55 protein-coding genes (1 of these 55 running past the window's edge) are annotated in these 57,229 nt (G+C 39.3%); 36 read left to right on the top strand and 19 right to left on the bottom strand.

Going from position 1 to position 57,229, the window contains the following annotated elements; translation table 11 throughout:
• Positions 1 to 198 precede the first annotated feature (198 nt).
• Positions 199 to 1,173, top strand: coding sequence for an NADPH:quinone oxidoreductase family protein (locus P8O16_RS03290; RefSeq protein WP_300310825.1), 975 nt, complete (start codon positions 199 to 201; stop codon positions 1,171 to 1,173).
• Between the two features lie 52 nt (positions 1,174 to 1,225).
• On the opposite strand, the gene P8O16_RS03285 is transcribed toward P8O16_RS03290, so the two are convergent.
• The 3 genes from P8O16_RS03285 to P8O16_RS03275 form a co-directional block, all read right to left on the bottom strand.
• Complete coding sequence (locus P8O16_RS03285) at positions 1,226 to 1,648, bottom strand: organic hydroperoxide resistance protein (RefSeq protein WP_300310823.1); 423 nt, start codon at positions 1,646 to 1,648, stop codon at positions 1,226 to 1,228.
• Entirely contained in the window at positions 1,635 to 2,081 is a 447-nt protein-coding gene (locus P8O16_RS03280; RefSeq protein WP_300310821.1) for a MarR family winged helix-turn-helix transcriptional regulator, read from the bottom strand. Before P8O16_RS03280 ends, P8O16_RS03285 begins: the two co-directional genes overlap by 14 nt.
• A 97-nt stretch (positions 2,082 to 2,178) precedes the next feature.
• Complete coding sequence (locus P8O16_RS03275) at positions 2,179 to 3,489, bottom strand: Gfo/Idh/MocA family oxidoreductase (protein WP_300310819.1); 1,311 nt, start codon at positions 3,487 to 3,489, stop codon at positions 2,179 to 2,181.
• Between the two features lie 136 nt (positions 3,490 to 3,625).
• On the opposite strand from P8O16_RS03275, the gene P8O16_RS03270 reads away from it, so the two are divergent.
• Positions 3,626 to 4,558: a hydrogen peroxide-inducible genes activator gene (locus P8O16_RS03270; RefSeq protein WP_300310817.1), complete on the top strand. Its 933-nt coding sequence runs from the start codon at positions 3,626 to 3,628 to the stop codon at positions 4,556 to 4,558.
• On the opposite strand, the gene P8O16_RS03265 is transcribed toward P8O16_RS03270, so the two are convergent.
• From P8O16_RS03265 to P8O16_RS03245, 5 genes are all read right to left on the bottom strand, one after another.
• A complete protein-coding gene (locus tag P8O16_RS03265) occupies positions 4,559 to 5,020 on the bottom strand; it encodes a copper resistance protein NlpE (RefSeq protein WP_300310815.1) in 462 nt (153 codons plus the stop codon).
• A gap of 18 nt (positions 5,021 to 5,038) precedes the next feature.
• The gene (locus P8O16_RS03260) at positions 5,039 to 5,689 is read right to left on the bottom strand and encodes an energy transducer TonB (protein ID WP_300310814.1); all 651 of its coding nucleotides are present in this window, start codon (positions 5,687 to 5,689) and stop codon (positions 5,039 to 5,041) included.
• 127 nt (positions 5,690 to 5,816) lie between these two features.
• Entirely contained in the window at positions 5,817 to 6,443 is a 627-nt protein-coding gene (locus tag P8O16_RS03255; protein WP_300310813.1) for an energy transducer TonB, read from the bottom strand.
• Between the two features lie 54 nt (positions 6,444 to 6,497).
• Complete coding sequence (locus P8O16_RS03250; protein ID WP_300310811.1) at positions 6,498 to 6,866, bottom strand: glyoxalase; 369 nt, start codon at positions 6,864 to 6,866, stop codon at positions 6,498 to 6,500.
• Positions 6,863 to 7,315, bottom strand: a complete 453-nt coding sequence (locus tag P8O16_RS03245; protein ID WP_300310809.1) for a DUF1569 domain-containing protein — start codon at positions 7,313 to 7,315, stop codon at positions 6,863 to 6,865. The genes P8O16_RS03250 and P8O16_RS03245 overlap by 4 nt, the downstream gene beginning before the upstream one ends.
• Positions 7,316 to 7,483: 168 nt before the next feature.
• Between P8O16_RS03245 and P8O16_RS03240 the strand changes: the two genes are divergently transcribed.
• The 4 genes from P8O16_RS03240 (at position 7,484) to P8O16_RS03225 (ending at position 9,781) form a co-directional block, all read left to right on the top strand.
• The gene (locus tag P8O16_RS03240; RefSeq protein WP_300310807.1) at positions 7,484 to 8,059 is read left to right on the top strand and encodes a hypothetical protein; all 576 of its coding nucleotides are present in this window, start codon (positions 7,484 to 7,486) and stop codon (positions 8,057 to 8,059) included.
• Entirely contained in the window at positions 8,046 to 8,333 is a 288-nt protein-coding gene (locus P8O16_RS03235; protein WP_300310805.1) for a transcriptional regulator, read from the top strand. Before P8O16_RS03240 ends, P8O16_RS03235 begins: the two co-directional genes overlap by 14 nt.
• A gap of 44 nt (positions 8,334 to 8,377) precedes the next feature.
• Positions 8,378 to 9,103 carry a hypothetical protein gene (locus P8O16_RS03230; protein ID WP_300310803.1) on the top strand — a complete coding sequence of 242 codons (726 nt, stop codon included), beginning with the start codon at positions 8,378 to 8,380 and terminating at the stop codon, positions 9,101 to 9,103.
• A gap of 132 nt (positions 9,104 to 9,235) precedes the next feature.
• A complete protein-coding gene (locus P8O16_RS03225; protein ID WP_300310801.1) occupies positions 9,236 to 9,781 on the top strand; it encodes a hypothetical protein in 546 nt (181 codons plus the stop codon).
• 40 nt (positions 9,782 to 9,821) lie between these two features.
• Here the strand turns inward: P8O16_RS03225 and P8O16_RS03220 are convergent, their stop codons facing one another.
• Complete coding sequence (locus tag P8O16_RS03220; RefSeq protein WP_300310798.1) at positions 9,822 to 11,702, bottom strand: DUF4139 domain-containing protein; 1,881 nt, start codon at positions 11,700 to 11,702, stop codon at positions 9,822 to 9,824.
• Between the two features lie 169 nt (positions 11,703 to 11,871).
• On the opposite strand from P8O16_RS03220, the gene P8O16_RS03215 reads away from it, so the two are divergent.
• The gene (locus P8O16_RS03215) at positions 11,872 to 12,654 is read left to right on the top strand and encodes an undecaprenyl-diphosphate phosphatase (protein ID WP_300310796.1); all 783 of its coding nucleotides are present in this window, start codon (positions 11,872 to 11,874) and stop codon (positions 12,652 to 12,654) included.
• A gap of 97 nt (positions 12,655 to 12,751) precedes the next feature.
• Here the strand turns inward: P8O16_RS03215 and P8O16_RS03210 are convergent, their stop codons facing one another.
• Positions 12,752 to 15,178, bottom strand: coding sequence for a prolyl oligopeptidase family serine peptidase (locus P8O16_RS03210; protein ID WP_300310794.1), 2,427 nt, complete (start codon positions 15,176 to 15,178; stop codon positions 12,752 to 12,754).
• Positions 15,179 to 15,388: 210 nt separating this feature from the next.
• Between P8O16_RS03210 and P8O16_RS03205 the strand changes: the two genes are divergently transcribed.
• Together P8O16_RS03205 and P8O16_RS03200 are read left to right on the top strand one after the other, a co-directional pair.
• The gene (locus P8O16_RS03205) at positions 15,389 to 15,967 is read left to right on the top strand and encodes a hypothetical protein (protein WP_300310792.1); all 579 of its coding nucleotides are present in this window, start codon (positions 15,389 to 15,391) and stop codon (positions 15,965 to 15,967) included.
• Positions 15,968 to 16,165: 198 nt separating this feature from the next.
• Entirely contained in the window at positions 16,166 to 17,446 is a 1,281-nt protein-coding gene (locus tag P8O16_RS03200; protein WP_300310789.1) for a sterol desaturase family protein, read from the top strand.
• 198 nt (positions 17,447 to 17,644) lie between these two features.
• Here P8O16_RS03200 and gldJ read toward each other — a convergent pair whose 3' ends face one another.
• Positions 17,645 to 18,871 carry a gliding motility lipoprotein GldJ gene (gldJ, locus tag P8O16_RS03195; protein ID WP_300310787.1) on the bottom strand — a complete coding sequence of 409 codons (1,227 nt, stop codon included), beginning with the start codon at positions 18,869 to 18,871 and terminating at the stop codon, positions 17,645 to 17,647.
• 179 nt (positions 18,872 to 19,050) lie between these two features.
• Positions 19,051 to 22,404, bottom strand: a complete 3,354-nt coding sequence (mfd, locus tag P8O16_RS03190; protein WP_300310785.1) for a transcription-repair coupling factor — start codon at positions 22,402 to 22,404, stop codon at positions 19,051 to 19,053.
• Between the two features lie 122 nt (positions 22,405 to 22,526).
• Between mfd and P8O16_RS03185 the strand changes: the two genes are divergently transcribed.
• On the top strand, positions 22,527 to 23,141 hold the full coding sequence (locus P8O16_RS03185; RefSeq protein WP_300310783.1) for a cytochrome c oxidase subunit 3: 615 nt from the start codon (positions 22,527 to 22,529) through the stop codon (positions 23,139 to 23,141).
• Positions 23,142 to 23,270: 129 nt separating this feature from the next.
• Positions 23,271 to 23,705 carry a hypothetical protein gene (locus P8O16_RS03180; protein ID WP_300310781.1) on the top strand — a complete coding sequence of 145 codons (435 nt, stop codon included), beginning with the start codon at positions 23,271 to 23,273 and terminating at the stop codon, positions 23,703 to 23,705.
• On the opposite strand, the gene P8O16_RS03175 is transcribed toward P8O16_RS03180, so the two are convergent.
• Complete coding sequence (locus tag P8O16_RS03175) at positions 23,702 to 24,172, bottom strand: Fur family transcriptional regulator (protein WP_075348724.1); 471 nt, start codon at positions 24,170 to 24,172, stop codon at positions 23,702 to 23,704. The genes P8O16_RS03180 and P8O16_RS03175 overlap by 4 nt on opposite strands.
• 213 nt (positions 24,173 to 24,385) lie before the next feature.
• Between P8O16_RS03175 and P8O16_RS03170 the strand changes: the two genes are divergently transcribed.
• The 10 genes from P8O16_RS03170 to moaA all read left to right on the top strand — a co-directional run bounded on the left by P8O16_RS03170 (position 24,386) and on the right by moaA (position 32,688).
• Positions 24,386 to 25,639 carry an aspartyl protease family protein gene (locus P8O16_RS03170; RefSeq protein WP_300310778.1) on the top strand — a complete coding sequence of 418 codons (1,254 nt, stop codon included), beginning with the start codon at positions 24,386 to 24,388 and terminating at the stop codon, positions 25,637 to 25,639.
• 108 nt (positions 25,640 to 25,747) lie between these two features.
• Positions 25,748 to 26,338 carry a LemA family protein gene (locus tag P8O16_RS03165; RefSeq protein WP_300310776.1) on the top strand — a complete coding sequence of 197 codons (591 nt, stop codon included), beginning with the start codon at positions 25,748 to 25,750 and terminating at the stop codon, positions 26,336 to 26,338.
• Between the two features lie 11 nt (positions 26,339 to 26,349).
• Positions 26,350 to 26,784, top strand: coding sequence for a TPM domain-containing protein (locus P8O16_RS03160; protein WP_300310774.1), 435 nt, complete (start codon positions 26,350 to 26,352; stop codon positions 26,782 to 26,784).
• Positions 26,765 to 27,580, top strand: a complete 816-nt coding sequence (locus P8O16_RS03155) for a YgcG family protein (RefSeq protein WP_300310772.1) — start codon at positions 26,765 to 26,767, stop codon at positions 27,578 to 27,580. Before P8O16_RS03160 ends, P8O16_RS03155 begins: the two co-directional genes overlap by 20 nt.
• A 125-nt stretch (positions 27,581 to 27,705) precedes the next feature.
• Complete coding sequence (locus P8O16_RS03150) at positions 27,706 to 28,878, top strand: molybdopterin molybdotransferase MoeA (RefSeq protein ID WP_300310770.1); 1,173 nt, start codon at positions 27,706 to 27,708, stop codon at positions 28,876 to 28,878.
• 211 nt (positions 28,879 to 29,089) lie between these two features.
• Positions 29,090 to 29,326 (top strand): MoaD/ThiS family protein, encoded by a 237-nt coding sequence (locus P8O16_RS03145; RefSeq protein ID WP_300310768.1) that lies wholly within the window; start codon positions 29,090 to 29,092, stop codon positions 29,324 to 29,326.
• A 3-nt stretch (positions 29,327 to 29,329) separates the two neighbouring features.
• Entirely contained in the window at positions 29,330 to 30,358 is a 1,029-nt protein-coding gene (locus tag P8O16_RS03140) for a HesA/MoeB/ThiF family protein (protein WP_300310766.1), read from the top strand.
• Positions 30,339 to 30,767: a molybdenum cofactor biosynthesis protein MoaE gene (locus P8O16_RS03135; RefSeq protein ID WP_300310764.1), complete on the top strand. Its 429-nt coding sequence runs from the start codon at positions 30,339 to 30,341 to the stop codon at positions 30,765 to 30,767. The genes P8O16_RS03140 and P8O16_RS03135 overlap by 20 nt, the downstream gene beginning before the upstream one ends.
• 3 nt (positions 30,768 to 30,770) lie before the next feature.
• Complete coding sequence (gene moaCB / locus P8O16_RS03130; protein WP_300310762.1) at positions 30,771 to 31,688, top strand: bifunctional molybdenum cofactor biosynthesis protein MoaC/MoaB; 918 nt, start codon at positions 30,771 to 30,773, stop codon at positions 31,686 to 31,688.
• Positions 31,681 to 32,688: a GTP 3',8-cyclase MoaA gene (moaA, locus tag P8O16_RS03125; RefSeq protein ID WP_300310761.1), complete on the top strand. Its 1,008-nt coding sequence runs from the start codon at positions 31,681 to 31,683 to the stop codon at positions 32,686 to 32,688. The genes moaCB and moaA overlap by 8 nt, the downstream gene beginning before the upstream one ends.
• Before the next feature lie 78 nt (positions 32,689 to 32,766).
• Here moaA and P8O16_RS03120 read toward each other — a convergent pair whose 3' ends face one another.
• Complete coding sequence (locus tag P8O16_RS03120) at positions 32,767 to 33,189, bottom strand: nucleoside-diphosphate kinase (protein WP_300310760.1); 423 nt, start codon at positions 33,187 to 33,189, stop codon at positions 32,767 to 32,769.
• Between the two features lie 183 nt (positions 33,190 to 33,372).
• Here P8O16_RS03120 and P8O16_RS03115 point away from each other — a divergent pair, with 183 nt between their 5' ends.
• The 4 genes from P8O16_RS03115 to P8O16_RS03100 are packed head-to-tail and all read left to right on the top strand — an operon-like array spanning position 33,373 to position 36,523.
• Positions 33,373 to 34,407, top strand: a complete 1,035-nt coding sequence (locus P8O16_RS03115; RefSeq protein WP_300310758.1) for a bifunctional oligoribonuclease/PAP phosphatase NrnA — start codon at positions 33,373 to 33,375, stop codon at positions 34,405 to 34,407.
• Between the two features lie 41 nt (positions 34,408 to 34,448).
• A complete protein-coding gene (locus P8O16_RS03110; protein WP_300310756.1) occupies positions 34,449 to 35,375 on the top strand; it encodes an FKBP-type peptidyl-prolyl cis-trans isomerase in 927 nt (308 codons plus the stop codon).
• Between the two features lie 27 nt (positions 35,376 to 35,402).
• Complete coding sequence (locus tag P8O16_RS03105; protein WP_300310754.1) at positions 35,403 to 35,969, top strand: FKBP-type peptidyl-prolyl cis-trans isomerase; 567 nt, start codon at positions 35,403 to 35,405, stop codon at positions 35,967 to 35,969.
• Entirely contained in the window at positions 35,966 to 36,523 is a 558-nt protein-coding gene (locus P8O16_RS03100) for an FKBP-type peptidyl-prolyl cis-trans isomerase (RefSeq protein WP_367182793.1), read from the top strand. Before P8O16_RS03105 ends, P8O16_RS03100 begins: the two co-directional genes overlap by 4 nt.
• A 25-nt stretch (positions 36,524 to 36,548) precedes the next feature.
• On the opposite strand, the gene P8O16_RS03095 is transcribed toward P8O16_RS03100, so the two are convergent.
• A complete protein-coding gene (locus P8O16_RS03095) occupies positions 36,549 to 37,124 on the bottom strand; it encodes an isoprenylcysteine carboxylmethyltransferase family protein (protein WP_300310753.1) in 576 nt (191 codons plus the stop codon).
• 179 nt (positions 37,125 to 37,303) lie between these two features.
• Between P8O16_RS03095 and P8O16_RS03090 the strand changes: the two genes are divergently transcribed.
• Positions 37,304 to 38,518, top strand: a complete 1,215-nt coding sequence (locus P8O16_RS03090; RefSeq protein WP_300310752.1) for an NAD(P)-dependent oxidoreductase — start codon at positions 37,304 to 37,306, stop codon at positions 38,516 to 38,518.
• Between the two features lie 6 nt (positions 38,519 to 38,524).
• Here P8O16_RS03090 and P8O16_RS03085 read toward each other — a convergent pair whose 3' ends face one another.
• Positions 38,525 to 39,634, bottom strand: a complete 1,110-nt coding sequence (locus P8O16_RS03085) for a Na/Pi symporter (RefSeq protein ID WP_300310750.1) — start codon at positions 39,632 to 39,634, stop codon at positions 38,525 to 38,527.
• A gap of 244 nt (positions 39,635 to 39,878) precedes the next feature.
• On the opposite strand from P8O16_RS03085, the gene P8O16_RS03080 reads away from it, so the two are divergent.
• The 5 genes from P8O16_RS03080 (at position 39,879) to P8O16_RS03060 (ending at position 46,195) form a co-directional block, all read left to right on the top strand.
• Positions 39,879 to 41,015 (top strand): hypothetical protein, encoded by a 1,137-nt coding sequence (locus P8O16_RS03080; protein WP_300310748.1) that lies wholly within the window; start codon positions 39,879 to 39,881, stop codon positions 41,013 to 41,015.
• A 3-nt stretch (positions 41,016 to 41,018) separates the two neighbouring features.
• The gene (locus P8O16_RS03075; protein ID WP_300310746.1) at positions 41,019 to 41,462 is read left to right on the top strand and encodes a nucleoside deaminase; all 444 of its coding nucleotides are present in this window, start codon (positions 41,019 to 41,021) and stop codon (positions 41,460 to 41,462) included.
• A 103-nt stretch (positions 41,463 to 41,565) separates the two neighbouring features.
• Positions 41,566 to 42,171 (top strand): superoxide dismutase, encoded by a 606-nt coding sequence (locus P8O16_RS03070; protein ID WP_300310744.1) that lies wholly within the window; start codon positions 41,566 to 41,568, stop codon positions 42,169 to 42,171.
• Between the two features lie 206 nt (positions 42,172 to 42,377).
• Positions 42,378 to 44,810 carry an outer membrane beta-barrel protein gene (locus P8O16_RS03065; protein ID WP_300310742.1) on the top strand — a complete coding sequence of 811 codons (2,433 nt, stop codon included), beginning with the start codon at positions 42,378 to 42,380 and terminating at the stop codon, positions 44,808 to 44,810.
• A gap of 59 nt (positions 44,811 to 44,869) precedes the next feature.
• Positions 44,870 to 46,195, top strand: a complete 1,326-nt coding sequence (locus P8O16_RS03060; RefSeq protein WP_300310740.1) for a serine hydrolase — start codon at positions 44,870 to 44,872, stop codon at positions 46,193 to 46,195.
• A 234-nt stretch (positions 46,196 to 46,429) separates the two neighbouring features.
• Here P8O16_RS03060 and P8O16_RS03055 read toward each other — a convergent pair whose 3' ends face one another.
• A complete protein-coding gene (locus P8O16_RS03055) occupies positions 46,430 to 46,900 on the bottom strand; it encodes a MaoC family dehydratase (protein ID WP_300310738.1) in 471 nt (156 codons plus the stop codon).
• Between the two features lie 189 nt (positions 46,901 to 47,089).
• Here P8O16_RS03055 and P8O16_RS03050 point away from each other — a divergent pair, with 189 nt between their 5' ends.
• From P8O16_RS03050 to mtgA, 5 genes are read left to right on the top strand one after another with little or no spacing between them, the layout of a single operon-like run.
• On the top strand, positions 47,090 to 48,952 hold the full coding sequence (locus tag P8O16_RS03050; protein ID WP_300310735.1) for a DUF3857 domain-containing protein: 1,863 nt from the start codon (positions 47,090 to 47,092) through the stop codon (positions 48,950 to 48,952).
• Positions 48,945 to 50,864: a DUF3857 domain-containing protein gene (locus P8O16_RS03045; protein ID WP_300310733.1), complete on the top strand. Its 1,920-nt coding sequence runs from the start codon at positions 48,945 to 48,947 to the stop codon at positions 50,862 to 50,864. The genes P8O16_RS03050 and P8O16_RS03045 overlap by 8 nt, the downstream gene beginning before the upstream one ends.
• A 2-nt stretch (positions 50,865 to 50,866) precedes the next feature.
• Entirely contained in the window at positions 50,867 to 52,774 is a 1,908-nt protein-coding gene (locus P8O16_RS03040) for a DUF3857 domain-containing protein (RefSeq protein ID WP_300310730.1), read from the top strand.
• A 60-nt stretch (positions 52,775 to 52,834) separates the two neighbouring features.
• Positions 52,835 to 53,632 carry a class I SAM-dependent methyltransferase gene (locus tag P8O16_RS03035; protein ID WP_300310728.1) on the top strand — a complete coding sequence of 266 codons (798 nt, stop codon included), beginning with the start codon at positions 52,835 to 52,837 and terminating at the stop codon, positions 53,630 to 53,632.
• Between the two features lie 9 nt (positions 53,633 to 53,641).
• On the top strand, positions 53,642 to 54,337 hold the full coding sequence (gene mtgA / locus P8O16_RS03030) for a monofunctional biosynthetic peptidoglycan transglycosylase (protein ID WP_300310726.1): 696 nt from the start codon (positions 53,642 to 53,644) through the stop codon (positions 54,335 to 54,337).
• 443 nt (positions 54,338 to 54,780) lie between these two features.
• Here mtgA and P8O16_RS03025 read toward each other — a convergent pair whose 3' ends face one another.
• The gene (locus P8O16_RS03025) at positions 54,781 to 56,559 is read right to left on the bottom strand and encodes a chloride channel protein (RefSeq protein ID WP_075348697.1); all 1,779 of its coding nucleotides are present in this window, start codon (positions 56,557 to 56,559) and stop codon (positions 54,781 to 54,783) included.
• Between the two features lie 70 nt (positions 56,560 to 56,629).
• Positions 56,630 to 57,229, bottom strand: partial view of a M28 family peptidase gene (locus tag P8O16_RS03020; protein WP_300310724.1) — the 3' portion only. The gene runs 330 nt beyond the window's last position; 600 of the gene's 930 nt are visible here — the last part of the coding sequence; the start codon falls outside the window, past its right edge — the gene reads right to left on this strand; its stop codon occupies positions 56,630 to 56,632.

Genomic DNA, 57,229 nt, shown 5'->3' with positions numbered 1-57,229 from the left:
ATCTACCAATTTACGCTTGAATTCTTCAGAATACTTCCGGTATGGATTGATCCTTTTTCCCGTTTTTAGCATTTTTCAAGTAGCTTTAAAACGGTCAACCTATATCAGGGAATGACATACGACCATAGTATATTTCCTTTTGGGTTAATAGCCCAAAGAAATTTAAACTCTTAGCACCTTCGTAACAATCAATTATCTATGAAAGCAATTATCTGTAATCAATTTGGTCTTCCTGATAGTCTCATTTTTGGTGAACTCCAAGATCCTAAACCGGCAAAAAATCAAATTCTCATCGCTGTGGAGGCATGTGGAGTTAATTTTCCAGATGTGTTGATTATTCAAGGGAAATATCAATTCAAACCGGAATTGCCTTTTTCTCCAGGTGGAGAGGTCGCAGGGAAAGTCATTGAACTGGGTGAAGGAGTGACCCAATTTCAAGTGGGGCAATCTGTTTTGGCACTCTGTGGTTGGGGTGGTTTTGCAGAAAAAGTGGCTGTGGATGTGGATCGGGTTTTTGCCATGCCTCCTGGATTATCACCAGAGATTGCGGCGACTACACTATACACTTACGGGACTTCCTTTCATGCACTAAAGGAACGGGCAAAACTCCAAGAAGGGGAAACACTTTTGGTTTTGGGTGCAGCCGGGGGGGTTGGATTGGCAGCAGTGGAACTAGGAAAACTAATGGGAGCCAAGGTAATTGGCGCTGCATCAACAGATGAAAAGCTTGAATTGTGCCGAGAAAAGGGAGCTTCAGAAACGATCAACTACACCAGCGAAGATCTGAAAACCCGAATCAAAGAGTTGACTGGAGGAAAAGGGGTGGATGTAATCTATGATCCAGTCGGGGGTGATTTTACGGAAGCCGCATTAAGAGGAATTGCCTGGAAAGGGCGCTATTTGATTGTGGGTTTTGCAAATGGTGAAATTCCTAAAATCCCAATGAACCTTCCCCTTCTGAAAGGCTGTGCGATTCTGGGAGTTTTCTGGGGACAGTTTTCAAAGTTAGAAGCCAAACAAAGCTTTCAAAATATTGCCCAATTGGTACAATGGATCAAAGCCGGAAAAATCGAGCAACATATCAGAAAGCGATATTCGCTGGAAGAATCTCCACAGGCCTTGCAGGCTTTACTTGATCGCAAGATGTTAGGCAAAGGAGTTGTCCTGATTTAACACAAAAAAAGGCTGGGAAAAACCCAGCCTAAATATTTTTTTAAAAAAAGTTTTACACAACAGCTTTCACAGTTACTTCGATATTTCCGCGTGTTGCTTTAGAGTAAGGACAAACTTCATGAGCGGCATCTACGAGTTTTTGAGCGTCTTCCAACGATGCTGCATGTGGGATTTTCACTTCGATATCCACGGCTAAGCCAAAACTTCCAGGACCATAATTTCCCAAGTGAACTTTAGCTTTGATCTCAGAATCTCGCAAACTGGTTTTGCCTGCTACTGCTCCTAGAGCTCCTCCAAAACAAGAGGCATATCCTGCTGCAAAAAATTGCTCAGGGTTAGTTTTCCCTCCTTCTCCACCAATTTCCTTTGGCATAGCCACATCAAAATCTAGCAATCCATCATCTGTTTTCACATGACCTTTTCTTCCTCCGGTATTAATTGCTACTGCTGTGTAATCGATATTAAGTTTTTCCATTTTCTGAATTTTTCAATGATTTTAAACTATCTAACAACTCTAAAAGACTTTGGTTTATTGAATCGAGCGAGAGATCCAGAAATTCTGAAAGTAATTCATCAAATTTCATCAAACTTGCTTCTACTTTGCTTTGAAGAGACTTTCCGGGATAGGTCAATTCTGCAGTTACTGTTCGTTCGTCTGCTTCTCCTCGCTGTCGTTTCACATAGTTCATCGCCTCCAATTTTTTAAGAAGCGGAGTTAAAGTTCCAGAATCCAATTCGAGTCGCTGACCTATTTCATTGACTCGTAACCCATCTTCTTTCCACAATACAGCCAATACCAGATACTGTGGATAAGTCAATCCAAATTCTGTTAATCTGCTTGTAATAAGCTGAATGAAAATTCGAGAACTGGAATAAAGATGTAAGGCGAGGTCCTGTGAAGCATTCATAGAGAGTGTTTTTTGATTGAATACAATCTAACGGAATAAAATTAAAAAAGGAATCAAAATTTAATTTTGATTCCTTGATTTAGGTTAGAATTGGAGGTTATAAAGAGAGTCCATTTTCATAATTATAATGTAATCTAGAGTTGGCTTCTTCATCTCCGATAAATACTTGAGCGATGGGATCCCATTTTAAGGATCGACCAAGATCGTGAGCAATATTTCCTATTGTACAAACAGTGCAAGTGCTATGTCCCACTTCCACAGGAACAATTGGGTCTTTTCGCATTAATACCGAATCAATAAAGTCTACATGATGCGGAGAGAAAGCCAATTGCTCCTTGGAAAAACTCATCTCACATTCTTTTACAGAAGTATCATAATTTCCCCGTGAAACAGTAATCCATCCTTTTTCTCCGACAAATTTTACCCCTTGTCTATTAGTGTCATCAAAAGGTGAGACAATCATCTCTATTCCATTTGCATAGCGGTATTTCATCGGCTCTTCGCCTTTATCCACAATAATTTCCACAGGCCCATTTCTGTCCATTCCGATTCCCCACTGCGCAATGTCAAACATATGAGCTCCCCAATCTGTCATCAATCCTCCTCCTGTCTTCTTGTACCAGCGCCATGCGCCCCAAGCTTTCTCATTTTCTTCCGGATTTATGCTAATCGGAGGATTAAGATCTGGGAAATAGGGAACTGCCGGAATCGGGCCGTTCCAAGTTTTCCAATCCAATCCAGTAGGGATAGGCTGAGCTTCAAAATCTATTTCCTTTGGAAATGGAGGTGTGCCAACATTAGCATAGACGGTTTTTATTTTCCCCAAATAGCCCTTTTGAACCATTCTTACCGCATGCTGGAAATTTGCGCCGGCACGTTGCATACTTCCCACGGCTAATACAATCCCATTGGACCGAACTGCTTTCACTAATTCCTGACCTTCTTTGACAGTAAAAGTCAATGGCTTTTCCAAATAAATGTCTTTTCCAGCTTTGCACGTATCGATAGCCATCAAAGCATGCCAGTGATCTGGAGAAGCTATTACCACTGCGTCCACATCGTCTCTTTTGAGCAGGTCTTTGTAATCTGCATAAAGACCAATTTCTCCAGGTTTTCCGCCTCTCTCCAAATACAATTTCTCTGCTCGGATTTTGAATCGGTCTAGTTTTATTTTATACACATCAGCTGCTCCAATGACTTCCACATTTGGGTTTTTCATAAAATTCCCCAATAATCCCATGGCTTGTCGACCGACTCCAATGAATCCAAGGCGGACTTTTGAGGTGTCTTTTAATTTTATGGCTTTGGATGAAGCTCCAAAACTAAGTTGCGGAAGTGCGCCGAGTCCTGCTGTAGTCAGTATTGAAGTGGCAAGGAATTTTCTTCTTGAAAAATTGGATCTGCTCATGATTTTAGGTTTAATGAATTGACTGGGAATAAATTACAGCTTTTCTTGACTTTAGTGAAATTATGTTTCTGGAATTTGACAAAAGGAGAAATACCTTTTTGGAAACTCTTTTGGATTTTTGATACTTTAGAATGCTATGACAATCCAACAACTTGAATACCTTATCGCGGTGGATAAACACAGGCATTTCGGAAATGCTGCAGAAAGCTGTTTTGTGACTCAGCCAACGCTAAGTGCACAATTGAGTAAGTTAGAACGAGATCTGGGTGTGATTCTTTTTGATCGGAGCAAAATGCCGGTAATTCCGACTGAGATTGGGGTTCAGATTATTGCTCAGGCAAAACGAGTTTTATCCGAAAGCAAAGGGATTTTTGAGCTTGTTGCCCAGCTGAAAGGTGATATTTCCGGAGTGGTAAAATTGGGAATAATCCCAACTTTAGCCCCTTACTTGCTTCATTTATTTATCCGGAACTTTGTTGTAAAATATCCTAAGGTAAACCTCGAGGTTCAGGAAATGATCACCGAGGAAGTAGTAAAGAAACTCAAAAATGATGAGTTGGATTTGGGGATCATTGTCACTCCATTGGACGAGCCGGGGATTGTGGAAAAACCAATGTTCTATGAGAAGTTTTATGCATACCTTTCAAAGGACCATCCCCTTTTAGGAGAAGAATTTTTTGATCCTGCAAAAGTGAAAAAGGAAGATTTCTGGGTTTTACAGCAGGGACATTGTTTTCGAGATCAAGTACTCAACTTATGCGATCAGACGATGAGTGGTCCAAAGAATTTTCACTATGAAAGTGGTTCTTTAGAAGGTTTGAAAAATATGGTTAATCGTTATCAGGGGGTGACTTTATTACCTGAGTTAGCGACAATGTTACTTTCGAAGGAGGAGAGAGCTCGGCTAAGACCATTTCATGGTACAGCACCTACGCGAGAGGTCAGTATTATTTTAAATCGAAGTTTTCTAAAACAAAAACTGGTAGAACTCCTTTACAATGAAATAACTGCAGCGGTACCTCAGGAAATGACTTCCAGGGCTCACGGGAAAATCATTCGTTTTAAATAATTAGTGGGATTTGATTAACACGTAGTGATCTGCTAAATCTCCGGTGATAATTTTACCATTAATGTCGAGATGCCAAATTCGATTTTCTCCAACTTTATACTGGTTAGGGCCTGATGTGACATTGGTTAATGTGATTATAGAACCAGCCTCATTCCAGGAAAAAGATCCTCTTTTTTCTTCCTCTAAGGCATCATTTCTTCCCAAGTAATCCGTAAACAGGAGATAGGTTTGATCAGGATTTAAAGTCAAAATTGTTTCTATCCCCTCACAGTTTGCACATGGTAAGGTACCTTTGTAAGTCCCATTCCAATCGAGGGAATTCATGGAGTTATGAGAATCTGGTTTCTTTACTGATTCCTTAATTTTAGTCTCATCGACCGATAGTATAGTGCTCTTGTTTGAATTATCACATGAAAATAAGATAGTGGAAAGTAGAAATAATTTGATTGCTGAAGTTTTCATTGTAATCAAGAGTTGGGATTAAAAGGAGATTGGCACTCCTGTTCGAGATCGTCCTATCGCAAATATTTCAACACTGGCTAAGAACTCTTTTTTCAAATATTTTGAACGAAGATAATCTTTTTGAGCATTCTCAATTTCCCCTATATTTCTATAAACTTCCCACCTTAACTCGAAATTTTGAGCGATGTATGGGTTTTCTTCCGAGAGCTTATTGAGGAGTTTTAGAGCCTTATCGTATTTTTCTTTTTTTATCAATTTTTGTGCTTGCTCTCTTTCCTCAAAAGGACTGGGTTGGTTGAGGAAGGTGTCAAATTTGAAAAACAACAAATAACTCCTTGATCGTGGTTTATCTTCAAGAAGCTCAGGATACCAATTTGATTCTAAATATGCCAGTGCCCTGAGGGATTCTGTTTTGAATATCTCATCGGTTGATTCTAAAACCAGCAAACTGTCAAACATCCCCTTTTCATTGATTTTGATTGAAAATAGAACCTGTCCCTTTTTTTGTGTTTGTAACCCTTCGGAGGGATATCGGACATTTTCTGAAAGGATTTGGTCAATGGATGCTTTTGGACCAACTAGGTTAAAAGGGCTTTCTACCTGAGCTTGGGTTTCAAAACAAGAAAGAAGGCATAAAAACAAGAAGGAGTAGAATATAAGAAATTTCAAAGCAAAGAATAATGTGTTTATAGAAAACTAATATTTGAAAAATATCTTTCAACTCAAAAATTTAAATAAGATTTCCAGAGGATTGATTTTTAATAAGGATACTACTTGGAAGGTTAATATTTAGCTCTTAATCTAGAGAAGTGAGGCTTTTATGTACCTCGGGATATACGATGATGACGAATTCTGCAAGCATTTTTTGCTTGAAATACTCCGCAAGCATCAAGTCCTTCTTAGCTAAAACTGGCAAGTTTAAGGACTCATATAATTCTGCTCGCTCAAGGTATAAGTTGGAATCGTAGGGATTGGCTTCAATTCTACCCGATATTCGCTTTTCGGGGCTTTGCATTAATTGCGTATGTTCTTCTATCGGGATCATTTGATGTAATCGAGTCGAAGTGGACTTATTTTTAGAATACTTAAATTGAAAACTCATCAAATATGAATCGCTTTTGGCTCGATCTCCTAGATATTCAGGCTTCCAATTTTCTACCAATGCTAAGAATGCTCTTGTCACTTCCTCTCCTAGGACCTCATCGCCAGAGATTATAGCAGAAGAAAGCGGAAAACCTTGCGCATCAAAAGAAGCTTGAAGTATTACTGTGCCTTCCAAATAATTCATTCTTGCTTCGGCAGGATATTTTAAATTTCTAGAAAGAAATTGATTCATGTCATGTGCACTACCAGTAATTTCCTGTGCAAAGATGGAAGGAGCAGATGTAAGTCCTATAAAAATGGCAAAGAGGAGTTTTTTCATATGGAAGAACGTTTTATGTCATTAACGGACTGTCTATTATAAAGTTAAAAAAAACTAAGATTTAAAAACACCAAAATGCCAAAGAATCCCGCTTGGGTCATGAAGAAAAAATTCACTCCCCCAATCGTTGATTTTGATTGTAGATAGGCGAACGCCAGGAAATTTATCTGGCAGTCCCAAAACTTTCATCGCTTCCCAATGGTGCTGAAGATCTTCTACCTCTAAAAACAGCATGGTATTATCTACCCAATCTTTAACGTAAGCGTCTTGTAAATAAAAGGAGAGCTGTTCATTTACTTTTACCACAGACATTTGGGAACCAAGGGAATGGACACTAAACCCAAGTGTAGCATAGAAAAGGATACTTTCCTTGTAGTTTTTAGCGCCAATAAATGGACGAATTGATTTTGCAGGATGGTTCATACGCCAAATTGAGTTAAATGATGATCAAGGTGTTTAAAGAAGAGATTGTTCCATTCTCCAGCACTCATTGGCCCAAAGGAAAGAGATTCTTTGCCTTCAAAATGTGAAGCTCCCAGATCTCGTGTTTGCTCTATATAATTGATTAATCTAGCCTTTTCTTTTTCAAAATTTCTTCGATCAGATATAATAAATGCAGGAGCTGTTCTTGAGTTTTTAGGATAGGGAGTTTCATTGACAACGCCATTTTTTACAAAAGTCTTTAGCAAAAACCGTATGAAGGCATTAGGCTTTGGGTATTTATCAGTGAAGGCCATATCATATGCGACTACACAGTGAGCTAGCATCTGGTCTACCGACATTTTCCCCCATAGTGCCGGAGTATCAGGATTTAAAGCATTGATTCTAGCGATTAATTCAATGCTTGTTTTCGGATCAAAAATGTTTTTCATCTTGTAAATGGCTAGGTTTTAAGGAGAGAAGTTAAAAAATATTTCATGAATCACCTCTTGAGGCTCCAATTGAAGAAAATAAGAATGGAGAAATATTTTAGTATAAATTGGTTTATATTGTAAACCTATTTATATTTGTTCCGTATAGAATGATATAAATCTAAAATCATGGAAAAAGAACTAAGCAGCAAAGAGTCTTTGGCCATCATCACACAGATGATCAGCAAAGCAAAGAAAGAAGCCGCAGGCGATGGAAGTTTCCAACTTCTGCTTTGGGGCTGGGTAGTTGCAATCTGCAACTTTGGGCATTATACCTTGGAGAAAATGGGTTACGAAATGCCTTACATAGTCTGGTTACTAATTATCCCTGCAGTTGGTCTGAGTATCTGGGATAATATTCGGAAGCGAAAAAGAGCTAGGGTCAAAACTCACTTGGATGAAATGCTGGCTGGAATCTGGATTTCTGTTTTTGTAGGAATGCTGATCACGTTAAGTTTTATGCCGACTTTGAGTTTTCAACAAAATCCCATCATTCTAATTTTAGCGGGAATAGGTGTGATTAGCACAGGGGTATTAGTGCGTGTCAAAGTAGTATTGGTTGGCGGTATTCTGTTAATGGTCGGATCTGTTATCGCATTCCTACTTCCTGTTATCGATCAGTATTTGGTAGCTGGAATTGCAATGATTTTTGGATATTTGGTACCCGGTTATTACCTGAAAACAACCTATCGTGAGCGAGTTTAAACCATTAGATCCCCTCTTACATTCTCAGTTGCGGCTTGCAGTGATGTCTCTTCTCATCTCTGTGGAGGAAGCGGAGTTCACTTTTCTAAAGGAAAAGACGGAATCTACCGCTGGAAACCTTAGCGTGCAGTTGGATAAATTAGAAAAGGCGGGATATATCTCCATAGAGAAATCTTTTCGGGGAAAAAGACCACTGACTACCTGTAGGATCACTGACAATGGACTTCAGGCCTTTGAAGAATATGTAGAAAACCTTAAAAAGTATATTCAATAAAAAATTTTCTCAATTTAGTTTATAATATAAACCAATTTACAATTATGAAAACGAACTCTAAATTTCTCATTTTGCCCATGATGATTGTATTGCTTGCCATGGGGATTCCTCAGGAATTAAAGCAAATGAACTACCTCGCCTACCTCAATTCCGACAAAGAAGCCTGGAAACAAAATGTGGGTTTTGCTTACAAGCTCTACCAAGACAAGCCTTCTGAAGAGGCAAAATTTCAGCTTGCCTTAACAGAATATGGTTTATTGAATGCCACCATGATTGATCAAGATGAAAAGCTATTCGATGCATATGCATCCGATTGCCAGGATCGCCTTGAAGATTTAACCGAAAGCAAAAAATACGGAGCAGAAGCCAAGGCGCTACTTTCAGGATTACTTGGTTTCAAAATGGCTTATTCTCCGATGAAGTCTATGTTTCTCGGGCCTAAAAGTTCAGCCTTATTGGAAGAGGCCATGAAGGAAAATCCGCAGTCTCCCATTGTCTTGAAGCAATATGCATCAAATCTTTATTTTACTCCTGAGATGTGGGGTGGAGATAAAGAACTTGCGCTCATTACTTATCTCAAATCCACAGAAAAATTTGTAGGAACTGATTTTGAAAAAAGTTGGATGCATCTAGATAATCTCGCTTGGACTGGAATTATTTATCAGGAATCAGGAAATCAAACTCTCGCTAGGCAAACATGGGAAGAGGCCTTGCTGATAGAACCAGATTTTTACTGGATCTCCAAGCAGTTGCTTCCTTCCTTGAATTAAAATTGATTAGAGGTTCTATTTTTGAAAAGGCAAGGATGCGTATTCTTGCCTTTTTTTGCTTAATCCTTGCAGTTTAAAGTTGATAGAAGAAGGTACAAAAGTTACTTTTGGGATATTTTAAATGGTTTTTCTATGAAGCAGGTACTTTTATTAAGTTTTTTATTTATGTTTTCATTTAGTGTCTTTTCCCAAACTGAATCGGAAAAAGAGAAAGAAATCGAGATTCAAAGTAAGCATAGCTTGGCGTTTGTAATTGGTCACGCAAGAATTGGACAAGGCAGAAATGCGGAAGGAGATAAGGAGTTTTTAGCTGTTCCCTCATTAGTACTTGACTACAATTATTGGATCAACGATCGCTGGGCAGTGGGTTTACACACAGATTTTTTGAATGAAAAATTCTATATAGAGAACGAGAAAGGCAAAATATTAGAACGTAATCGTCCGATTGCTCCTGCTCTTTCTGGTGTATTCAAACCTAGTGAAAGATGGGCAATTTCGCTTGGAATGGGAAAGGAATTTTCGAACGTGGATGGGGATTTTACGTTGACAAGGTTAGCAATTGAATATGGCGTAGAAATCCGTAAAGGCTGGGAAGTATTTGGCGTCTTAAGCCAAGACTTCAGATGGACAGCTTACAACGTAACTACCTTAGGCCTTGGATTATCCAAGAAATTATAAAACAAAGCAGGCTTTCAATTTTTAGGAACCTGCTTTGGTTCTAATCCAAAATTACTTTTTCCCGCTTCGGATATTTAACCTCATAGCCAAAAACCAATGTTTTCTGCTCGCCAGGTTTGAGTGGGACTTCCCATTCGATAAATCCAGTATTCGGATCAAGTTTTCCACCGGAAAGCTCTTTTGCTTCTATTTGAATCTCAGAGTTGACAGAGATCGGGATTTGATCTGTTACTTTCAAGCTGATAGGTTGAGATTTATTGTTACGAATCAAGATTTCATATTGTCTGCTTTCGGTAATATTTGATCCAATGCTTCGCTTTTGGGAGAATTCCTCATTCTTTTTTCGGTCGAGGACGATACTTCGATCTCTTCCCATAGAGATTCCTAAGGTGTCCTGAAGTGAAGTCGCATCCAGAATAGATTTGCCTACAAAGCCATCTTCGAAATACAAATTACTCTCACCCTGAAGCAAACTATATTTACTCCAATCGTTTATTTCAGCAATCAGAAAGGCGTCTTTATCCAATTTTGGAATAGCCGAATATTGATAGGTCGCTGGAATCTGATATCCCTGAAGATCTACTAAGGTTCGTTCTCCATTTGATTTGATCGTGTAGGGCTCCGTGACTTCGATCTCAACGGTAGTTTGATTTTCTTGGAAAGTGGTTTGGATGGTTTGAGCATCTGCTAGGGCCGGAGATGCAGTACCCCGAAGCTTAACTGTTGTACCGGTTAACGCTTTTTTGTTTGAAGATCCATATCCAGTAACTACTACTTCTTGAAGCGATTGATTGTCTTCATACAATTGTACATTGACTATCGAGGAATTTATGATCTTTTCTTCTGGCATCATGCCTACAAAAGAGAACACCAAACGACCATTCTTGCCGGGAACGGTAATTGAATAGGACCCATCAAAATCTGTACTTGTACCGATGGTGGTTCCTTTCACCAAAACGGTTGCTCCGGGGATTCCCTGACCTTGTTGATCCACTACTCTACCACTTACTGAACCAGAAAATGGTTGTGTATTTCTAGGCTGAAATACTGTCAAACGAGCATAATTCAATTCCCATTTGTCGATTTCTGGCATTTGCCCTCCCTGAGAAGGGTTTCCATTCGAAAATCTCAACTTGACATTTTTCCAATCTACGCCTGTATTTTGGAAGACCTCTGCTTTGTAATTCAGGGAAAGCGGACTACTCACATCTTTGACCCGAACATCATATTTTGGATACCATCCAGCATTTTGGACCAAGTAATTGAGTTCGAAACTGGCAGTGCCTGCAGTTGTAGCTTTGATTTTTACGCGAATTTCAGAGGTGGATTTTGTATCAGAAGCCTGAAGGCCAACTAACTGACTTCTCAGAGAGTTCAGTTTTTGATCCTCCTCCTGCATATTGGCTTTGAGCTGAAGTTCTTCTTTTTTGATCGCCGTTAATTCCGTATCATAAAAATCCAAGGCTTGTTTCAAACTTGCTGTGGAGGTGCTACTTTGGCTTCCTCCAAGATTTTTGTTGGCGCTAAGGAGGGATATTTTTTCATTTAGGACTTCTAATCTGCTGTTTTCCCGACTTTGATTTCGCTGGATGGCTTCGATTTCACCCTCAAGTTTTTTTACTTCTTCACCAATATTTTTTTCAGACAAATAGTCCAATCTTCGATTTACTGCCTGAATTATAAAATTTCCTTTTCCTTTGACTTGGATACTTTTTTCATCCAGATAGGGAGAAAGTCCTTTGATCACTACTACTGACTCACCGGCGGAGAAATTTCCTTGAGCTGATTCAAAAATCTGTGCTCCGGAAAGAAAAATGGTAACTGACTTAATTTCAGATTTGAAGGTGTTTTCTTTGAGTTCTTGAGCTTTTGCAAAAAATGTAAGACAAAATAGAACGAGCGAAAAGGATAATTTATTCATGATTAGATTCTTCTGTTTGTCAAAAAGGTACGATAGTTTTTATTTTTCAACTAAAGAAATTAACTAAAATTAAAATTAAATCTACTCCAAAATTAACGCTAAACTCCCAAAGCTTTTCTTTCCCTTTGAATGGTATTCTTAACTTTGCGCCTGAAATCAGCTAAATACCATGACCCTTTTCCAATCCATCATTATTGCGATCATCGAAGGCTTAACAGAATTTTTACCGATCTCTTCCACCGGACACATGATTTTGGCTTCTACTGCGATGAATATTCATGAAGATGAATTTGTCAAAACCTTCGAAATTGGGATTCAGCTTGGGGCGATTCTAGCAATTGCACTGATGTATATCAAACGGTTCTTTCGTGGCTGGACCATTTATTTCAAATTACTTGCGGCATTTATTCCAACTGCTATTGTTGGACTTTTAGCCTACGAATACATCAAGGCATATTTGTTCAATCCTATTGTGGTTTCAGTGTCCTTGATTTTAGGGGGAATTGTGTTGATTTTCATTGATAAAAAAGTGGTGAATTCTGAAACTGATCTTGCTGAGGTAGAAGATATTTCTTATAAAAACGCTTTTTTCATCGGGCTTTTCCAATGCCTATCCATGGTGCCTGGCACATCTCGGGCAGCAGCCACTATTATAGGTGGGGTATTTAATGGCTTAGACAAAAAACAAGCAACTGAGTTTTCTTTTCTTTTGGCAGTGCCAACTATGATAGCAGCTTCTGGATATGACTTGCTCAAAAGTGATTTGGCTATGACAAATCAGCAACTTTCATTTATGGGAATCGGATTGGTTGTGGCCTTCATTACTGCTTGGATAGCGGTGAAGCTATTTTTGAAATATGTATCTAATCATGGTTTCACTGCTTTTGGGTATTATCGAATTGTCTTAGGAATCCTCTTTCTGATTTTTATGTGGGGAACTGATCTTGCTTGATTCGTTTAGAATAAGTCAAAAAATAGCATCCGAATCTGCCCTAAAAAGTAAAAACCCCACTCAAAAATTAATTTGAGTGGGGTTTTAAGTTTTTAACTTATTTCGATTTATCCATCGTATTCTTATTCTTCACATATTTTTCTAGCCAAGTATCCATTTCCCAAAGCGTGTGGAGGATGGACTCTTGAGCGGCATAGCCATGACTTTCGTTAGGTAAGAAAACCAATCTTGCTGTGGCTCCATGTCCTTTCAAAGCATTGTAATAACGCTCAGACTGAATTGGGAAGGTTCCGGAATTATTATCCGCTTCTCCATGAATCATCAGGATTGGAGTAGTCACTTTGTGTGCATAAGAGAAAGGTGACATATTGAAATACACCTCCGGAGCTTCCCAATAAGTCCGCTGCTCATATTGGAATCCAAATGGAGTCAGGGTTCTATTATAGGCACCACTTCGTGCGATACCTGCAGCGAAAAGGTCTGTATGAGAAAGCAAATTTGCTGTCATGAATGCACCATAGGAGTGGCCTCCTACTGCGATTCTCATCCGATCACCGATTCCCATATCTACGATTTTGTCAATAGCGGCTTCGGCATTCCAAACCAATTGCTCAATGAAGTAATCATTTGGCTCCTTATCGCCTTCACCCACGATTGGCATCTCTGTCTGATCCATGATCGCGTATCCGCGCGTCACCCAATAGATTGGAGATCCCCAACTTAGACGTGTAAATGCGTATTTAGATCCTCTTACCTGAGCGGCGACCTCTTTGGATTTGTACTCTCGAGGATATGCCCACATTAATACTGGAAGCGTACCATCTTTCGCAGGGTCATATCCTGCGGGAGTGTAAATTACTGCAGAAAGATTTAATCCATCCTCTCTCGAATAGGTTACTTGTTGCTTTTGGATTCCTTTTAGCGATTCATATGGATGAGCAAAACTCGTCACTTGCAATGGAGCCATCCGCTTTTTGGTATTGACAAGCCAATAGTTAGGCTGGATATCGGTACTTTCTTTCAAAGTAATAAATTCCGAACCGGAGTCGTCAAGTACTTTTACTACTCGCTCATAATAGGGCGCCTGAGATCTCCAAAGAATATTTTGTTCCTTGGTTTTGGTGTCAAATGTGGACAAGAAAGGCATATTTCCATCAGGAGACCCTCCTTGACTGGTCATGAAAACCAAATCACCATTTCGCATCAGGACATTTCTTCCAAATTCGTTTTCTACAAAAAGAGGATCGCCTGGATCGTTGTAAAGGTCATCTGAAGAGCGCTCGATAATTACCCTTTTTGCTTGATTAGGGTTGGAAGGATTGATTACAGATCTCATTTCTTTTCTGCTTGCTGACCAACGCTCGTTCATGATCGCAAAGTTGTCATCTGACCAAGCGATTCCTCCAAAACGATATGGAGTGGTTGCTAGGGTTTTCTTTTCTCCGGAAAAAGGAGCATCCAGTGTAAATACTATCTCACGGTCTTTCACATCGTTTCTAGGATCACCGCCGTCTTGTGCCTCAACCCAATAGAGCATAGCACCTTTGTCAGCTCTCCAATTGATATTTCTAGGTCCAGTTACTGTCGCGTCAAATCCTGTTGGACGGTTTTCATCCAATGGAATCTGTGCCAAGGTTTTAACTTTTTTTCCAGTTTTATCCCAAATCTCTACATCGTATGGGAATCTTGAAGCTGGAACTAAATAGGAGAAAGGTTTTTTGATCACCTCTACTAAAAGGAATTTTCCATCCGGAGACAGATCCATTGATTTAATCATTCCGGAAGGACCAACGGGTTTTTTGTTTCCGTTTAAATCGACCAGCATGATTTGAGAATCTATGAAATAGGCAAATAATTTTTCGTCATATGGATTGCTCAAAAGATCTTGGTAAGTCCGATTTGGAGAAGCTTCTCCAGTAGATTCTTGAATGATTGGACCTGCAGGTGCTGCGGGTTTTTGAGGTATAGACCCTCTGCTAGGATTAACAGCTTTTATTAGAATCTCATTCTCCGGAGTCCAAGCCACTGAATTTCCATATACTTCGTTTAGAATTGACTCTGTTAATTTTTTTGCTTCAAAAGTACTTAAGTCTACTACCCAAAGGCTAATTCCATTTGCTTCTGTTTGAGTAAAGGCAAGGAATTTTTCGTCTTTGGAAAGTGAAAAACCGCCCATGCTGGGGTTAGTGGGTAATCCCTTAATTTGGATTTCCTCACCTCCACGGGTCATTTTGATTTTTACATTTTCTACTCCTCGACCCCGACTTGGTCCAGAAGAGGCAGGATTGATTCGAAGACCGGCAATTCTGAGCTCAGGTTGAGAAAGTTCTTCAATGCTCGGATTGTCAGCCCGCTCGAGAAGCATCATCCAGTCGCCATTTTTACTAAAGCTTACAGATGGGGTGCTCGGTGCATTAACCAAATCGGCAATTGCTTTTGGTGGGGTTTGGTAGGTAGTTTGGGCTATTCCCTGATGATAGAAAGTCCCAAGAATGGAGATAATAATTAGTATTACCCGTTTCATATTCTGATTGGATTAGTTTACATGAAGATAAAACCTGATAAATAAACCTTTTCGTAAACTTCATAAGTGGTCTGTATCTTACTTGAATACTGCCTGATTCTAGGATAAGCGCATAGCCAAGAGTGAGTTTCATTAGATTATTTTGAGAATAAAACTAATTTTAGCACTGTATGAATGAAGTATTGATATTAAAAACGAAAACTTGAAGCCATGAAAAAAATAATAATCGTCATTCTTCTTAGGATAGGAATGGGTCATCTGAGCAAAGGACAGACTATTAAACCAACAGTGGGTCTAAACTTTACTGATGTAGTTTCAAATGGAGATGGAACAGCAAATGGGAGAACAGGATGGCAGATTGGGGCAAGTGTAGTTTTTGGAGAAAAAATCTATCTGGAGCCAGGAATTTTTTATCAAAGTAAATCTGCAGAATTCTCATCCTCAGATAATTTGACTCAGCCGGATTTGAAAGCAGATTTAAAAGGAATAAGAGTTCCTTTGGCGCTTGGATACAATCTTATTGGAAACTCAGAATCCGCGGCGTCAATTCGCCTTTTTGGAGGTCCTTCAGGCTTCTTTGTGACAGATACTGGAGAAGGTGTAAATAAGAACGATATCAATTCTCCGGCTTGGGGAGTTTTTGCTGGGGCTGGACTGAATATCTGGCTTTTGTTTGTTGATGTTAGCTATGAATGGTCAGTAACTGATTTGCAAACTAATTTTACCAATATCGATTTTGGAAAAACGAATGGTTTATTCGCTAATGCTGGAATCAGGATTAGACTTTAAGCTTTTTAGAACTAAAATAAATCAAAAAGAGGAAGTCGAGGTTTTCCTTTTTTGTGCCTTACATAGCTTGGTATTAAGGCTCATTTAAGTTGTTGAGGAAAAAATTTCAAAACTCAATTTGATATGATTTCCCAGACAGCTTAAAATTTGCTCGGAATCAGTTTATTTCAGTATTTTAATCCTAGAAAAAATTAATAAATGGAGACTTACGGAAAGATATTACTAATTGCAATGCCGGCTTTTTTGATCTTAGTTCTATTGGAAAAGTGGTATGGCTGGTATAAGAATAATGATACGGTACCAACGAATGATATGCTTTCAAGCCTGAGTTCAGGCGTCACTAATGTGACGAAAGATGTACTTGGATTGAGTATAGCTATTATTTCGTATAGCTGGCTGGTTGATCATGTTGCATTGACCCATGTAAATGCAAGTTGGCTTACTTTTCTGATCGCCTTTGTAGCTTTGGATTTTTCTGGATATTGGGTACACCGAATCAACCATGAGTACAATATTTTTTGGAACAATCACATCATCCATCATAGTAGCGAGGAATTCAATTTAGCTTGTGCGTTACGGCAAAGTATATCTTCTTTTGTACGGATTTTTACCGTTTTTCTTTTGCCGGCAGCATTTCTAGGAGTTCCAACAGAAGTAATTGCAGTAGTAGGACCGATTCATCTTTTTGCCCAGTTTTGGTATCATACACAGCATATCAAGCGAATGGGTTTTTTGGAGCACATTATCGTGACTCCTGCACATCATCGGGTGCATCATGCGATCAACCCAATCTATTTGGATAAGAATTATGGACAAATTTTCATTTTCTGGGATAAGCTTTTTGGCACGTTTCAAGAAGAGCTGGAAGATGTGCCTGCTGTCTATGGGGTGACTCGACCAGTAAGAACCTGGAACCCGATCAAAATCAATTTTATGCATTTATGGCTCTTAATCAAGGATGCTTGGAGAGCTTCCAAATGGGAGGACAAATTCAAAATCTGGTTTATGCCATTGGGTTGGAGACCAGCCGATGTTGAAGAGAAGTTTCCAGTTGAGAAAATCGAAGATGTATATCATTTTGAAAAGTACAGCCCCGTTCTTTCCCCGGCTTTACTTCGATGGAGTATTTTTCAGTTTCTGATGCTTGTGTTTTATGTGTTTTATATGTTTGGGAATATTGCTTCTATTGGTTCGCCAGGCATCTTTATATATGGAGCATTTATCTTTTTGACTGTGTATGCTTACACAGAGTTGATGGATAAAAATCCGAAAGCTTGGATCTGGGAAAGCTTGAAAAGTATCGCTGGTTTAGCAATTATTCTCGTGTCTGGTGATTGGTTTGGTTTGAATGATTCCTTTCCTTTCGGTTCTATTATGATTATGACAATTCTTGCACTATCGCCAATCGTTGTTTTTTGGTTCTGTAAATCGGAAGGAATCAGTGTAAAGAATGAGCGAAAGATGGTTAGCATCTCTTAAAATCGAGATTTTGATTAGAAGTTCTATTAAAGTTTTAAATCGCTTTGCATTATAGCTGTGCTATTTATTTGAAATTAAACGCTACTGAATTTCTTTACCTCAATTCTCTTCTGAAAAATATGGATTCGTTTTCAACAGGGAAAAAAAATACCTTTGGCTATTAGTAACCAAGGGTATTTTTAAATGTATTGTTAAGAATTACTTTCCTTTCTCGCCGATTGAAATCATCGCACATCTGAAACCGATATCGTTGGTTGCAGAATCCTGATGCATAAATCTTCTGGTACCTGGAGCAAGCCAATAAGTAACATCTCTCCAAGATCCTCCTTTGTAGACACGAAGTTCATCTGTCAACATAGAAGTCTCATAAGTATCTTCTTCATCATAAACTCCACTATTTCTAACTGGGTTTAGATCGTCAAAATCCTGAAAAGAAAGTGGACGGTAAATATCCTGAACCCACTCATTCATGTTTCCTGCCATGTGATAAAGACCGAAATCATTTGGAGCCATGTCATATACGTTAGTAGGGATGATTTCTCCATCATTTCGTTGATTACCGGAAATTCCTCCATAATCACCTCTACCTCTTTTGAAGTTAGCTAAAAGATCACCTTGCTTACCTTTTCTTTTTACGTTGTAAGGGTTTCTGACACCACGACCATCCCATGGGTAAATTCTTCCATACTCTTGGTTTTCGTCTAAATATTGAGTGCCAATCATTGCTTTAGCAGCATATTCCCACTCAGTTTCAGTCGGAAGACGATAATCGGCCAACGCTACACCTCTTTCGATTAATTGAGTTTTAGTAAACGTAGAATCAATTTCTCTTTCCTTTCTTATTAACTCCTGTACAAACTCAGTTCTCCATTTTGAATAGATATTTGCTTGACTCCAAGATACACCAGCAACTGGGTAGAAGTTAAATCCAGGGAATCTAAAATAGTAAGATTGGTACATGTCATTGAAAGACATTGCGCCCTTCCATACATTTTCCGAAGGCTCTAATTTCAAAAGTGAATCAGCGCTTACTTTCTTTTTCATATCAAAAAGAAACTCACGGTAATCATTATTAGTGATTTCTGTCTCATCCAGATAAAAATTGGAAACAGTCACAGTACGCTCCAAATTATCACGGAAGGCCATGATGTCTTCTTCTTGCGAACCTAAAACTGCCCGACCACCTTGAATAAACTTCAGGTTAGGTCCAGGAATTTGTTCAGCATTTTTTTTGGCTACAAAAAAGTTGGTGGAGTCATTTTCTTCAAAACTGAATTCCTGACCAGTTGTAGCACTCTTTTTACCGGGGTTGTTTGCAGTCCTTCTGCCATAACCAGGTGTTTTGTTACAAGAGGTCAGAATAGAGCTTCCTACAATCGCAAAAGCGGCTACCCACATTCCCCAAGATTTGTTACTCAGACGCATATTTTGTATTCGTTTAGGTCTAATTATCGATGCAATATAAATGCAATGTCAAGCACTTGCAATGATTTCTGATGATCAAATAAACTTAAGAGTGCCTTAAAAGCGCTTTAAATCTCATTTAACTACAGAATAATTGTGCAAAACTGCAATATTTATGCCAGTAAAAATTGTTAATTTTTTTAAGATTCGTTCATCTCTTTAAGCTTCACCTGTGCTTTTGAAATACTCGAAACACCTGCCAATGTAAGAATCAAACGATTCTTGTACTCCTTTATTTTACAGTTCCTTGTATTGAATTGAGCAAATCGCATGATTTTTTGAAAAGTATCAGAAGAATAGAAGTCATCTCGACTAGCCGGGAGTAAATAGCATTTCATCAGATTACCTTTCAGTGTCAGCTTTTCTATTCCAAGTTTTTCTGCTTTCCATCGTAATCTTACGGTCTCCATTAAATCCTCTACAGATTCTGGAAGTGGACCAAAGCGATCCAAAAGCATAGTAGAGAATTTACTTAATTCCTCTTCGTTTTTTATTGCATCCAATTTGGAATAGAGCCCTAGGCGCTCGCTTATATTTCCTACGTATTCTTCTGGAATCAACAATTCCAAATCAGTCTCTATAGTACAATCCTGAACAAGAACCTTTACTTTTTCTGCTAGATCTACTTCGAAAAGAGCGGCAAATTCATTTTCCTTTAATTCTTGAACTGCTTCATCCAGAATTTTATGATACATCTCAAATCCCAAATCTGAGATAAATCCGCTTTGCTCTGCCCCCAATAGATTACCTGCACCCCGGATGTCCAAGTCTTTCATCGCAACTTTGAAGCCGTCCCCGAGATCAGAAAACTCTTCCAAAGTTTGAAGTCGCTTTCTGGCTTCTGCCGTGAGACCGGACATCGGACTGGTCAAAAGGTAACAAAATGCCTTTTTATTGCTTCTTCCAACCCGACCACGCATTTGATGTAGATCGCTCAATCCAAACATATGAGCTCTATTGATCAAGATGGTATTAGCGTTTGGAATATCAAGTCCGGATTCGATAATATTTGTCGATACCAGGACATCATATTCATGATTGATAAAATCGACCATGATCTTTTCCAACTTTTTCCCATCCATCTGACCATGAGCTCCGACCACTCTGGCATCTGGCACCAACTTCATGATCAAGTTGGCAATGGAGTCGATCTCCCCAACTCGATTGTGCACAAAAAACACTTGGCCTCCTCTACGCAATTCGTACGCAACAGCATCTCGGATCACTTCCTCTTGAAAGGTTTGTACTTCGGTGGTGACTGGCTGTCTGTTCGGAGGAGGAGTTGCGATGACCGAAAGATCCCGAGCTCCCATTAATGAGAAATGAAGCGTCCTTGGTATTGGTGTTGCCGTCAAGGTCAATACATCAACATTGACTCTCAGATTTTTCAACTGATCTTTTACTTTCACACCAAATTTTTGTTCCTCATCAATGACCAATAATCCGAGGTCTTTGAATACGATGTCTTTGTTGACAATTTTATGAGTGCCGATCAGAATATCAATCTCTCCTGATTTTACTTGAGATACGATTTCCTTGATTTCCTTTGCTGTTCGAAAGCGATTGATATAATCAACTTTCAATGGGAGATTTTCCAGCCGCTCTTTGAAAGTTTGGTAATGCTGCATTGCCAGAATCGTTGTGGGAACTAGTACGGCCACTTGTTTCCGATCATTAACGGCTTTGAAGGCCGCTCGAATCGCAACTTCTGTTTTGCCAAACCCCACATCTCCACAGACCAAACGATCCATAGGGTAGGATTTTTCCATATCGGTTTTTACATCCTGTGTCGCAATAGCCTGATCTGGAGTGTCTTCATATATAAAAGAGGATTCCAATTCAATCTGCAATACCGAATCGGAACTAAACGCAAATCCTGGTGCCGATCTTCGCTTGGCATAGAGTGCAATCAGATCTTTGGCAATATCTTTTACTTGCTTTTTAGCTCTAGTTTTTTTGTTTTCCCACTCCGGAGATCCCAGTTTAGACATGGCAGGTGCACTACCCTCTTGGCCTGAGTATTTGGATATTTTATGGAGAGAATGAATGTTTACATACAAAAGATCATCATCCCTGAAAATCAATCGTACGGCCTCCTGCATTTTGCCTGAAACATCGACTTTTTCCAATCCTGCAAATCTTCCAACGCCATAATCTACATGGACAATATAATCTCCCGGATGAAGAGCCTTGAGCTCTTTGATGGTCAGAGCCTTTGATTTACTGGCTTTAGCACGTGGTTTATAGCGATGAAATCGCTCAAAAAGCTGATGATCTGTGAAGCAGGCAATTTTTAACTGACGGTCCTCAAATCCCTCTCTGAGACCCAAAAGCATACTTTGTGCTTGAAGCGTAGGATCTAATTCCTTGAAAATCCCGATCAGCCGATCAATTTGCTTTTCGTTTTCTGCGGTGATGATATTCGTATAGCCTTTCTTTTCATTTTCTGATAAATGGCTTACCAACAGATCGAAATTCTTATTGAAGGATGGTTGAGGTTGACTTTCCCAACTGCTTTGCTTGGCATTTTTCAAATAAAACTGTCGGCCAAATTCGATTTTAGAAAAAGGATCAACCTCCGTAATGAAGTCGTTTCCATTTTCAAATAAATCAGCTGGCTTGAGTACCAGCTTGTCATTTTTTGTTTTTCTGACGATCTGATCAAACTCTTGACTTGCCTTATGAAAGCATTCATCCATCACATCTTTGGTCAGCTGAAGATCTTTGATCCATATTTTGGAATGCTCTGGCAAGAATGCTAGAAAAGATTGGCGAACTTCCTGAAGGAGCTTGGTTTGAACATTTGGGATCAACGAGAGATGATTCACAACGGCAATGGAAAGCTGGCTTTCAGGGTCGAAAGTTCGAATGCTTTCTATTTCTTTTCCAAAAAGCTCTAGACGATAAGGATGCTCATTGGAAAATGAAAAAACGTCTAAAATTCCTCCTCGGATAGCAAATTGACCAGGTTCGTAGACGAAATCGGTCCGCTCAAAATCATAACTGCTCAAAAGCTCAGAGACAAATTCCATATCTACCTGTTCACCTACTTTTGCTGTGAAAGTATTTTCGCGAAGCGATCGCTTATTGATCACCCGTTCGTAGAGAGCCTCTGGATAGGTGATGATCACCCGGGATTTAGTTCGATCCTCCAAAATAAGATTCAATATTTCCGATCGAATCAAGACATTGGCATTATCAACCTCCTCGTAGTTATATGCTTTTTTGAAACTTGATGGAAAGACCATATGCTCCTCAGTATGAAGGAGATTCTGAAGATCCGAGTTGAGATAAGCAGCCTCTTCTTTGTCTTGTGCTATTATCAGATGAAATCCACCCTTTTTTTGGAATAAGGCACTGAAAAGCACCATGTCCAAACTGCCGGAAAGGCCTTTTAGCTGGTAGGTGATTTTACCATCTTGCATGATCTCATGCTCGATGGTCTGAAAAACGGAGTCGGATTGGTAAATGGAAAGAAATGACTGACGATCCAAGGAGATATATTTTGAAGGAGAAATTGAAGCCCAAAGTTAGTGGATTCTCGGTTCTCGGATTTTGAATTGATATAGATTTACAAAAATCTGAACCTAAGGGCGGTTATAATGTTTGTGAGAATATGAGTAATTCAGGTTCACAGCTTACTTGGTTTCAGCGTTTGGAGCGGATGCACCCTTACGAAACCCTGCTTTATCTAGGAATGATAGGAAGTGGTTTGATCTTTCTTTTTCTGGTGGTTGCGTTTGCCTTTTCAGGATTAAACCAACTGGAGGGTTTTAATCACCACATTCCTGTTGCTTTCTTGATATCCACACTTTTACTGATATTGAGTGGATATACTGCCACAAAAATGAGGCTTTATTTTATAGAAGAGCGAACAGATAAATTGATAGGTTCTTTGCGAAACACGCTTTGGCTTGGTATTCTTTTCACTGGACTACAGCTTGTTGGATGGTATGAGCTAGATGAGATGGGGATTGATTTTAAGGGTATTCCCAGTGGGAGTTTTCTTTATCTGCTGACAGGGATCCATATTTTTCACTTGCTTGGCGCAATGATATTTGCAGTAATCCTTCTCGTTGAAATGAAGAAAAAACAGCAAGATCAAATTCAACATTTGATTCTTCTCACAAATCCTTTTGAAAAAATGAGAATCAGACTTTTTACAGTCTATTGGCATTTCATGGATTTGATTTGGCTTGTTCTATTTGTCTTGTTTATTCTCAGTTTTTAACCCGCATTGTTATATGAAATCGAGCATGTCGTATTCGACATACATAGGGATGATTATCAACAATGCGAGATTCTCCCGAAACGAGTTCGGGACAGGCTATATGACCTATAAAAATCAAATTATAAACAGATGAAATTAATTATTGAGACTCAAGTAGAGCAGAAATACCTTCAGGTAAAGAAGGGATTTGATGAAAGTCTTTTCACCAAATTAAGTCCTCCTTTTCCTCCGGTTAAATTGCTCCGTTTTGATGGTTCTTCTAAGGGTGATTTGGTATCTCTGGAGTTGAATTTTATTTTTTTCAAGCAAAAATGGACTAGTGAAATTATTGAAGACCAGACGAATGAAAAAGAGTTTTACTTTATCGATAAAGGGACTGAACTTCCTTTTTTCCTAAAAAAGTGGACCCACAAGCACCGAATTATCAAGAATGGTGAAAATGCGATTATAAGAGATGAGATTGACTATCAAGCGCCATTTATGTTGCTTACTTGGCTGCTTTATCCGGCAATGCTTCTTCAGTTTGCTTATCGCAAACCTATTTATAAGAAAATATTTAATTAGTGAATTTGGAGGTTTTCGCAGTTTTCGATTTTACAATCTCCATATAGCACAAGAGAATGACTTTGAATATTAGATTCAAATTTCTTTCCGATCGCTTCTTTGATTTCATTGATTTTTGGATCCGAAAACTCCCGGATTTTTCTGCATTGATTGCATACATGATGGTCATGATGCTTATAAGTTAGCGCCTGTTCATAAAGTGCAACTTTATCCTTGAATTGATGCTTTACGGCAAGACCACTCTCTACCAAAAGATCCAATGTATTATAAATAGTGGCTCTGCTTATGGTATAGCCTTTATTTCTCATACTAAGAAAAAGGCCCTCAACATCCATGTGCTCATCCTCGGGCAGGGAGTAAAGTTCATCGATTACCGAAAATCTTTCCGGAGTCTTACGGCTTCCTTGCTTTAGAAGAAAGTTTTCAAAGATTTTTTTCGCCTTTTCAATAAGCGCTTTATCGGCCATGATTTTTTGAGTCGTAAAATTAAAGATGGATCATTCTTTATTTTTTGGCAAACCACAAATCCAATCTATCGTAATTTGGGTTTAATCTAAATTAACACTAATACCGTTTGATCACCGAAACCTTTTTCACCTTTCTATTGGTTACAATGGTCAAATCAGAAGATTAAGATTAAATGTTTTAACTTCTATCTAAATATTCTCATTCGATTACAAATGCCTAAAAAGATTGCGCTAACGTACTTCTTATTATTTATTTCTTGGTTCCAAGGCTGGACTCAGGTGCCGGGATTTTTTTTGAAAGAAGATAAGCGAAAGGTGACCATTCCCTTTTACTCATCTAATAGTCTGATCATCGTCCCAGTATCTATCAACGGCAACCAACCTGTAAATTTTATGATTGATACAGGTGTACGGGCAAATATTCTGTTCAGCAAGACGCTTGGTGATGAGCTTGGACTAGAATACAGTAGAAGATTGAGTTTGGTAGGTGCAGATGGAACGACCAATTTGATGGCATCCGTGTCGCCAGTCAATCAATTGGATCTTGGTCCAATTGTTGGAAATTTTCAGAATCTTTTGGTTTTGGAAGAAGATTTTCTCGAGTTAGAATCAGTCATAGGAGTGCCAGTTTATGGGATTCTAGGTTACGAGTTTTTCAAATACAATCCGATTCGAATCAATTATGATGATGGAAAATTGGATTTTTTTAAAAACAAAGCATTGAAATGGAGACCCCCATTTTTCAAAAAACTAGAGCTATCAGTTGAGGATAATAAGCCTTATGTACAAGCGAAGGTGAAGCAAAAAAGCGGAAAAATTATTGAGCCAAAACTTTTGATTGATACCGGTGCCAATCATGGTCTTCTTCTTAATCGAGAGACCACTGATGACATTGATATGCCTTCCAAGGTAATCGAATCGGAAATAGGACAAAGCTTGGGAGGACTTTTATATGGTTTCATAGGTCGAGTAGATTACCTTAAAATTGCAAAACTAAAACTGGAAGAGGTTCTGACCTCCTACCCGGATACCACTGCTTTTAGCTATGTGATCAAAGATTCCGGTAGGCAGGGAAGCCTCGGAGCTGAAGTCTTAGGAAGAACAAAGGTGATTTTTGACTATCCAAGAGAGCGTATTTTTATTAAGAAGGCGAATAATTTTTATTCTCCTTTTGAATTTGACATGAGTGGTTTGTCAATAAAAAAATTGCCAGTAGATCAGACTCGGTTTTTTATTTCCGATGTCCGGGAAAACTCCCCTGGAGCAAGATCTGGAGCACTTCCGCTAGATGAAATTATTGCAATTAACAAAGTGCCTGTTTTCATCTGGGAGCTCGTGGAGATTAATAAATTACTGAGGTCTGAAGAAGGTAGGGTCATTGAACTAGAGCTTCGAAGATATGATCCTGTAGATTCCAAAAAATGGGAAAGTCTAAGTGTCAGAGTAAGGCTTCAAAAACAGATTTGAGCAATTCTCTAGCCTTTAATTTAAAAACGGTATTTTTGAATTTCGAAGCTGGAAGAAAACTTCTTGTCTTTTTATTCGTGATATCAACGTTTTGAAAACCCATCTAAAATGAAAAAACTATTAATCCCAATTCTAGTACTAGGCGTTATTGGAATCTTTATTTACAGTAAGGCTGTAGGGTCTTATAATTCTTTTGTACAGGCAGAAGAAACCATAAATGGCCAGTGGGCAGAGGTTGAGACTCAATATCAACGTAGAGCGGATCTGATTCCCAACTTAGTAAATACAGTAAAAGGGTATGCGGACTTTGAGCAGGAAACCTTGACTGGTGTAATTGAAGCCAGAGCTAAGGCAACTTCAATGACTATCGACCCGACCAATTTGAATGAATCCAATATTGCCCAATTCCAGCAAGCTCAAGATCAATTATCAGGTGCCCTGAGCAGATTATTGGTGACGGTAGAGCGATACCCTGATTTGAAAGCGAACCAAAATTTCCTTGAACTTCAGGCTCAGCTTGAAGGTACAGAAAATAGAATCGCTGTTGCCAGACGTAACTTCAACGAATCAGTGGTAGCATACAATAAAGAAATCAGAATATTCCCAAATAACATATTCGCAGGCTGGTATGGATTTGAGGCTAAAGGAACTTTCAAAGCTTCTGAAGGAGCCGAGAATGCACCAAGCGTACAATTTTAATAACCAAAATCATGGCTGAGAAATTATTCTCACCAGCAGATCGGGAGGCTATCGTATCAGCAATCCGAGCCGCTGAATTACGTACATCAGGAGAAATCCAAGTTCATATCGAAAATCATTGCAAAGGCGATCTGATGGACCGCGCAGCAGTGCTTTTTGAAACCTTAAAGATGTATCAAACCAAAGATCGAAATGGCGTGCTCTTCTATTTGGCGGTCGAAGATCACAAGTTTGCCATCTTAGGTGACGCTGGAATCAACCATGTCGTCGAGGCAGATTTTTGGGAAAAAATCAAAGAAAAAATGGCCGAGAATTTTCGTTCTGGCCAATTTACCACAGGGCTCATCACAGGGATAAAAATGGCTGGAGAACAACTCCATCATTTCTTTCCCTATGACAAGGGTTCCGACCAAAACGAACTACCGGATGAAATTTCCTTTGGATAAAATGAAGGCTACTTCAATCCTCCTATTTCTATTATTCCTTTCTAATCTTTCCGGGCTTCTAGCTCAGGATTTTCCGCCACAGCCAAATCCTCCGAGATTGGTGAATGATTTTATCCAGACGCTTTCAGCAGCGGAAGTAGCTCAACTGGAAAATAAGCTAGTTGCATATAATGACAGTACTTCAACACAGATTGCGATCGTGATCATGAAGTCAGTTGGACAATATGATATTTCCGACTATGCATTTCAATTGGGAGAAAAATGGGGTATTGGGGGATCCAAGGATAATGGAGTTCTGATATTGGCGGCAATGGAGGACAGAGATGTATTCATAGCTACTGGCTACGGTATGGAAGGTGCAGTGCCTGATGCCCTTGCCAAGCGAATTGTTCAAAATCTGATCATCCCTAATTTCAAAAAAGGCGAATTCTATCAAGGATTCGATCAAGCCACAGACATGATTATTAAGCTGGCTTCAGGAGAGTATACCGCTGAGGAGGTCCAATCTGACGGGAATAGTGGTGGGGCTTTGATCATGCTTTTCGTCTTCATATTTTTCTTTGTGATTTTGCCATTGCTTCGAAACAAGAATGACAATAACAATCACATGGGAGGCAAAGGTGGAGGAGTTGATCTTTGGACTACGATCATGTTGGCTAATATGCTAAAAGGTGGCGGCGGAAAATATGGAGACTTTTCCTCTGGAAGAGGTTCTTTTGGTGGTGGCGGCGGCGGTGGCTTTGGTGGCTTCGGCGGCGGAAGTTTTGGAGGTGGTGGAGCCGGCGGAAGCTGGTAAATCCCATCAAAAGTTTAGAATTTAAATTTTGTCAAGCTTCCAAAATCGGAAGCTTGATTTTTTTTTGAGGTGATTCCAAAAGCTTGGAATGGGTGAATATTGATTTGTTTTCTTAGGTTAGTACTATGATTTCTGTAACAGAGGCCCTAAGTCTTATTGATCAAAACACCTCAAAGTTGGAGGTTGTATCTCAGCCAATACAAACAGTTTTGGGAAGTACACTTGGAGCGGATGTTTATGCTCCGATTAGTTTGCCGCCTTTCCGGCAATCCTCTATGGATGGCTATGCATTTATCCATACTGGACTCACTGATCTTGAGATTATTGGCGAATCTAAAGCAGGAGATTCTGTCGAAATTTCCTTGTTAAAAAACCAAACCGTTCGAATTTTTACTGGAGCTCGAGTTCCTGATTTGGCCGACACTGTGGTGATGCAAGAACATGTCGAGAAAACGGAAAATGGAATTCGTATTCTGAAAATGCCCGAGCGGTTTGCGAATGTGAGACCAATCGGGGAGCAGATCGAAAAAGGCAGTCTGGCACTTCATGAAGGAATTAAAATAAATGCGCCTTTAATCGGGTTTTTGGCAGGTTTTGGGTTGACTTTGGTTCCTGTCATTGCCAAACCGAGGGTGAGTATTATCGTAACGGGAAATGAGATTCAATCCCTTGATCAACCCCTTTCCGTGGGAAAAATCTACGAGAGTAATTCGCTGATGATTCAGCAGGCAATTGAGAATATGGGAATCCCTGTGCATCAGATTATACAATGCCGAGACGATCAGAATGCTACGATTGAGGCGATCTCGAAAGGTTTGGAATCGGATATTTTAATCGTCTCCGGAGGAATTTCAGTTGGGGATTATGATTTTGTGGAAGAGGCTTTGCTAAGCAACGGAGTCAAGCAGATTTTCTACAAGGTCAATCAAAAACCTGGGAAACCCCTTTGGTATGGTAAAAAAGGGGAAAAGCAAGTTTTTGCACTTCCGGGAAATCCCGCCTCTACGATGATGTGCTTCTTGATTTATGTGGCCCCAGCACTTCGGAAAATGATTTCAGGACTTCCTATTCAGATGAATTTTCAAAAAGGAATCCTGAAGAAAGCAGTAGAAAATAAGTTTGGAAAAGCGCTCTTTCTATTATCTACTGAGGAAAATGGGGAAATTGAAGTTCTCCAAAAACAAGCCTCCAGCATGTTGATTTCTTTCGCAATGGCAAATGCGATTCTATTTTTCCCGCCGGATCAACTGGAAATACGAAAAGGAGAATCAGTTTCTTTTCTACCCATAAATCGATAACCAATATTTACTAGTTATTGGGTTTAGTTGTCTTAGTTTTCGGAAGTATGGCATATGGCGACAAAACTTTTTTGCCCCTGAGCCATTTCTTTTATACAAGCAGTTTTAAGCTTCAATAGAGTTTCTATTACATATTTTGGTGTAAATCAATCTTCAAAAATTGGAGTTGTTATGTTACCCTTTTGTAAATTGAAGGATTAGAAAAAAAATCATGATTAAGGTCCACTATTTTGGAATCATAGCTGAAGCAGCAAAAAGCGAAGGAGAAACAATTTCCTCCCCAAGCATACCTTTAAAATCCCTGATTGGGGATTTGACAGAAAAGTATCAGCTGGATTCCTATCAATTTCAAATCGCTGTAAATCGTAAAATTGTCAAGGAAATGGATGCGCTGGAATTAAAGACCGGAGACGAAATCGCATTATTGCCAGCCTTTTCAGGTGGTTGATCAATGGATTTTAGCAGACAAATTATATTGCCTCAGTTGGGAGTTTCAGGTCAAAAAAAGTTGAAAGACTCCAAAATCCTAGTCGTCGGAGCAGGAGGACTAGGTTGTGCCGTATTACCTTATTTGGCAGCTGCAGGAATAGGGACCCTTGGGATTATGGATGGAGATCGAATTGCCGCTAGCAATCTTCATCGACAGTTACTTTATTCCCAAAATCAAATTGGCCTTTTAAAATCCCAAGAGGCAAAAAAGTATTTGAATATAAATTTTCCTGAGGTTGATGTTGACGCAATAGATTTCTTTTTGGAACCCTCAAATGCAAGAGACCATCTTCAAAACTTTGACTTGATCATTGATGCAACCGATGAGATTTCGGCCAGACACCTCTTGAATGATTTTTGTCAAGAGCTTGGTATTCCCTGGGTATATGGTTCTATTCATCAGTTTCAGGGACAAGTCTCGGTTTTCAATTTTGAGAATGGTCCAAATTACAAAGACCTTTTTCCGATTGCTGACGCAGACGCAATTTCTTGTTCAGATGCCGGTGTCCTTGGCACTACGGTAGGATTAATAGGAATGCTGCAGGCTAATGAAGCGATTAAAATAGTAGGAGGATTCGGAAAGGTGCTTTCGGGAAAAGTATTGATTTATGATTTGCTTTCTTGTAACCAACAGATTTTTGAATTTGAAAAGAGACCAGAAAATAACTCCAGATTGGAACAAATTTCTTTTCCATTCATTTCTATTGAAGAAGTAATCCAATCCAAAAGAACTGTGTTGGATGTCAGGGAAAAGGACGAAAAACCGGAGATTTTAAAAGAAAACTTTCTAAAGACTCCACTTTCAACACTTGCTGAAAAGGTAGAATTATTTGATCGGGGAGAAGAAATTTGCATCTTTTGTCAAACAGGTAAACGAAGTCAAACTGCTGCCGAAATACTTCATCAACTGGGATTTACCCAAATCCGTCTCATTAAAGGCGGTGCAAAAGAAATTCTAGAACAATTATCGCATGAAAAAGACCTTTCTTGAAGGGGCAATTGCCTCAGACTTTATAGCAGAATCCATTGCAAAGCATCAAAGCAAACACAGCATTGGGGCTCATAATATTTTCTTGGGACAAGTTCGTGGGGACGAGATCGACGGTAGGCAGGTGACTGCTATTGAATACAGTGCCTATGAGGAAATGGCGAATGAAAAGCTTCACGAAATTAGGGAGTCAGCTTTTGAAAAATTCGATCTGACTTGCCTACATATCTATCATAGCCTCGGACGTGTGAAGGTTGGGGAGATTTGTTTCTTCGTTTTTGTTTCGGCCAAGCGTAGAAAGGAAGTTTATGCTGCCACGGAATATTTGGTCAATCAAGTGAAAGAACAAGTCCCTATTTTTGGAAAGGAAATCTTTGAAAATGAGGATTTCCAGTGGAAAGTAAATAGCTAAGGGATGGTCGATATCACTCATAAAATCACCACACTTCGTGTGGCAAAAGCGAAGGCAATCGTACATACAAGTAGCCTTGACACGATTCTGGCAGTTACAGAAAATCGGGTTCCCAAAGGGAATGTCTTTGAAATGGCGAAAGTGGCGGGTCTTTTTGCGGTGAAAAACACCCATTTGACTATTCCGGATTGTCATCCGCTACCAATCGAATACACTGCAGTGGAGTATCAGATTGAAGGTTTGGAAATCCATATTTTCATCACAGTCAAAACAATTTACAAGACAGGAGTTGAGGTTGAAGCTATGCATGGGGCTTCGGTGATTGCTCTTACGATTTATGATATGCTCAAGCCAATTGACAAAGGAATTACGATTCGTGAAATAGGATTGGTTGAGAAAACGGGTGGAAAAAGTAGCTTTAAAAGGCAAGATCCGAGCACTATTTCAGCAGGAGTGATCGTTTGTTCGGACTCGATTTCTGCCGGAGAAAAAGAAGATGGAGCTGGAAAAGCGATCATTGAAAAGCTAAAAAGCCAAGGCGTAGAAGTGAAAACCTATGCGGTCGTTCCCGATGAAATCGCTACAATCAGAGCCACTGCACTTGATCTTTGTGATCTGGTGCAGCTATTGATATTCACCGGAGGGACAGGTCTTTCTCCCAGAGATGTGACACCGGAAGCTTTGGAGCCTATTTTGGAGCGACGAATTCCTGGAATCGAAGAGGCCATTCGAAGCTACGGACAGCAAATCATGCCCTATGCCATGCTGTCCAGATCGGTAGTTGGCACGATTGGGAATTGCCTAATTTTGGCTTTGCCAGGCTCAACCAAAGGGGCATCCGAATCCATGGATGCAGTTTTTCCGCATTTATTGCATGTATTTAAAGTCCTAAAGGGAACTACCCACTCCGCAAATGACTGAGCATAGCAAAGCCCTGATCGACCAATTTGGTAGGAAGCACGACTACCTGCGAATCTCGTTGATTGAGAAGTGTAATCTTCGATGCACCTACTGTATGCCCGAGCACGGTATTCCACTTAGCCCTGCCAAGGAGCTGATGACGGCTGAAGAGATTGGGAATTTTGCGGAGATTTTTGTGGGTTTTGGGGTAAAGAAAATTCGACTTACTGGAGGAGAACCTTTCCTGCGAAAGGACTTTGCTGACATTGCGAGGCTGCTTGCGGCTTTTCCTGTAGAGATTTCCATTACCACTAACGGCATGCTGCTCGATCGAAATATCGAGCTTTTGCAAGATCTCGGGATTAAGCACCTGAATTTCAGCCTAGATACCTTGAAAGAAAGTAGATTTCTGGAAATGACTCGACGAACTGGTTTTCAGAAAACGATGGAAAACTTTCATTTAGCCATTGAGGAGCAATTTCAACTCAAAATCAATTGTGTTTTGATGAAAGGCGAAAATGACGATGAAATCATAGACTTTATCCGATTGACGAAAGACTTGCCGATCTCTGTGAGGTTTATTGAGTTTATGCCTTTTGATGGGAATAAATGGAATAAATCGAAGCTGGTCTCTGAAGCCGAGATTCTGGCTCAAGTCGAAGAAGCCTTTGGCAAAGCCAATCTGATTTCATTACCAGATGAAAAAAATCTAACCGCCCGGAAATTCAAGATTGAAGGTTTTCAGGGCGAATTTGGGATTATCAGTTCAGTGACCAATCCTTTTTGCGGGACTTGTAATCGGATTCGACTTACTGCCAATGGAAGAATAAAAAATTGTCTTTTTTCAAATCGGGAAACCGATCTTTTGAAAGTGATGCGAGCAGGCGGTAATGTGGAGGAGTTGATTTTGGAGTCGATTTACAACAAGAAAGCTGTTCGTGCAGGAATGGATAATCTGGAAAAACTCTCTGATCCGGAACTACATAGTCAGAATCGAAGCATGATTGCCATTGGCGGTTAAAATTCACTTTTCACTTTGATCAAAATCAAAAAAAGCACTCCCGAAAGAGTGCTTTTTTAAAATTAATTACGAAGAGAATTAACCTACTCGCTCAGTCTGAGAGAAATAGAATGAACCTTCGATAGCTGCATTTTCGTCAGAGTCAGATCCATGGACAGCATTAGCCTCGATTGAAGTAGCGAAAATCTTACGGATAGTTCCTTCAGCTGCATTTGCAGGGTTGGTAGCACCGATCAAAGTTCTGAAATCTTCCACTGCATTCTCTTTTTCTAAGATAGCGGCGATGATAGGTCCAGAAGACATATATGCACATAGATCCTTGTAGAATGGTCTTTCCTGATGTACTTCGTAGAATTTACCAGCAAGAGCAGGAGTTAATTGGGTAGCTTTCATAGCTACGATTTTAAATCCAGCCTCCTCGATCATTTTCAAAATGGCGCCTGAGTTGCCCGCTTTGAAAGCGTCCGGCTTAATCATGGTAAATGTTCTGTTTGTTGCCATGGGTTTTTATATTTTAATTGGTTTAAATCGGCTGCAAAAGTATAGCTTTTCGCGCCAATCTCCGAAAAAACTTCTTGATTTATACTTTAGCTACTTAATTTTCAGGGAAATGCACTGCTTTGGAATTGCCAAAAAAATATTGACCTTTGCACCACACTAAAGCCAAAGTGCCGCTAAATATCTATGAAGGAAGCTTTAGCCTCATTTGCAAAAGAGATATCCTCCCCCAAAAAAATATTTATCACTACCCATGTCAAGCCAGATGCTGATGCATTAGGCTCCTCACTTGGTCTTGCTAATTACCTGATCAAGAAAGGTCATGATGTGACAGTGGTGACTCCATCCGATTATCCGAGTTTTCTCAATTGGATGAAAGGGAATGAGGATGTTCTTGATTTCAGCAATCCGAGTGATGTCAATCAAGCCAAGAAAAAGCTAGAAGAAGCAGAAGTGATCTTTTGCCTTGATTTTTCTGTGCTGCATCGGGTGAATGAACTTGGTGAGTTGATCAGAGCTTCTGATGCTTATGTAGTAAATATTGATCACCATCAGGATCCGGAGGATTTTGCAGATTACAGACTCTGGAGCACAAAAGCTGCAGCCACCTGTGAGCTTGTCTATGAGTTAATCGTGGATCTAGGAGACAAATCCCTGATAGACAAAGATATCGCGGAATGCCTCTATGCAGGCATTATGACTGATACGGGAGGATTTCGTCATCCAAACACAACCAAAAACGTTCACCTCGTTGTAGCTGAATTATTGGATTTGGGAGCAGATACTTCCCAAATAGCCAACTGGATCTATGATTCAAATTCTGTTAACCGATTGAAATTCATTGGATTTGCAATCTCAAGAAGGTTGGTAATCCGAGAAGATTTGCATCTTGCCTACTTTACAATCAGCAAAAAAGATCTTAAAAAATATCAAAGCCGAACCGGAGACACCGAAGGTTTGGTCAATTATGCTTTATCTTTGGAGGGCATTAAACTTGCCGCACTATTTTCAGAGCGGGAAGATGGTATCAAGATTTCTTTTAGATCAAGTACGGAAGTGGCAGTAAACAAATTTGCAGCAGCTTATTTTAACGGCGGAGGGCATAAAAATGCTGCCGGAGGAAAATCTTCTCTAGGCTTGAAAGAGACTGTTGAATTATTTGAGTCCTTGGTGGCCAAACATCAATCCGAATTATTTGGCGAAGTGACTCTTACAGCCTAAAAAATCTCCCTAGTTTTACCTTGAAAATTCACATAAACTTTATGAAAAAATCAAAAAGCCTTTTGGCACTAGCTGTTCTCTTGATGGGAGCAACTACAATGTCTTCTTGTCAGAAAACAAAAGTGACTGAGAAAGACGGAATAGAATACACCTACATCAAAGAAGGTTCTACAAAAGCAACAAATGGAAACTTTTTGCTTTACAATCTTCAGATCACTAATGGGTCTGACTCAGTGATTTACTCAACTGCTGACCAACCGATGCCTGGGTATCTACAGGCAAATGACTCTCTTCCAACCAATAATGGAATGGATGAGATTTTCTTGAATTTGAAGAAAGGGGATAGTATCGTTTTCCAATCTACCGCAAAAACTATTTTCGGAGCTAACGTGCCTCCTTTCTTGAAGGAAGACGAAATGGTAAAAGTGAATTTAGGAGCTTTTGAAGAAATGGACGAAGCAGGTATTCAGGCTTATTTCGAAAAAGTAATGGCAGGAGAAGACTCTAAAAGAGCTGAAAGAGCAGTAGCTCAATTGGCAGCTGAGGCAAGTACTATCGAAGCATATGCAAAAGAGAAAGGTCTTAACATTCAAAAAACTGAAAATGGGCTATACTATGTAATCGAGCAGGAAGGATCTGGAGACCCAGTCACTCCGGGTACCACTATGTATGTTAATTATGCAGGTTATCTGTTAGATGGAACACTCTTCGACACCTCTTATCCAGAAATTGCAAAAGCAAATAATGTATTTAATGAAGGAAGAGAATATTCTCCACTTCCAGTAAACGTAGGAATGGGTCAAGTCATTCCAGGGTGGGATGAAGGATTGCTTCTTTTGAAAAAAGGGTCAAAAGCAAAATTTCTAATCCCTTCACCTTTAGCGTATGGAGAATCTGGTGCGGGAGCAATGATTCCAGCCAACTCTCCTTTGATTTTTGACGTAGAGGTCACTGACGTTCAAAAATAAAAGTAAACCCTACTCTAAAAGATTACCATGAAAATTAAATTAGTCGGACTCCTTGTTATCGTTTTCGCTTCGATCGGATTTATTTCTTGTATCGATCAAGAAAATACAATTGAGGCGATATTTGAAAAAGATCTCAAGGCCATCGAGGAATATGTTGCAACCAGTAATTTGGTCAATGTGAAGGAATTCAACGATCCTGTCCTTGGTATCAGGGTAATTTGGCAAGAGCTTTCAAATAGTGGAGTTAAAATTGCTAGAGGTGATACCATCAGTACCGATTATACTGGAAGACTTCTAGCAAACGATGCAATTTTTGATACCTCAATAGAAGCGGTAGCGGTACAAAATAATATTTTCAGTTCTCAGCGACGATATGTACCCTTGAGATTCCGAACTAGTTCTAATAGTTCTCCACAAGTTGTGATATCCGGATTTGAGTATGGATTGCTACAAATGGAGAGAGGAGACAAAGCAACGATTCTGATCCCATCAGAGTATGCATACGGCAATAATCCTCCCCAAGGAATTCCTCAAAATGCACCGCTTATCTTTGAAGTGGACTTAATTGAAGTAAAAGCAGGGCCACAGCAATGATGAATAGACAATCAGGAGTTTTAGTTGGATTAGTGTTATTGGTAGCAATCAGTAGTTGCGAGCCTACCAATCCTTTTGCTACAGGACCAGTATATGATTCAGACGCTAATCTTGCCATAGATCGTGAAAAAATCGATGCATACCTCGACACAGCTCGAATAGATAGTCTATACCGAATCCATGATCCAAGCGGTGTAATCATCATCGTGCAGGAGGAAGGAAACGGTACGCGTCCGACTAGCGGGAATGTAGTTTACACCGATTACACAGGTTCATTGATGAGCGATGGCTCTGTGTTTGATACAAGTATCGAGCAAGTAGCCATTGAGAATAGTATCTTCGTGGAAGGTAGAAATTATGTCACCTTTAGTTTTGTAAAAGGTTCTGGAGGGGTAATTACTGGTTGGGATATTGGCTTTGGCAGGTTGCGCCCTGGCTCCAAAGCAAGGCTGGTTATTCCATCTCCATATGGTTATCGAAATGCAACAAATAACACCAGAATCCCAGCGAATTCAGTTCTGATATTCGATGTGGATTTCAAAGGAATAGATTAATTAAGAGGGCTTAGGCCCTCTTTTTTTATAACCAAGGCAAAATAGCGGGTACCTTAGTGCGATAGACTTTGTATTGATCTCCGAATAGATCAATTAGATTTTTTTCTTCAAAATAAATCCCAAAAGGCAAGTACACTAACAAGCAAGCTAAATGAACTGCGGCCGTCACACTTCCCGAAAAGAAGAAATATCCCAAAAACACCAATATCAGGCCTGCATAAAGTGGATGTCTGATTTTTGAATAAATACCCGAAATCACTAATTTTTCCTGCTTTTGTTCTGAGGAGTTGAAACCTATAAAATTTGAAAGAGCAATCTTTTTTGCAGATTTTACCAGAATGATCGTTCCAAAAGCAGCGAATAAATAGCCTAGATAGATGGTAAACGTACCTTTGGATATCAAAATTATTTTTGGGATTAAAGCCGATTGTACCATTATTCCTGTAATTAGAACTAGTGAGAATACGGAATAAAAAAGGCGGTACCATTTAAAGGCGGAACCGATTTTTACCCGCAAAATTCTTTTTAACTTGGAGCTTGCCAATAAGGAATGAAGTGTGTAAAATACAGTCCAAGAAAGAGTGAGAAGTATATATTCCATCTAAATGATTGATTACCCAGTGTAAATATCTTATGAAATCGAACATGACCTAGAACGTCACACAGAGGGGTTTGCCGATGGATATGAGAAACCCTTGCGAGATTTCCCCGAAATGGCCTCAAATTCAGCAGACAAGTTCGGGACGGACTATGTGACAATCAAAGAACAATAATAAACGCATGAAAATCGGAATAATCCGCGAAGGAAAAAACCCTCCAGACAAACGGGTTCCATTTACGCCTAGCCAGCTTCAAGCAATCCAGAGGGATTATGCCGGTAAAATAAGTGTCCAAGTGGAATCAAGTAATGTCCGTGTAATTACTGACCAAGAATATCTCGATGCGGGAATAGAAGTGGTCGATGACATTTCTTCTTGTGACGTATTGTTTGGAGTGAAGGAGGTGAAAATCGATCAGTTGATTCCAGAGAAAACCTATTTTTTCTTTTCTCATACGATGAAAAAGCAGCCTTACAATAGAAAGCTTTTAAAAGCCATCCTTGACAAGAATATTCGATTGTTGGATTATGAAGTATTGAAAGACGAAGATGGTAATCGCGTGGTTGCTTTTGGAAGATGGGCAGGAATCGTAGGAGCATATAATGCATTCTGGACCTATGGCCAAAAAACAGCACTTTTCGATCTTAAAAGAGCTAAGGACTGTTTTGATCTTAATGAGCTACACGCTGAACTTTCAAAGGTACAACTACCTCCTATAAAGATCGTGGTAACAGGTACTGGAAGAGTTGCAAAGGGAGTTTTGGAAATTTTACAGAAACTGAATATCAAGCAGATTTCTAAAGAGGAATTTTTATTCCATTATTTTGAAGAACCGGTTTTTGTAATGCTGAAGTCTGAGGATTATAACAGAAGAAAATCTGACGGAGGCTATGAACGATCTGAATTTTATAAATATCCGGAGCGATACGAAAGTCATTTTCAAAAATTCGCTGAAGTTGCTGAAATTCTGATTTCTGCCGCTTATTGGGATCCGGCGGCTCCAAGGCTTTTTGAACTTGATGAAATCGCAAACGACGATTTTCAAATTTCAGTCATTGCAGACATCTCCTGCGACATCAATGGATCTATACCTACTACTATCAAGTCTTCCACTATCACTGACCCAGTGTTTGATATTGATCGAAATACCCATGAGGCTTTGCCGGCATTTGGAAGCCAGACCAGTATCTCCGTAATGGCGATTGATAATTTACCTTGCGAACTTCCCCGAGAAGCAAGCAGGGAGTTTGGAGAGCAACTGACTAAGTGGGTTATTCCTGCTTTACTTGAGGAGAATGCACCCATTCTTGAGCGGGCCACTATTGCAAGAGATGGGGATTTGACCTTGGAGTTTATGTATTTGACTGATTTTGTCCAATCAGATGAAGAGTCTTAATCTATATTAATCTTTACTAAAATAGATTAGTAAAAAAGGAATGATAAAAAAGGTGAGTAAGATGTAAGCAAAGCCTATAAATCTGCTCTCTATAGACTTTTTGCCCATCCAGGAAGCTAGTCTAACAGGAATCCTCCGAATCAAAGGAAAGGGTAAAAAGATCATTGCTCCAAAAACATTAAAAAGAAAATGTACTAATGCTAAAGCGATTGCAGCTTCAGTTTTATAGATAGCCGCAATTGCTGCAGTAATAGTCGTTCCGATATTAGCACCGATGATAAAAGGAAATGATTTTGGAAGCGAAACTTTTTTATTGGAAACCAGTGGCACGACCAAAGACGTGGTCACAGTGCTTGATTGTACGGCAGCAGTAAAAAAAGTACCATAGATAAATGCCAAATATGGATTTTTGAAAATGAAATTGTTGATCTCCTTGAACGAATCCACCACAAATGCTCGATAGACGGAAGTAGAAAGTAATTTGATTGCGCCGAAAACCATGAATATGGCTAGCAGCATAGTGAGAAAAGGGATATTGATGGTCTCTGTAATCCATTCTGTCAAGGGTCTAGTAAAAACCTTGTTGTATACGATTGGACCCATATAGTTTTCATCAGGAGCAAAAAAATGGGCAATCGATAAAGCCATTTTGGAGAGAAACCCAAATGAAATCTCCAGCGGCAATAAAATGAGAACTGTGAAAATGTTGAATATATCGTGTAAAATTCCCGCAGAAAGTGCCCTCTTGAACTGTTTTCGGTTCATGATGTAGGAAAGAGAAACTAAAGTAGAAGTCAGCGTAGTACCTATATTGGCACCCATGACCATTGGGACCGCTTGTTCCAGTGTTAGATTTCCGGCTGCCACTACTGCTACTATACTCGCTGTCACTGTAGAGCTGCTTTGGATCAGTGCAGTCATCAGAAGACCGATAAATAGACTGACGAAGGGATTCCTAGTCGCAGATAAAATGTTTTCAGCAACATTGTTATTCAGCTGACTCATGGCTACTGTGAGTAGGTCTATTGCAAAAATGAAAAGGAGCAAAGCCAAAAGCATAATGAGATAGCTTTTGATCTTACTTTGCTTTTTCTTTTGCAATTCGATGGTTTCCATGCGTTGGAATAAATATATTTTTGTTTTCGGCTACAGTTAATTTTCAGAGGTTATTTACTCTTTCGATAAAAACTAAAGGCAAAACCCAAATTTTTAATAAAATATTGAGCAAAAGTTGAAATTTTTTTGCGGAAAACAAGATGACGCATTCCTTTTAGCCTGAAATTGCAGTTCCTTAACAATTTGTTAATATGGCAGGCCAGATTATCTTCTTTAATTTTAGCCGCCGAACAACAGCCACCCAATGGCCAAAAAAACAATAGACCAAAACATTAATCAAGATAAGCTCTCCAAAAGCGCTTATTCACTTTTTGATTTCACAAAGAAGGAAAAGCCATTCCTAATAGTGATTTGTATTCTGGTATCCATCGCTGGTCTCATAACATCCTATACCTATGCTGCGATGTGGTTTGGGTTTGCTTTAGCAGCCTATTCTGCTATCGCCAATGACAGTATTCAGACGATTGGTACTTTCATCGCCTCCAATCAAAACAGGAAATGGTACTGGCTTTGGTTATTTATGGGTTTGATCTTCGTTGGGACAGTGACTTACAGCTGGTTTGCCTTTAATGGAGATGTGAGTTATCAGCGCCTCAGTGTCCCCGGATTGGAGAAAGCAGCGGAGAGTTTTGTATTTCTTCAGCTTGCAGCTCCGATTGTTTTATTGATTATGACCAGGCTTAGAATGCCTGTATCGACGACTTTCCTGCTTTTGAATGTATTTACCTACAAAGCAGGTACTATTCTGGAGGTAATGAAGAAAAGCTTTTTGGGTTACCTCCTAGCTTTTTTTGTAGCCATTATCGTCTGGTATGCGATCGAGCGTTTGGTGAAAGATTACCTCAAAGGTGAGGCTAAGCCTTATTGGACAGTCCTCCAGTGGATCACTTCAGGTACACTTTGGGCAGTTTGGATCATGCAGGATGCAGCTAATATTGCAGTATTCCTTCCCAGACAATTGTCCGTCGTAGAATTCATTGCCTATGCAGGTTTTGTATTTGTTGGGATTGGTTTCCTTTTTTACCTGAAAGGAGATAAAATCCAGGGGATTGTCAATGAGAAATCCAATGTAACGGACGTCCGAGCAGCTACTATTGTGGACTTTGTGTACGCTATTATTTTGTTTTATTTCAAGATCTACAGCAATGTACCAATGAGTACAACCTGGGTCTTTATTGGATTGCTTGGAGGCAGAGAGTTGGCGATTGCATTAGGAAAAGTCGGGAAGGAGAAAAAGCGAAAAGAATTAGTGACACGAGCGTATCGACTAGCTAAGAATGATGTCGTAAAAGCATTTATAGGTCTTTTGGTGTCTTTGATTTTGGCGGTAGTTATCAATGAAGGCGTGAGAAATGAGATTCTCGAAATGCTAAATTTTTAATCATTGGAGCTTTCCAGCCACGAATATTTCATGAATGAAGCCTTAAAGCAGGCTCATTATGCTTTTGAGGAGGGGGAAATCCCTGTAGGCGCAGTGATCGTATCCAAAAATCGAATTATCGCCAAGGGCTATAATCAGACAGAGCGATTGAATGATGTAACCGCACATGCCGAAATGGTTGCTATTACCTCGGCAGCAAATTTCTTGGGAGCTAAATACCTGATTGATTGCAAGCTTTACGTCACTTTGGAACCCTGCGTGATGTGTGGAGGAGCATTGTTTTGGTCCCAAATCGGAGAAATCCACTACGCTACATCCGATCCGAAAAGAGGATGCATGAAAGTTGAGCCTTCAATCCTACATCCAAAGACCAAAATATTTGCCGGGACCTTAGCCCAAGAAGCCGAATTGCTTTTGAATAATTTTTTTAAAAAGCTTAGAGAATAAAAGGAATTTTGTTCTTACAGAACCTTTTTATTGCAAAGGGGGTTTTGAAAGCAGATTATTTGAATCATTTTAACTCATTGTATAACCTTTAAATTTTAAGAAAATGGCTTTTGAATTACCAGCGCTTCCTTATGCAACAAATGCATTAGAACCAAATATTGATACGAGAACAATGGAGATCCACCATGGAAAGCATCATAATGGTTATGTGACCAATTTGAATAATGCTATTTCGGGAACTGATCTCGAAGGAAAATCCCTTATCGAACTTTTAAAAGTAGCAGGTTCAAATACTGCAGTAAGGAATAATGGTGGCGGACATTACAATCATAGCCTATTCTGGACTATCTTATCTCCCAATGGAGGCGGAGCGCCTACTGGAGAATTAGCGGCAGCTATTGATGCAAAATTCGGATCATTTGATGCTTTCAAAGAGACTTTTAACAAAGCTGCTGCAACCAGATTTGGTTCCGGATGGGCTTGGCTTTGTGTGGACACCAAGAAAGAACTTTGTGTATGCTCAACTCCAAATCAAGATAATCCTCTAATGGACATTGCAGAGTGCCCTGGCACTCCTATCATGGGATTAGACGTATGGGAGCATGCCTATTATTTGAATTACCAAAACAGACGACCCGATTACATTGCTTCATTCTGGAATGTCGTGAATTGGGATGAGGTAAGTAAAAACTACGCAGCAGCGAAGTAATACCTGATCATTGGTTAAAAGATCCCCATGCCTAAAGGTTTGGGGATTTTTTTGTTTTAAAATCGAACGGGAAAAGTGTACGTTTTTGAAACAGGGTTTTTCAACAGAAAAACAAAACCTCCCTTTTTAGCGATTTTAGGCTGATTTTATTCATTGGCATTTTCTTTTCATAGGTTGGTACGAAAACAAAACCAACCAGCATTAAAATGAAAACTACCAACATTATCTTTTTTACCCTCTTAATCTACATGCTAGGGATTAGCACTCTGGCTGCAAAAGAAGTAAGTAAAATCTCCGGAAAAGTATTAGATCAAAAAGGGGAAGCCGTTCTCTTTGCTAATATAGCCCTGATCAATGTAGGTGCCGGGGGATTAGTTGATGGAACTGTCTCCAACGAAGCGGGCGAGTTTCTAATTGAAACTATTAAAACCGGAAATGTCAAATTGGTGATTTCTTCAATTGGCTTTAAGTCATTTGAGTCTGATTCATTTGAATTGGTTTCTGGCTTGATCAAAGAAATGGGAACTATCTCTATCGAGGATGAGATGACAGGCCTGAATGAGGTGACTGTTCAATCCACGAGGCCTGAAATCATCATAGAACCTGATAAAACTATCGTGAATGTTGAGGGTACCGTTTTGGCTGAAGGATCAAATGTGCTCGATGTGATCGGCAGATCTCCGGGAATCTATGTAGATCAGGATGGAATTATCAATCTAAATGGTCGTTCTGGAGTAGTAGTCATGATCAATGATCGCCAAACCTACATGAGTGCTACAGATCTTGCCAATTTCCTAAGAGCGATGCCAGCGGATAATATCAAGAGCTTAGAAGTGATCAATAATCCCTCAGCCCGATTTGATGCAGAGGGTTCTGCAGGAGTGATCAACATTATATTGAAAAAGAATTCGGTGGATGGAGTTTTTGGAAACGTCCAAGCTGGAGGACAGTACAATGGCCTATGGGCTCCGATCGGAGGAATAGCGCTCAATGTAAAACAGGGAAAGTGGACTACAAATGCCAATCTCAACTTTAATGAATATGCGATTTACAACGATTTAGAAATCGAGCGAAATTTTACACTCCCTGAAGGCATATCCAATTTCAGCCAGGAATCAAGAATTAAGCAAAGAGACAAGAACCTGTTTTTCAGCGGAGCTGCGAATTATGAAATCAATGAAAATCACAACTTGGGTTTGAATGTGCAAGTTTCAAATTCCAATGATCTTAACACAAATAGATCATCCACAGAAATCACGAGTCCCGCAATGACTGAAAACAGCTACTTGGATTCAGATAATAATGCTGATGGTCACAGCGACCGAATTTTTGGAAATATCCATTACGAAGGGAAGCTAGATACTTTGGGGACAAAGATTACTTCCGATGTTGATTTTACTCGAATGAATTCGGATAGCGAGTCACTTTTGACCAATTTGACCTGGACGGGTGAAGACCAGATAGGGGGAATGCAAGATCGAATTCTGACGCTGAATGATATGTACTACAATATATTCACTGCCAAAGTGGACTTTGTAAAACCTTTGAAAAACGGAAGCACTTTTGAAACAGGATTGAAAGGATCTTGGGTAAAATCAGACAATAATCTTGATCTCAGCCGGTCAAATGAAGATGGTCCTTTTGAGCCAGATCCGAGTAGCAATCAATTTATATATCATGAGAATGTTATTGCGGGCTATGCCTCATTTAAAGGGAAGTTTTCTGATAAAGTTTCTTTCCAAGCAGGACTAAGAGGTGAATACTCTGATATCGAGGGGAATTCTGTGACGCTGAATCAGCTGAATACTCAGAATTATTTCAACCTCTTTCCAAGTGCATTTATTCAGCATCAAGTCAGCGAAAACTACCAGATTGTATATACGGCAAATCGGAGGATCACTCGACCAAATTACAGATTGCTTAATCCATTTGTCTATTACATAGATCCTTTGACTTCTGAGCGAGGAAACCCAAATCTGAAGCCGCAGTATTCAAACAACTTTGAAATGAATCATGTGGTGAAAGGAATGTATCAATTCACAGTCGGCTATTCGGAGACTCAGGATGCATTTATGCAAGTCTTTATCCAAGATCAAGAAGACCGGACCACGACTACATTTACGGATAACTTTGACAAAACAAAGAATGCAAATTTCCGGGCAATCATTCCAGTGGACATTAAAAAATGGTGGGGAACTTCCAATATGGTTCAGGTAAATTACAACCGATTCAAGTCTCAGATTGGAGATGATTACCTGGATAATGCTCAGACTTCTTTTATGGTGAGATCACAGCATAATTTCACTTTGCCAAAAGGGTTTAAAGTAGAATTAATGGGAATGTATCTTGGACCGCAAATCTGGGGACAAGGTTCTATCGAAGGATTCGGCTGGGTGGATGCTGGGGTGACCAAATCCATCATGAAAGACAAGTTAACCATTGCGGTGAATGGAACAGATCTCTTCCGTACCCAAGTAATTAGAGCTAAAGTGGACTTTGCTGATATAGACACTTCATTCAGACAATACCGAAGTAATCAGGGAATTCGATTTACGCTAAGATACCGCTTTGCAAAAGGCGATAGCTTCCGAGTAAACAGCAATTCAGGAAGTACTGAAGAGCGAAATCGATTAAACTAAATTTAAATCTCCCCCCTTCCCAAGAATAGAGAAAAGGAATGTTTAATTAAATAACCGCTATGAAAAGCCTTTCAAAATTAGGAGTAATTGTACTGATGCTTGTCTCAGTTCAGCTATCAGTGGCTCAGCAGACAGATTTTTCCAAAGCCGACCAACTCTTGGATTCTCTGGAAGTACATAACAAATTTATGGGAACTGTCCTACTCACTGAAAATGGACAAATTCGCTTCGCTAGAAGTCGTGGATATGCAGATCAGGAAAATGGAATAAAAAATATTGTTGAGACACAGTACCGGATAGGTTCCATTTCCAAAATGTTTACTTCAGTCTTGATTTTCAAAAGTATTGAGGACAAAGAACTCAATTTGGAACAAGCGCTTTCAGATTTTTATCCCATGATACCCAATGCGGAAAAAATCCAAATCGCCCATCTTTTACAACATCGGAGTGGGATCCATAATTTCACCGATAGCAAAAACTACCTTGAGTATAATACTGAGGCTAAATCTGAAGCCGAAATGCTGCAAATTATCCTAGAGGGAGGGAGTGACTTCGAGCCGGACTCCAAGGCCGCATATAGCAATTCCAACTATGTACTTCTATCATATATTCTCGAAAAAATCCATAAAAAACCCTACGGAGAAATCCTCCAAACGGAAATCGTTCGACCACTCAAGCTAAAAAATACCCAGGTTTTTGGAGTAATTAGCCCACAGGCAGCAGAGGCACGGTCCTATGGCTACAATGACGGTTGGGTAGTGGAAAAAGAAACTCATCCCTCCATTCCCATGGGTGCAGGAGCAATTAGTTCTACAGGGGAAGATTTAGCCCAATTTGCTAAAGGGCTATTTGATGGTAAGTTAGTTTCTCAGAAAAACCTTGATCAGATGATGGAAATCAAGGATGGCTATGGTTTTGGGCTGTTTTCTTTCCCGTATTATGAAAAAAAGGCCTACGGACATACAGGCGGGATCGATGGATTCCGATCCATTTTGGGGTATTTTCCGGAAGAAAAAGTTGCTATTGTCATACTTTCCAATGGCCTAAACTGGAACAACAATGACATTATTTTGGCGGTATTGAATGAGTACTTTGGGAAGGAAGTCACGATTCCATCTTTTCAAAGTTTCAGTGTGGCGGAGGCCGAGATTGACCAATACTTGGGCGATTATGTTTCGGAGCAGATTCCGATCAGTTTTACCTTTGTCAAGGAAGGCAATACGTTGATCGCTAAACCCACCGGCCAACCTGATACAAAGCTGGAGGCTACCGCTAAACATCAGTTTGAATTTCCGGCAGTAGGAGCAGTATTTATTTTCGATCCCGAAAATGGAGAACTTACCCTGAAACAAGGAGGCGGGTCCTTTCTATATAAAAAGAAGTAAAGAAAAGCCGGGATCATCCCGGCTTTCTTCATTTTTCATCTAGGAATATTCTTTAAACTGAGGCAATTCAATTATGCGATTTGATCCTTTCGATTGGATACTAGCCAACGCTCCAAGTTGATAGCAAAGAGAAAATCCTCAAGAAGCGGCCTTGTAAAACCATGCGAATTTTTGACGGTAACTTTGAGCTGTTTTTGTTTTGGGATGGTTGCTCGTGAGCTCGTGATTTCCTGATCAATCCGTGCTAAAGTGGTATAAAAAGATCAAAACTCCCGTAAACGCTGGTTTCTTTTCCCCTTTAATTTCGAGTTTGACCTCAACTTCTGCTTTTACCGTGCCACGGAGATTTACTATAGATTTGAGTTTGGCAACCAATCGAACCTCACTATCTACCAATACTGGATTTGCAAACCGAAGAGATTCGATGCCATAGTTGATCATCATTTTCAGATTTCGGACATCCACGATTTGTTCCCATAGGAAGGGTACGATACTCAAGGTCAAATATCCATGTGCAATCGTATTTCCAAAGGCACCTTGGGCCTTAGCACGCTCCGGATCAGTATGAATCCACTGGTGATCGTGAGTGGCTTCAGCAAAGAGATTGATTTGCGATTGGGTAATTTGAAAATAATCTGAGGCTCCTAGTTCTTGGCCATTGAATTTTTCGAAATCGGAAAAGCTTCCTATTATAACTGGCGGCATCTAAATTTTATTTGGTAAAAAACCAAATTAGGCCAGATTATTTGGGATTTACAAGTCAAAAAATTAGTAATAGGATTCAAATTTTTTACGTCAAACTACATTCTAAAAAAGGTGAAAATTATTTTAACCCGCTCTCTTAGTTTTTCAAATCTTTCGTTTAGATTTCGAATATATACCAATACACTGAAAATGAATTTACTATCGATTGGGGTTACCCTTTTCCTATTTTCTTATAGCCCCATGGATAGTCTTCCTGTATTAAAAGAACTACCAGTCTATTCAGATCTTTATGAAAACCAATGGATTAATCTTACCCCTTCTTTTGAGGTTATTCATCAGGTTGAGCGAAAACTGATAATACATTCATCAGAAGGACTAGCACATGCAAGAACCACACTTTTTTATGATAAACTGAATCAAATAGAGTCATTCGAACTAGAAGTAATTGATCCTGCTACCAAAAAAACCTTGGAAAAAGCAAAGCTTCGTGATATGGAGGATGCCGCAGTTTATTCTTATTCATCCATATTTGATGATGATCGAAGAAAATATTATGAGCTTAAAACCGCCAAATTTCCAATTGAAGTAACAATCAAAACAGTCACAAAATCCAAATCTAATTTTTTTATCCCCACTTGGATTCCTGTTTCTAGAGCTAATCAAAAACTTCAGGAATCAAGTTTAACTGTGGTATACCCTGAGCATTTGGAAATTCGATACAAAGAATTGAATCTCTTGGGGACTAAAGAGGAATTTCAATCCGGAGATGAAAGAGTGATCATTTGGAAAGAAAAAGATCTACCAGTGCAAGCCCCGGATTTTGATAATAAGCTTGATCATCGAGTTCTTTTGGCCCCAGTCTCTTTTGCCCTCGAAAACTATGTAGGAAAGATGGATGATTGGTCCGGTCTCGCAGCTTGGCAATATGAACTCAATAAGGGAAGGGGAGCTTTGCCGCCAGATTTTGAATCAAAAGTCATTCAGATGGTAGCTCACACCGATGATCCCTACGAAAAGACAAAAATCTTATATGACTACCTGCAAAAAAATTTCCGCTATGTAAGTATTCAATTAGGAATTGGAGGTTGGCAGACTATGACAGCCAAAGAGGTGATCAACTCTTCCTATGGAGACTGTAAGGGCTTGACAAACTTGATGAAGGCCATGCTTGAAGCCGTTGGAATCAGCTCTTATCCAGCGCTAGTCCGCGCAGGCGTAGATGCTGAAGATATTGTCATCGACTTACCTTCTCAGCAGTTTAATCATGTTATTCTTCAAGTCCCAATGCCGAATTCTCCCAATCCGGTATGGCTTGAATGTACTTCTTCATTACTTCCTGCAGGCTATTTGGGCGATTTCACCAAAAACCGGCATGTGCTGGTCACGACTCCAACCGGGGGATATTTGACCAAAACCCCGATGTATAACAATCCTGAATGGAACCGGATATCTGGGTTTTACGAATTCAAAATTGATCCTCAGGGAAATGCTGAACTCAGCTCGAAAGTTGAAATGGAGGGAAATATTGCCGAGAAAATGTTGAGTATAAAATCCGGTTTGGATACACGCCAACAGCGCGACTATTTCAATCAGAACTCTCCGGTCTCGGGGTTGATCATTCAGAATTACTCTTTGGAAACAGGTCGATTGGACTCATTGCCAAAGGCGCAGTTAAGCTATGATGGGATCGTCCAGAAATTTGTCCAAACTACTGCAAAGCGGGTCATTCTTAAGTCTTTTATCAAAAAAATCTCAGAGGATCAGCTTACCAATAATTGCCTTTACCAAGATGATGAATACTTGATAGAATTACCTGAGGTTTTTCAATTAGATGATTTATTGGAGGATTTGAGCTATGAAGATGATTTTGCTAACATAAGCCTGATACACTCGCTTGATGGGAAGACATTAAAAATATCCAGATCCATTGCCATCAAAATCCCGGAAAATACCGATAAAGAAGTCAAGGATGAGCTAATGAAAAAGATCAATGCTATGACTTCTAAGACCTATTTCTTTACCAAACCCACTGTGAGTAGTTTCAATGAATAAGCGAATCATCCTTTGTTTCTTAAGTGTTATTTCATTTGGGGTTCTTGCCCAAACTCCAAAATTTGGCAAAGCCAATTCTAATGAGATTAACTTAACCAGTGTCTCATTTGAGCCAGATGCAGATGCAGTTTTTTTGCTCAAAAATGGAGAGTCCAGATTTTTTGGAAATGTCTTTGAGACTGCGCACTTCGGGCGAATGAAAATTCTTGCTGAAGAAGGGAAATCCTATGCAGATCTTCGGATTCGTTATTATTCAGGAGAAAAGCGAATCGAAGAAATCAGTGGTATCAAAGCTCAAACTATTAACTATGTAGACGGAAAAGCAGAGGTGACGGAAGTTCCTAAGGAGTCAATCTTTGACGTAAGTCTAGACAATGGGTATCGAGAGGTGCGGATTACTTTTCCCAAGGTGCAGGTTGGTTCTATTTTAGAGTATACCTACAAAGAGACAGATAAGTCAATCACGTTCATTGATGGCTGGACTTTCCAGAATAATATTCCTACGCTGTATTCACACTATCAGATCACCATGACTGCAGGTCTTCAATATCGGATGCTAAGTCAGGGCGAAAACCTTCTAAATAAAGGTGAGAAAACAGAAAGTAATGGGACTTATAGCTGGACTCTTCGGAACCTTTATGCCTTCCAGGAAGAGCCATATATGAAAAACTATCGAGATTATTTTGATCGTGTGGAATTCCAATTGTCCAAATATGCTCAAGGTTCTGAATGGGAAGATGTGCTTAGTACTTGGCCAGCCCTTGGTGATGAATTAATCGGATATTATCGAGAAAAGGGATATTATCGATCTAATCCATTGGAGAAAGAGTTGCTGGCAATAGAGCTCACCGGAAATAATCAAACGGAGATAGCTCAAAAAGTATATTACTACCTAAGGGATAATTTTGTGATTGATGGAGATGATTGGATCTATCCTGAACAAGTGTTGAATCAGCTTCTGAAGAGTAAGAAAGGAACACCAGCCGAACTCATGTTGACCTATATGGGAATCCTTAATTCTGCAGGCATCGAGTGTGACCCCGTTCTGATTGGGAGTAAAGGATATGGTCGTACAGATTTGGTGGATTTTCCTTTCCTCAACCAGTTTGACGAGATTCTTTTACTGGCAAAATTGGATGGCAAATTTCAATACTTGGATTTGAGCGATCGATTGGCTCCTTTTGGATATGTCGATCTAGAAAAGCACGTTAAAGAAGGGTTGCATCTGCAGAAAGAAACAAGCAAGATCGTACCGGTGATGATCAATCATAATTCCAATACGATTTATTTTGCTCAGACGGAGTATAATCCAGAAAAGGGATTAAGTATAAAAAACTCCATTCGTGAAAATTTCTATATGGGTCTTCAAACTGCTCACCATATTGAAAGGCTTCAGTCTAGAAATGAATCTCTTGAATTATTCTTTGATAAGGATGAATCGGATGAAATGATAATTCAAAATGTAACAGTTGAGAATAACCTGAGAGAAAAGAATTTTGTCACGGTAAGTTTTGAAACAGTATTACCTAACTCAGAAAATCTCGATTTAATAATTTTCAATCCTTTGAGATTTTCCACTTTTGCCAAAAACCCATTTACAGCTTCCTATCGAGTCTTCCCGGTGGATTTTCAATTTGCTTTCAATGAGACATATAATACGAACGTTATAATTCCGGAAGGCTACGAAGTAGAGGATTATCCACTTGCGGAGCAAATCAGCATTAAAGGGGGTTATGTTACCTTTACTTATGCCCCAACTAAAGTGGATGGAATGCTGAAAATCACAGCCAGATTGGAAGTAAAAAAACCATTGATTCCGGTAGCTAGCTATGGAGATTTGAAGTTTTTCATGGAGTCAGTAGCTTCCAAGCTTACAGCACCAGTGGTATTGAAAAAGATAGCGAATCCTTAAAAGTGAAGATTTACGGTTTTCTTTTTCTATTCTTTTGTTTTGGCAACAAAGCTGCTGGTCAGGTGGCTGAGTTTGGCAAATTCACGGATCAGGAACTCCTGATTGAAAAAGTTTCTTTTGAGCCTGAAGCGAAACACGTAGTTCTCTATGAGTCAGGGGATTCTTATTTTAAATATGGAGGGATTCATACCGATTATTTTTATCGTTATAAAGTTCTGACTGATGAATCTTCAGACTTTGGTGATTTCAGGATAAGCTTCTACAGAGGAGACAATCTTTTTGAACAAGTATCTCAGGTAAAGGCACAAGTGAGCTACCTGGATGGAAACAGCAGGAAGAATATTCGACTGGGAAACGAAGCGATTAAAGAAGTTGATCTGGGAGATGGATATTTTGAAATTCGAATTGCATTCCCACAAGTGAAAAGAGGCTCTATTCTGGAATTCAGCTATAAAAAGGTAAGCAAAATGCTGTCATTACTTGATGGCTGGGGATTTCAGGGCGAATATCCCTCACTTTACAGTTCGTATAGATTTAAGGCTCCAAGTTTCTTCCAGTACCAGATGATCATTCAAGGTAAAAGACTTGCTGAAGCCACCAAAGTATCTGAAAGGAGCAACTCATATTCTTGGATACTGAGAGATATACCTTCATTGCCTATTGAGCCTTTTGTTGGAAGCCTAATTGATTATCAAGAACGAGTGGATGGATACTTGTTTAGTTCAGAGTATTATAAAGAAGAGGAGCTGGAGTCCTCCGAGATTTTCTATGCTTCCTGGGACCAGGTGGCTACTGAGATTTTATTGATTGATGACTATCGAAGTTATCAGTACAAAACCGGGCCAAACTCTCTTTTGGCTGATTTAGATTTTTCAGACTCTACACAAGAAGGTCAGGCTAAGAAAATCTTTGACTATGTTTCCACCTCCTATAAATCTATAGAATCGAGATGGTTAGAACCAATTTATCCCCTGCCTAGGATGGTGGAGTTGAAAAGGGGAAATAGTTTTGATAAGAATCTTCTGTTGAATTACCTCTTTCGGATGCACGGAATAGATTCTTATTTGATCATGATCAATGAAAGAGGAAAAGGAAGATCTCAATTGATTGAGAAGCCTTATATTTTTCAGTTTCACAGCGCCATTCTAAAGGCAGAAATAGAGGGAAAACAAGTCTTCTTAGATGCTAGTGATTCGATTATGCCTTATGGATTGATTCCGGTGAGAAAATTAGTTCCAAGAGGATTTTTTATGGAGAAAGGAAATGGAAGATTAGATAAGCTATCAATAAATCACCGGTCTGGAACAATCAATCAACTGATTTTTGAGGTTGATGAGGGAGGAAATTTCTTTATAAGGACCACCGAACGGTACACAGATTACGCCGCTCTTAAATGGGATGAAAACTACTCGGGACTCTCTCAAGAAATACTTATAAAGCAGGATAGATACAAAGACTTTGAATTAATCGATTTCGAAGTTCTGAACCAAATCAAAGAAAAACGGATGTTGACGGTGAATTATCGGAAACCATTTGGGTCCCTTGAGGATAAGGTTATAGCCTTGGAACCGTTCACCAATTCTATTTTCTTTAAGAATATTTTCACTCAAAATGAACGTATACTACCAGTAGAATTCGATTATCCAAACTATGAGAGTTATAATGTTATAATCCCTATTCCTATAGGATATGAATTAGAGGATTATCCTGAAAGTGGGTCTATTACTATCCCTTCAAAGGGGGTAAAATTTAGCTTTCAGATAAGCACAGAAGCCGATGAAATCAAGATCAACAGTAGAATAGAATTATCCCAAAGTTTATTTCCTGTGGAAGAATATTCTGATTTAAAATTTATCATGGAAAGTATTGCTGATAAATATTCTCAGCCGATTATCCTGAAAAAGAAATAGCGGAGAGTAAAGACTCTTTTATCGGGCTATTTTTAATATTTTTATTTAAAATAAAACTGAATGGCAGAGGCATATTTACATGGATTTATCCCAGAAGAGCAGCAACGCCTCCTAGATCAAGGCAATTATCTAGCACCGAAAATTTATCCCAGAATCGATTTCTCCGGCTGCACCAATCTGTTGGAAATAGGTTCAGGTGTCGGGGCTCAGACAAGGGAGCTGCTCAGACTTTGGCCAGAATTAAGAATTACTTGCGTAGATTATTCAGAAGCACAGATTGCTCAAGCCAAAAAAAATCTTGCTTTTGCTACAGACCGGGTTTCTTTTTACTGTCAAGATGCAAGAGACTTAAAGCTGGAAGAGCAATTTGATTCAGTATTTATTTGCTGGGCATTGGAGCATATGCCAGAACCAGTAAGGGTGCTCGAGTCTGCAAAGAAATATTTAACCAAAGGAGCAAAAATTTGGGCAACGGAGGTTTTTAATTCAAGTTTTTACTTGTATCCAGATCTCCCTAATCAAAGGAAATATTATGAAGCTTATAATCAGCTCCAAATCTCTTTGGGAGGAAATCCGGATGTAGGAGCTCAATTGGGGAATCTTATGAAAAAAGCAGGATTCGGTTCTATAGAGATTTACCATGGTGGTTTTCATTTGGATCAGTCCAAACCTGAGGAGCTTCAAAAGATGTTACATTTTTGGACCATATTATTGAAAAGTGGCGCTCCAGGATTACTTGAAGCTAAATTGATCACAAAAAAGGAGATCGAGGAAATGGAAAGTGATCTTATTTCTGTGCTGAACGATGAAAATGCTGTTTTTTTCTATCAATTTGTACAGGCATTTGCGACTAACTAACCTTTAGCAATGAAATTATTCAAATGGATTTGGCGATTGATTTGGAAATCGGCTCTTTATTTTTTTCTGCTCTCAATAGGTTTCACGATTCTATACCGCTTTGTGCCAGTCCCCATTACTCTTTTGATGGTCATTAGGCTGTTTGAGCAAGCGTTTGATGAAAATAAAGAAGTCAGACTTAAAAAAGATTGGGTTCCCTTTTCCGAAATCTCCAAAAATGCTCCTCAGGCAGTTTATGCCTCAGAAGATCAAAAATTCTTAGATCATAAGGGATTCGATTTTGAGGCCATGGAGAAAGCCTGGGAAAATAATAAAAAAGGAAAGCGAGTAAAGGGCGCAAGTACAATCACCCAACAGACTGTGAAAAATGTTTTTCTTTGGCCAGGCCGAAGCTACCTTAGAAAGGGACTTGAAGCCTATTTTACGGTATTGGTAGAATTAATCTGGTCCAAAGAACGAATTATGGAGGTTTACCTCAATGTAATCGAAATGGGAGATGGAATCTATGGGATTGAGGCTGCTTCACAGACATATTATAAAAAGCCAGCAGCTAAACTTAACAGAAACCAAGCGGCCATGATCGCAGCAGTTCTTCCAAATCCACGAAGATGGAACCCAACCAAACCTACTCCTTATATCATAGGAAGACAGGCTTGGATACTTCGCCAGATGAACAATCTAGCGCCGATAGGATTTGGGATATAAATCCTAATTTTAATTTTTGGTGTTAAAATTGAATAATTCTTAGACTTCAACTTTTTCTAACTGAATCAAAATATTCCTTCTAAAGGATTTGGAGATTTTTTAAATGAAAAATTAAAAAACCGAATATTATTTTGATTTCACATTTAACAATTGTTGAAATTAGGCTAGAATTCATAAATCAAATTGAAGAAATAATTATTGAAAAATCGCCTTTCAGAGCGAGATTAAGCACATTAAAAAAAGCAAGAAAATTTTATCCACAAAATCAATAATTTATCCACACTTTTCTTTACGAATGCTATAAGTATCAAATAATCAGGCAAATAAAGGATAATACTGAATGTCGATTTTGTGGATAAAGGAAGCTAACTTCAAAAAAGTACCAATGAAAAGAGTTTTAAAATGTAGATAATTTGCCAGACCAAATTTCCTTCTAAAACCGATTAATCTTCCTTTTGTCTGATGAGTTTTTTCCGGTAGGCATTAAAGATTCTTGACTTTGAAACAAAGCCTAAATATTTACCATCTTCAATTACAGGAAGATTCCAAGCTCCAGATAGCTCAAATTTACCCATTGCTTTTTGCATATTTTCAGTAGCCAATAGGATTTCAGGAGGACTGTGCATCAATTCCTTGATGGAAATGGTTTCTTGTTTTTCTCGATCAAACATAATGTCGCGGATATCATCTAGAGTAATTATTCCTCGGAGAATCCCATATTCATCGACCACCGGGAAAATATTTCGTTTGGATATTTTCACTAAGTCAATCAAGTCGCCAAGCTTGGAATCAGGATGAACTGGAAGCAAATCTCGCTCGATGACATTGGTGATGCTGATTAAGTCTAGTAATTCTTCATCTTTAGATTCAGGAAGCTGCCTGCCTTTTTCTTTCAATTGAATCACGTATAGACTATCTTTTTCAAAATAGGTAGTAGTAATATAGGAAATAGCCGAAACAAACATCAAAGGCACGAACAGCTCATAGCCACCGGTAATCTCAGCAATTAAAAATATCGCAGACAAAGGTGCGTGCTGAACTCCCGCCATTACTCCACACATCGCCACTAAGGTAAAGTGAGCAAGAGGCAAAGGAATATGAAATCCAAGTTGATTCTTTGAATACGCGAAGACAAAACCCACAATACCTCCTACGTAAAGTGAAGGGGCAAAAATTCCCCCACTTCCTCCTCCACTCAAAGTCAATGCAGAAGCAATAGGCTTAACCAGAATAATCAATGAAAGGAAAATAATAATCAAGTAAGGATTCTCTGAAGAAGAGAAAAAGGGGCTTTTATCCAAGAGCTGATCTGAGTTTCCGTTGATCAAAAGATTAAGCGTGTCATAGCCCTCTCCATAAATCGGAGGAAAGAAAAAAACCATGAATCCTAGCAATGCTCCACCATAAAGTAATCTTAATACTTGAGTTTCCAGTCCTTCCATCAGACGCTCAGTGGTCCGCACCACTCTGCTGAAATAAAGTGAAATAACACCGCAAAGAATTCCCAAAAGCAAATAATAAGGCATATGCCCTGCAGTAAAAGTTCCTTCTAAATCAAAAGTGAAAACAGGGTCATTTCCGATTAGCACCATAGATGTCAGAGATCCAGTCACCGATGCTATCAATAATGGGATAAATGAGGCTGTGCTGATTTCCATCAAAATAACCTCAATTGCAAAAATCACTGCACCAATTGGGGCGCCAAAGATGGCTGAAATTGCCCCTGCGGCTCCACAGCCTATAAGTAATGTTCTTTTCTTGGCATTCAAATGAACAAGCAAGCCTACATTCGAGCCTATTGCAGAGCCTGTCACCAGCATGGGAGCTTCCAGCCCTACTGATCCCCCAAAGCCAACTGTCAATGCCGAAGTAAATACCCTGCTGTACGTTTTTACTGCAGGAATAATACTCTGCTTCTTAGAAATCGTAAATAGCACATCAGCTATTCCATGACCTCCCACATCTTTAAAAATGTATTTTCCTACAATATAAGCAGCAGTGATACCGATAATTGGATAAAGAATATAAAGGAAATTGGCATACTCTGTATAAAAATCCTCCGTCAGGAAGTGTTGTATAGCATGAACAGATTCTTTCAAAATCACAGCGGCTAAGCCAGAAATTATCCCAATAATCCCGCTAAGGATAAGGATAAATGACTGGTTGCTCATGTGTCTGAGCCGCCAGATCAAAAGCTTAGTAATGAAATCTGATTTAGCCAAAGGTTTTTATCGGTAAAAAACTACAAGTGACTAAAGTACTCAAGATGATACCCAATTAGAAATATTTGGGCTATTCTTTGGGTAATTCAGCATCTAAAGCTAAAATACATTTCAGAATCAGATTGGTAGCATTGACATAGAATGCCTGATCTATATTCCCAAACTCATCGCTTGGTTTGTGATAGTCATCGTGATCTTCCACTCCAAAATAAATATGAGGGATCTTTTGATCGAAAAATGGACCGTGGTCTGATGATTGAGTCCAATTGTCCCTACCGGTATTTGGTTCGTCATGTCCAAATTTTAAAACAGGGTTTGATCCTTTAGAAGCGTTTTCTAAAATTGGTTTCAGATAAGGATTATAGTACGTCCCTGATGCATATAGCTCCCCGTTTTCATTTCTAGAGATCATGTCCATATTGATGTTTATCAAAATATCTTCAATAGGGAAAGGAAAATCATTCAGAAGTGCCTTTGCTCCTTGCAAGCCCATTTCCTCTCCATCCAATGCGGCAAAAATAATAGGATGCTTAGGTTGGTTCTCTTTGAAATAGGCTGCAAATGCCAATAAAGCTGCTGTGCCTGATGCATTATCATCAGCCCCATTATAAATCGAGTCTCCGGAAGAATTCTTACGTCCGATTCCCACATGGTCGTAGTGTGCAGTGAT

The sequence above is a fragment of the Algoriphagus sp. genome (genome assembly GCF_029254265.1).
Lineage (GTDB): Bacteria > Bacteroidota > Bacteroidia > Cytophagales > Cyclobacteriaceae > Algoriphagus.
This window is presented reverse-complemented; position numbering and strand designations above follow the sequence as displayed.

Excerpts from the sequence above, each read along its gene's own strand:
- P8O16_RS03290 (WP_300310825.1), top strand. The coding sequence starts at position 199 with ATGAAAGCAATTATCTGTAATCAATTTGGTCTTCCTGATAGTCTCATT.
- P8O16_RS03285 (WP_300310823.1), bottom strand. The coding sequence starts at position 1,648 with ATGGAAAAACTTAATATCGATTACACAGCAGTAGCAATTAATACCGGA.
- P8O16_RS03280 (WP_300310821.1), bottom strand. The coding sequence starts at position 2,081 with ATGAATGCTTCACAGGACCTCGCCTTACATCTTTATTCCAGTTCTCGA.
- P8O16_RS03275 (WP_300310819.1), bottom strand. The coding sequence starts at position 3,489 with ATGAGCAGATCCAATTTTTCAAGAAGAAAATTCCTTGCCACTTCAATA.
- P8O16_RS03270 (WP_300310817.1), top strand. The coding sequence starts at position 3,626 with ATGACAATCCAACAACTTGAATACCTTATCGCGGTGGATAAACACAGG.
- P8O16_RS03265 (WP_300310815.1), bottom strand. The coding sequence starts at position 5,020 with ATGAAAACTTCAGCAATCAAATTATTTCTACTTTCCACTATCTTATTT.
- P8O16_RS03255 (WP_300310813.1), bottom strand. The coding sequence starts at position 6,443 with ATGAAAAAACTCCTCTTTGCCATTTTTATAGGACTTACATCTGCTCCT.
- P8O16_RS03250 (WP_300310811.1), bottom strand. The coding sequence starts at position 6,866 with ATGAACCATCCTGCAAAATCAATTCGTCCATTTATTGGCGCTAAAAAC.
- P8O16_RS03245 (WP_300310809.1), bottom strand. The coding sequence starts at position 7,315 with ATGAAAAACATTTTTGATCCGAAAACAAGCATTGAATTAATCGCTAGA.
- P8O16_RS03240 (WP_300310807.1), top strand. The coding sequence starts at position 7,484 with ATGGAAAAAGAACTAAGCAGCAAAGAGTCTTTGGCCATCATCACACAG.
- P8O16_RS03230 (WP_300310803.1), top strand. The coding sequence starts at position 8,378 with ATGAAAACGAACTCTAAATTTCTCATTTTGCCCATGATGATTGTATTG.
- P8O16_RS03225 (WP_300310801.1), top strand. The coding sequence starts at position 9,236 with ATGAAGCAGGTACTTTTATTAAGTTTTTTATTTATGTTTTCATTTAGT.
- P8O16_RS03220 (WP_300310798.1), bottom strand. The coding sequence starts at position 11,702 with ATGAATAAATTATCCTTTTCGCTCGTTCTATTTTGTCTTACATTTTTT.
- P8O16_RS03215 (WP_300310796.1), top strand. The coding sequence starts at position 11,872 with ATGACCCTTTTCCAATCCATCATTATTGCGATCATCGAAGGCTTAACA.
- P8O16_RS03210 (WP_300310794.1), bottom strand. The coding sequence starts at position 15,178 with ATGAAACGGGTAATACTAATTATTATCTCCATTCTTGGGACTTTCTAT.
- P8O16_RS03205 (WP_300310792.1), top strand. The coding sequence starts at position 15,389 with ATGAAAAAAATAATAATCGTCATTCTTCTTAGGATAGGAATGGGTCAT.
- P8O16_RS03200 (WP_300310789.1), top strand. The coding sequence starts at position 16,166 with ATGGAGACTTACGGAAAGATATTACTAATTGCAATGCCGGCTTTTTTG.
- gldJ (WP_300310787.1), bottom strand. The coding sequence starts at position 18,871 with ATGCGTCTGAGTAACAAATCTTGGGGAATGTGGGTAGCCGCTTTTGCG.
- P8O16_RS03185 (WP_300310783.1), top strand. The coding sequence starts at position 22,527 with ATGAGTAATTCAGGTTCACAGCTTACTTGGTTTCAGCGTTTGGAGCGG.
- P8O16_RS03180 (WP_300310781.1), top strand. The coding sequence starts at position 23,271 with ATGAAATTAATTATTGAGACTCAAGTAGAGCAGAAATACCTTCAGGTA.
- P8O16_RS03175 (WP_075348724.1), bottom strand. The coding sequence starts at position 24,172 with ATGGCCGATAAAGCGCTTATTGAAAAGGCGAAAAAAATCTTTGAAAAC.
- P8O16_RS03170 (WP_300310778.1), top strand. The coding sequence starts at position 24,386 with ATGCCTAAAAAGATTGCGCTAACGTACTTCTTATTATTTATTTCTTGG.
- P8O16_RS03165 (WP_300310776.1), top strand. The coding sequence starts at position 25,748 with ATGAAAAAACTATTAATCCCAATTCTAGTACTAGGCGTTATTGGAATC.
- P8O16_RS03160 (WP_300310774.1), top strand. The coding sequence starts at position 26,350 with ATGGCTGAGAAATTATTCTCACCAGCAGATCGGGAGGCTATCGTATCA.
- P8O16_RS03155 (WP_300310772.1), top strand. The coding sequence starts at position 26,765 with ATGAAATTTCCTTTGGATAAAATGAAGGCTACTTCAATCCTCCTATTT.
- P8O16_RS03150 (WP_300310770.1), top strand. The coding sequence starts at position 27,706 with ATGATTTCTGTAACAGAGGCCCTAAGTCTTATTGATCAAAACACCTCA.
- P8O16_RS03145 (WP_300310768.1), top strand. The coding sequence starts at position 29,090 with ATGATTAAGGTCCACTATTTTGGAATCATAGCTGAAGCAGCAAAAAGC.
- P8O16_RS03140 (WP_300310766.1), top strand. The coding sequence starts at position 29,330 with ATGGATTTTAGCAGACAAATTATATTGCCTCAGTTGGGAGTTTCAGGT.
- P8O16_RS03135 (WP_300310764.1), top strand. The coding sequence starts at position 30,339 with ATGAAAAAGACCTTTCTTGAAGGGGCAATTGCCTCAGACTTTATAGCA.
- moaCB (WP_300310762.1), top strand. The coding sequence starts at position 30,771 with ATGGTCGATATCACTCATAAAATCACCACACTTCGTGTGGCAAAAGCG.
- moaA (WP_300310761.1), top strand. The coding sequence starts at position 31,681 with ATGACTGAGCATAGCAAAGCCCTGATCGACCAATTTGGTAGGAAGCAC.
- P8O16_RS03120 (WP_300310760.1), bottom strand. The coding sequence starts at position 33,189 with ATGGCAACAAACAGAACATTTACCATGATTAAGCCGGACGCTTTCAAA.
- P8O16_RS03115 (WP_300310758.1), top strand. The coding sequence starts at position 33,373 with ATGAAGGAAGCTTTAGCCTCATTTGCAAAAGAGATATCCTCCCCCAAA.
- P8O16_RS03110 (WP_300310756.1), top strand. The coding sequence starts at position 34,449 with ATGAAAAAATCAAAAAGCCTTTTGGCACTAGCTGTTCTCTTGATGGGA.
- P8O16_RS03105 (WP_300310754.1), top strand. The coding sequence starts at position 35,403 with ATGAAAATTAAATTAGTCGGACTCCTTGTTATCGTTTTCGCTTCGATC.
- P8O16_RS03100 (WP_367182793.1), top strand. The coding sequence starts at position 35,966 with ATGATGAATAGACAATCAGGAGTTTTAGTTGGATTAGTGTTATTGGTA.
- P8O16_RS03095 (WP_300310753.1), bottom strand. The coding sequence starts at position 37,124 with ATGGAATATATACTTCTCACTCTTTCTTGGACTGTATTTTACACACTT.
- P8O16_RS03090 (WP_300310752.1), top strand. The coding sequence starts at position 37,304 with ATGAAAATCGGAATAATCCGCGAAGGAAAAAACCCTCCAGACAAACGG.
- P8O16_RS03085 (WP_300310750.1), bottom strand. The coding sequence starts at position 39,634 with ATGGAAACCATCGAATTGCAAAAGAAAAAGCAAAGTAAGATCAAAAGC.
- P8O16_RS03080 (WP_300310748.1), top strand. The coding sequence starts at position 39,879 with ATGGCCAAAAAAACAATAGACCAAAACATTAATCAAGATAAGCTCTCC.
- P8O16_RS03070 (WP_300310744.1), top strand. The coding sequence starts at position 41,566 with ATGGCTTTTGAATTACCAGCGCTTCCTTATGCAACAAATGCATTAGAA.
- P8O16_RS03065 (WP_300310742.1), top strand. The coding sequence starts at position 42,378 with ATGAAAACTACCAACATTATCTTTTTTACCCTCTTAATCTACATGCTA.
- P8O16_RS03060 (WP_300310740.1), top strand. The coding sequence starts at position 44,870 with ATGAAAAGCCTTTCAAAATTAGGAGTAATTGTACTGATGCTTGTCTCA.
- P8O16_RS03055 (WP_300310738.1), bottom strand. The coding sequence starts at position 46,900 with ATGCCGCCAGTTATAATAGGAAGCTTTTCCGATTTCGAAAAATTCAAT.
- P8O16_RS03050 (WP_300310735.1), top strand. The coding sequence starts at position 47,090 with ATGAATTTACTATCGATTGGGGTTACCCTTTTCCTATTTTCTTATAGC.
- P8O16_RS03045 (WP_300310733.1), top strand. The coding sequence starts at position 48,945 with ATGAATAAGCGAATCATCCTTTGTTTCTTAAGTGTTATTTCATTTGGG.
- P8O16_RS03035 (WP_300310728.1), top strand. The coding sequence starts at position 52,835 with ATGGCAGAGGCATATTTACATGGATTTATCCCAGAAGAGCAGCAACGC.
- mtgA (WP_300310726.1), top strand. The coding sequence starts at position 53,642 with ATGAAATTATTCAAATGGATTTGGCGATTGATTTGGAAATCGGCTCTT.